The sequence below is a fragment of the Microbacterium sp. PAMC22086 genome (assembly GCF_019443525.1).
Taxonomy (GTDB): domain Bacteria; phylum Actinomycetota; class Actinomycetes; order Actinomycetales; family Microbacteriaceae; genus Microbacterium; species Microbacterium maritypicum.
In genome coordinates, this window is sequence record NZ_CP080380.1 from 1,810,708 (window position 1) to 1,868,378 (window position 57,671).

48 protein-coding genes and 1 tRNA gene (2 of these 49 only partly in view) are annotated in these 57,671 nt (G+C 69.3%); 28 read left to right on the forward strand and 21 right to left on the reverse strand.

Annotated features, from left to right (window positions below; genetic code table 11):
- Positions 1-937, forward strand: partial view of a succinyldiaminopimelate transaminase gene (gene dapC / locus KY497_RS09115; RefSeq protein WP_219868897.1) — the 3' portion only. 188 nt of this gene lie to the left of the window's left edge; 937 of the gene's 1,125 nt are visible here — the last part of the coding sequence; its start codon lies beyond the left edge, outside the window; it ends in the stop codon at positions 935-937.
- 191 nt (positions 938-1,128) lie between these two features.
- Positions 1,129-2,418, forward strand: coding sequence for a citrate synthase (locus tag KY497_RS09120; RefSeq protein ID WP_055866746.1), 1,290 nt, complete (start codon positions 1,129-1,131; stop codon positions 2,416-2,418).
- 168 nt (positions 2,419-2,586) lie between these two features.
- On the opposite strand, the gene KY497_RS09125 is transcribed toward KY497_RS09120, so the two are convergent.
- On the reverse strand, positions 2,587-3,966 hold the full coding sequence (locus KY497_RS09125) for a DEAD/DEAH box helicase (protein WP_127482621.1): 1,380 nt from the start codon (positions 3,964-3,966) through the stop codon (positions 2,587-2,589).
- 294 nt (positions 3,967-4,260) lie between these two features.
- A complete protein-coding gene (gene dapD / locus KY497_RS09130; protein ID WP_219868898.1) occupies positions 4,261-5,214 on the reverse strand; it encodes a 2,3,4,5-tetrahydropyridine-2,6-dicarboxylate N-succinyltransferase in 954 nt (317 codons plus the stop codon).
- 65 nt (positions 5,215-5,279) lie between these two features.
- Here dapD and dapE point away from each other — a divergent pair, with 65 nt between their 5' ends.
- The 3 genes from dapE to KY497_RS09145 all read left to right on the forward strand — a co-directional run bounded on the left by dapE (position 5,280) and on the right by KY497_RS09145 (position 7,820).
- Complete coding sequence (gene dapE, locus KY497_RS09135) at positions 5,280-6,353, forward strand: succinyl-diaminopimelate desuccinylase (RefSeq protein ID WP_055873311.1); 1,074 nt, start codon at positions 5,280-5,282, stop codon at positions 6,351-6,353.
- Positions 6,335-7,552 (forward strand): hypothetical protein, encoded by a 1,218-nt coding sequence (locus tag KY497_RS09140; RefSeq protein ID WP_219868899.1) that lies wholly within the window; start codon positions 6,335-6,337, stop codon positions 7,550-7,552. Before dapE ends, KY497_RS09140 begins: the two co-directional genes overlap by 19 nt.
- A 94-nt stretch (positions 7,553-7,646) precedes the next feature.
- Positions 7,647-7,820 carry a DUF3117 domain-containing protein gene (locus KY497_RS09145; RefSeq protein WP_017203323.1) on the forward strand — a complete coding sequence of 58 codons (174 nt, stop codon included), beginning with the start codon at positions 7,647-7,649 and terminating at the stop codon, positions 7,818-7,820.
- Positions 7,821-7,923: 103 nt separating this feature from the next.
- Here the strand turns inward: KY497_RS09145 and KY497_RS09150 are convergent, their stop codons facing one another.
- A complete protein-coding gene (locus KY497_RS09150) occupies positions 7,924-8,562 on the reverse strand; it encodes an O-methyltransferase (protein ID WP_055873296.1) in 639 nt (212 codons plus the stop codon).
- Positions 8,563-8,652: 90 nt separating this feature from the next.
- Here KY497_RS09150 and KY497_RS09155 point away from each other — a divergent pair, with 90 nt between their 5' ends.
- Both KY497_RS09155 and KY497_RS09160 read left to right on the forward strand, forming a co-directional pair.
- Positions 8,653-9,042: a twin-arginine translocase TatA/TatE family subunit gene (locus KY497_RS09155; RefSeq protein ID WP_219868900.1), complete on the forward strand. Its 390-nt coding sequence runs from the start codon at positions 8,653-8,655 to the stop codon at positions 9,040-9,042.
- On the forward strand, positions 9,039-9,686 hold the full coding sequence (locus tag KY497_RS09160; protein WP_219868901.1) for a hypothetical protein: 648 nt from the start codon (positions 9,039-9,041) through the stop codon (positions 9,684-9,686). Before KY497_RS09155 ends, KY497_RS09160 begins: the two co-directional genes overlap by 4 nt.
- Here the strand turns inward: KY497_RS09160 and KY497_RS09165 are convergent.
- Genes KY497_RS09165 through KY497_RS09180 form a run of 4 tightly spaced genes read right to left on the reverse strand, consistent with a single transcriptional unit; the run spans position 9,683 to position 13,093 of the window.
- Positions 9,683-10,177, reverse strand: coding sequence for a YcxB family protein (locus tag KY497_RS09165; protein ID WP_141386656.1), 495 nt, complete (start codon positions 10,175-10,177; stop codon positions 9,683-9,685). The two genes, KY497_RS09160 and KY497_RS09165, sit on opposite strands and share 4 nt — an antisense overlap.
- Before the next feature lie 20 nt (positions 10,178-10,197).
- On the reverse strand, positions 10,198-11,319 hold the full coding sequence (locus KY497_RS09170; RefSeq protein ID WP_141386655.1) for an Mrp/NBP35 family ATP-binding protein: 1,122 nt from the start codon (positions 11,317-11,319) through the stop codon (positions 10,198-10,200).
- Entirely contained in the window at positions 11,316-11,828 is a 513-nt protein-coding gene (locus KY497_RS09175) for a DUF1003 domain-containing protein (protein ID WP_141386654.1), read from the reverse strand. Before KY497_RS09175 ends, KY497_RS09170 begins: the two co-directional genes overlap by 4 nt.
- Entirely contained in the window at positions 11,828-13,093 is a 1,266-nt protein-coding gene (locus KY497_RS09180) for a magnesium transporter MgtE N-terminal domain-containing protein (RefSeq protein ID WP_219868902.1), read from the reverse strand. Before KY497_RS09180 ends, KY497_RS09175 begins: the two co-directional genes overlap by 1 nt.
- Positions 13,094-13,178: 85 nt before the next feature.
- Between KY497_RS09180 and KY497_RS09185 the strand changes: the two genes are divergently transcribed.
- Positions 13,179-13,904, forward strand: coding sequence for a general stress protein (locus tag KY497_RS09185; RefSeq protein WP_219868903.1), 726 nt, complete (start codon positions 13,179-13,181; stop codon positions 13,902-13,904).
- 25 nt (positions 13,905-13,929) lie between these two features.
- Positions 13,930-14,580, forward strand: a complete 651-nt coding sequence (locus KY497_RS09190) for an alpha/beta family hydrolase (protein WP_258185631.1) — start codon at positions 13,930-13,932, stop codon at positions 14,578-14,580.
- A 33-nt stretch (positions 14,581-14,613) separates the two neighbouring features.
- Here the strand turns inward: KY497_RS09190 and KY497_RS09195 are convergent, their stop codons facing one another.
- From KY497_RS09195 to KY497_RS09205, 3 genes are read right to left on the reverse strand one after another with little or no spacing between them, the layout of a single operon-like run.
- Entirely contained in the window at positions 14,614-15,528 is a 915-nt protein-coding gene (locus tag KY497_RS09195; protein ID WP_219868905.1) for a phosphotransferase, read from the reverse strand.
- 40 nt (positions 15,529-15,568) lie between these two features.
- On the reverse strand, positions 15,569-16,990 hold the full coding sequence (locus tag KY497_RS09200; RefSeq protein ID WP_219868906.1) for an aminopeptidase P family protein: 1,422 nt from the start codon (positions 16,988-16,990) through the stop codon (positions 15,569-15,571).
- A gap of 36 nt (positions 16,991-17,026) precedes the next feature.
- Positions 17,027-18,049 (reverse strand): endonuclease/exonuclease/phosphatase family protein, encoded by a 1,023-nt coding sequence (locus tag KY497_RS09205; RefSeq protein WP_055864385.1) that lies wholly within the window; start codon positions 18,047-18,049, stop codon positions 17,027-17,029.
- A 100-nt stretch (positions 18,050-18,149) separates the two neighbouring features.
- On the opposite strand from KY497_RS09205, the gene KY497_RS09210 reads away from it, so the two are divergent.
- Positions 18,150-19,022: a PHP domain-containing protein gene (locus KY497_RS09210; protein ID WP_219868907.1), complete on the forward strand. Its 873-nt coding sequence runs from the start codon at positions 18,150-18,152 to the stop codon at positions 19,020-19,022.
- A gap of 81 nt (positions 19,023-19,103) precedes the next feature.
- On the opposite strand, the gene KY497_RS09215 is transcribed toward KY497_RS09210, so the two are convergent.
- A complete protein-coding gene (locus KY497_RS09215; protein ID WP_141386649.1) occupies positions 19,104-20,624 on the reverse strand; it encodes a DEAD/DEAH box helicase in 1,521 nt (506 codons plus the stop codon).
- 196 nt (positions 20,625-20,820) lie between these two features.
- Between KY497_RS09215 and KY497_RS09220 the strand changes: the two genes are divergently transcribed.
- Complete coding sequence (locus KY497_RS09220) at positions 20,821-21,534, forward strand: ferritin-like fold-containing protein (RefSeq protein ID WP_055873269.1); 714 nt, start codon at positions 20,821-20,823, stop codon at positions 21,532-21,534.
- A gap of 51 nt (positions 21,535-21,585) precedes the next feature.
- Here KY497_RS09220 and KY497_RS09225 read toward each other — a convergent pair whose 3' ends face one another.
- A complete protein-coding gene (locus KY497_RS09225; RefSeq protein ID WP_017828624.1) occupies positions 21,586-21,873 on the reverse strand; it encodes a hypothetical protein in 288 nt (95 codons plus the stop codon).
- Positions 21,874-21,880: 7 nt separating this feature from the next.
- On the reverse strand, positions 21,881-22,105 hold the full coding sequence (locus KY497_RS09230; RefSeq protein ID WP_017828623.1) for a DUF3107 domain-containing protein: 225 nt from the start codon (positions 22,103-22,105) through the stop codon (positions 21,881-21,883).
- A 171-nt stretch (positions 22,106-22,276) separates the two neighbouring features.
- Here KY497_RS09230 and KY497_RS09235 point away from each other — a divergent pair, with 171 nt between their 5' ends.
- Both KY497_RS09235 and KY497_RS09240 read left to right on the forward strand, forming a co-directional pair.
- Positions 22,277-25,495: an ATP-dependent DNA helicase gene (locus KY497_RS09235; protein ID WP_219868908.1), complete on the forward strand. Its 3,219-nt coding sequence runs from the start codon at positions 22,277-22,279 to the stop codon at positions 25,493-25,495.
- Positions 25,492-29,013, forward strand: a complete 3,522-nt coding sequence (locus KY497_RS09240) for an ATP-dependent DNA helicase (protein WP_219870326.1) — start codon at positions 25,492-25,494, stop codon at positions 29,011-29,013. Before KY497_RS09235 ends, KY497_RS09240 begins: the two co-directional genes overlap by 4 nt.
- Here the strand turns inward: KY497_RS09240 and KY497_RS09245 are convergent.
- On the reverse strand, positions 28,959-30,320 hold the full coding sequence (locus KY497_RS09245) for a hypothetical protein (protein ID WP_229778918.1): 1,362 nt from the start codon (positions 30,318-30,320) through the stop codon (positions 28,959-28,961). The genes KY497_RS09240 and KY497_RS09245 overlap by 55 nt on opposite strands.
- A gap of 64 nt (positions 30,321-30,384) precedes the next feature.
- Between KY497_RS09245 and nudC the strand changes: the two genes are divergently transcribed.
- Complete coding sequence (gene nudC / locus KY497_RS09250) at positions 30,385-31,266, forward strand: NAD(+) diphosphatase (protein WP_219868909.1); 882 nt, start codon at positions 30,385-30,387, stop codon at positions 31,264-31,266.
- Positions 31,263-32,984 (forward strand): ATP-dependent helicase, encoded by a 1,722-nt coding sequence (locus KY497_RS09255; protein WP_141386645.1) that lies wholly within the window; start codon positions 31,263-31,265, stop codon positions 32,982-32,984. The genes nudC and KY497_RS09255 overlap by 4 nt, the downstream gene beginning before the upstream one ends.
- A gap of 839 nt (positions 32,985-33,823) precedes the next feature.
- On the opposite strand, the gene KY497_RS09260 is transcribed toward KY497_RS09255, so the two are convergent.
- Entirely contained in the window at positions 33,824-35,233 is a 1,410-nt protein-coding gene (locus KY497_RS09260) for a zinc-dependent metalloprotease (protein ID WP_219868910.1), read from the reverse strand.
- Positions 35,234-35,351: 118 nt separating this feature from the next.
- On the opposite strand from KY497_RS09260, the gene KY497_RS09265 reads away from it, so the two are divergent.
- Positions 35,352-36,443 (forward strand): PDZ domain-containing protein, encoded by a 1,092-nt coding sequence (locus KY497_RS09265; RefSeq protein WP_082531355.1) that lies wholly within the window; start codon positions 35,352-35,354, stop codon positions 36,441-36,443.
- Positions 36,444-36,518: 75 nt separating this feature from the next.
- Positions 36,519-39,431, forward strand: coding sequence for a UPF0182 family protein (locus tag KY497_RS09270; protein ID WP_258185632.1), 2,913 nt, complete (start codon positions 36,519-36,521; stop codon positions 39,429-39,431).
- 820 nt (positions 39,432-40,251) lie between these two features.
- On the opposite strand, the gene KY497_RS09275 is transcribed toward KY497_RS09270, so the two are convergent.
- Together KY497_RS09275 and KY497_RS09280 are read right to left on the reverse strand one after the other, a co-directional pair.
- On the reverse strand, positions 40,252-40,572 hold the full coding sequence (locus tag KY497_RS09275; protein WP_141386641.1) for a hypothetical protein: 321 nt from the start codon (positions 40,570-40,572) through the stop codon (positions 40,252-40,254).
- A gap of 80 nt (positions 40,573-40,652) precedes the next feature.
- A tRNA-Met gene (locus KY497_RS09280) sits at positions 40,653-40,726 on the reverse strand.
- 95 nt (positions 40,727-40,821) lie between these two features.
- On the opposite strand from KY497_RS09280, the gene KY497_RS09285 reads away from it, so the two are divergent.
- Entirely contained in the window at positions 40,822-41,652 is an 831-nt protein-coding gene (locus KY497_RS09285) for a carbon-nitrogen hydrolase family protein (protein ID WP_218683228.1), read from the forward strand.
- A gap of 37 nt (positions 41,653-41,689) precedes the next feature.
- Here KY497_RS09285 and KY497_RS09290 read toward each other — a convergent pair whose 3' ends face one another.
- The gene (locus KY497_RS09290) at positions 41,690-42,892 is read right to left on the reverse strand and encodes an aminotransferase class I/II-fold pyridoxal phosphate-dependent enzyme (protein WP_141386639.1); all 1,203 of its coding nucleotides are present in this window, start codon (positions 42,890-42,892) and stop codon (positions 41,690-41,692) included.
- A 98-nt stretch (positions 42,893-42,990) separates the two neighbouring features.
- Between KY497_RS09290 and KY497_RS09295 the strand changes: the two genes are divergently transcribed.
- The 3 genes from KY497_RS09295 to KY497_RS09305 are packed head-to-tail and all read left to right on the forward strand — an operon-like array spanning position 42,991 to position 47,300.
- On the forward strand, positions 42,991-44,565 hold the full coding sequence (locus KY497_RS09295) for a S1C family serine protease (RefSeq protein ID WP_258185633.1): 1,575 nt from the start codon (positions 42,991-42,993) through the stop codon (positions 44,563-44,565).
- 48 nt (positions 44,566-44,613) lie between these two features.
- Positions 44,614-45,867, forward strand: coding sequence for a CDP-glycerol glycerophosphotransferase family protein (locus tag KY497_RS09300; RefSeq protein WP_219868912.1), 1,254 nt, complete (start codon positions 44,614-44,616; stop codon positions 45,865-45,867).
- A complete protein-coding gene (locus tag KY497_RS09305; RefSeq protein WP_219868913.1) occupies positions 45,864-47,300 on the forward strand; it encodes a CDP-glycerol glycerophosphotransferase family protein in 1,437 nt (478 codons plus the stop codon). The genes KY497_RS09300 and KY497_RS09305 overlap by 4 nt, the downstream gene beginning before the upstream one ends.
- Before the next feature lie 15 nt (positions 47,301-47,315).
- Here the strand turns inward: KY497_RS09305 and KY497_RS09310 are convergent, their stop codons facing one another.
- Positions 47,316-48,341, reverse strand: a complete 1,026-nt coding sequence (locus tag KY497_RS09310; RefSeq protein ID WP_258185968.1) for a glycosyltransferase family 2 protein — start codon at positions 48,339-48,341, stop codon at positions 47,316-47,318.
- A 167-nt stretch (positions 48,342-48,508) separates the two neighbouring features.
- On the opposite strand from KY497_RS09310, the gene KY497_RS09315 reads away from it, so the two are divergent.
- The 6 genes from KY497_RS09315 to KY497_RS09340 all read left to right on the forward strand — a co-directional run bounded on the left by KY497_RS09315 (position 48,509) and on the right by KY497_RS09340 (position 54,451).
- Positions 48,509-49,792: a CDP-glycerol glycerophosphotransferase family protein gene (locus KY497_RS09315; RefSeq protein WP_219868914.1), complete on the forward strand. Its 1,284-nt coding sequence runs from the start codon at positions 48,509-48,511 to the stop codon at positions 49,790-49,792.
- Between the two features lie 2 nt (positions 49,793-49,794).
- Complete coding sequence (locus KY497_RS09320; protein ID WP_219868915.1) at positions 49,795-50,565, forward strand: biotin--[acetyl-CoA-carboxylase] ligase; 771 nt, start codon at positions 49,795-49,797, stop codon at positions 50,563-50,565.
- Between the two features lie 86 nt (positions 50,566-50,651).
- A complete protein-coding gene (locus KY497_RS09325) occupies positions 50,652-51,155 on the forward strand; it encodes a PH domain-containing protein (protein WP_141386718.1) in 504 nt (167 codons plus the stop codon).
- Between the two features lie 112 nt (positions 51,156-51,267).
- Positions 51,268-52,392 carry a 5-(carboxyamino)imidazole ribonucleotide synthase gene (locus KY497_RS09330; RefSeq protein ID WP_055873227.1) on the forward strand — a complete coding sequence of 375 codons (1,125 nt, stop codon included), beginning with the start codon at positions 51,268-51,270 and terminating at the stop codon, positions 52,390-52,392.
- A gap of 140 nt (positions 52,393-52,532) precedes the next feature.
- Positions 52,533-53,000 carry a 5-(carboxyamino)imidazole ribonucleotide mutase gene (gene purE / locus KY497_RS09335; protein ID WP_219870329.1) on the forward strand — a complete coding sequence of 156 codons (468 nt, stop codon included), beginning with the start codon at positions 52,533-52,535 and terminating at the stop codon, positions 52,998-53,000.
- 80 nt (positions 53,001-53,080) lie between these two features.
- Positions 53,081-54,451 (forward strand): LCP family protein, encoded by a 1,371-nt coding sequence (locus KY497_RS09340; protein ID WP_229778921.1) that lies wholly within the window; start codon positions 53,081-53,083, stop codon positions 54,449-54,451.
- A 210-nt stretch (positions 54,452-54,661) separates the two neighbouring features.
- Here the strand turns inward: KY497_RS09340 and KY497_RS09345 are convergent, their stop codons facing one another.
- A complete protein-coding gene (locus KY497_RS09345) occupies positions 54,662-55,246 on the reverse strand; it encodes a hypothetical protein (RefSeq protein WP_055864321.1) in 585 nt (194 codons plus the stop codon).
- A 144-nt stretch (positions 55,247-55,390) separates the two neighbouring features.
- Positions 55,391-57,154: a DUF4012 domain-containing protein gene (locus KY497_RS09350; RefSeq protein WP_219868916.1), complete on the reverse strand. Its 1,764-nt coding sequence runs from the start codon at positions 57,152-57,154 to the stop codon at positions 55,391-55,393.
- 122 nt (positions 57,155-57,276) lie between these two features.
- Here KY497_RS09350 and KY497_RS09355 point away from each other — a divergent pair, with 122 nt between their 5' ends.
- Positions 57,277-57,671: the beginning of a glycosyltransferase gene (locus KY497_RS09355; protein ID WP_219868917.1), read on the forward strand. 679 nt of this gene lie beyond the right edge of the window; the window shows 395 of its 1,074 coding nt (coding positions 1-395); its start codon is at positions 57,277-57,279; its stop codon lies off the right edge, out of view.

Here is a 57,671-nt window from a genome sequence, read left to right on the forward strand (position 1 = left end):
GCCGACGCTGCGCGAGGCCATCGTGGACTGGTACGCCAGACGCAGGGGAGTGCCCGACCTCCGCGTCGACAACGTGCTCCCGACGATCGGCTCGAAAGAGCTCGTCGCGCTGCTGCCCACTCTGCTCGGTCTGGGGGCCGGCGACATCGTCGTGCACCCGCGCGTGGCGTATCCGACCTACGAGGTCGGCGCGCGCGTTGTGGGGGCCACGCCCCTGCCCGCCGATGACCCGCAGGACTGGCCCGAGGGCACCAAGCTCATCTGGATCAACACCCCGGGCAACCCGGACGGCCGCACCTGGACCGTGGACGAGCTCGCCGCAGCCGTGAGCCGCGCCCGCGAGCTCGGAGCCGTCCTGGCGAGCGATGAGTGCTATGCCGAGCTGGGGTGGGACGACGAGTGGGCGACCGAGCCGATCCCCTCGATCCTCGACCCGCGGGTGACCGGCGGAAGCCGTGCGAATCTGCTCAGCGTCTACTCCCTGAGCAAGCAGTCCAACCTCGCCGGATACCGTGCGGCGTTCGTGGCCGGCTGTGCGCGCATCGTGGGAGAGCTGCTCACGGCACGCAAGCACCTCGGGCTGATGCCGCCCGCACCGGTGCAGCACGCGATGGCGGTCGCTCTCGGAGACGATGAGCACGTCGCGGTGCAGAAGGAGCTCTACCGCACCCGTCGCGATGCCCTTCGTCCTGCGCTGGAGGCGGCGGGCTTCCGCATCGAGGGTTCCGAGGCGGGGCTGTACCTCTGGGCGACCGAGGGGCGCGACGCCTGGGAGTCGATGGCGCGACTCGCTAATCTCGGCATCCTCGCAGGCCCTGGGCCCTTCTACGGAGCCGACTCCGCACAGCATGTCAGGCTCGCACTCACCGCGCCGACCGCGCACGTCTGCGAGGCCGCGCGTCGACTCTCCACAACCGATATGGCAACCTATATGTAGGTTCCCTCCTCGGAGGGTCCTTCTGTTTGGCGGATGTCACAGTAGGCCTGTGTGACTACTAGGCTGTAGAGGCGATTCGGTCGTGACCCGACCTGGCGCTTGAGCGCCGTGAGATCGCCAGTTCAGGCTTGATCAAGATCTTGTTCGACATCACCGCGACGAGCGGGGGCGGACACAACGAGGAGGTCCGCGTGAGTGCAGCGGCAGACCAGACGGCGAAGCTGACGATCGGCGACACGACCGCCGAATTCCCGGTGCTGCGCGGCACGGCAGGGCACGACAGCATCGATTTCTCGACGCTGACCCGACAGACCGGATACACCGGCCTGGACTACGGTTTCGTGAACACGGCCTCCACGAAGTCCGAGATCACCTTCATCGACGGTGACAAGGGCATCCTGCGGTATCGCGGCTATCCGATTGAGCAGCTCGCGGGCTCCACCAGCTACCTCGAGGTCGCCTGGCTCCTGATCTACGGAGAGCTGCCGTCCGCCTCCGAGCTCGCGGAGTTCGACGAGAAGATCCGTCGTCACACGCTGCTGCACGAAGACCTCAAGCGCTTCTTCTCGGCTCTGCCGCACACGGCGCACCCCATGTCGGTGCTGTCTTCGGCCGTCGCCGCCCTCTCGACCTACTACGAGGGGCAGACAGACCCGCACAACCCGGAGCACGTCGAGCTGAACATGGTGCGCATGCTCGCCAAGCTCCCCGTGATCGCGGCCTACGCGCACAAGAAGAGCGTCGGCCAGGCGTTCCTCTACCCGGACAACTCGCTGAGCTTCGTCGACAATTTCCTGAAGCTGAACTTCGGTGTGCACAGCGAGGAGTACGAGGTCAACCCGGTGATGTCGAAGGCTCTCGAGCTGCTCCTCATTCTGCACGAGGACCACGAGCAGAACGCCTCCACGTCCACGGTCCGCCTGGTGGGCTCCACCGGCGCGAACCAGTTCGCGTCGGTCTCCGCCGGCATCCAGGCTCTCTCCGGCCCGCTCCACGGTGGTGCCAACGAGGCCGTGCTGACGATGCTCGGTCAGATCCGTGACTCCGGTCAGAGCGTCGCTCGCTTCGTCGAGCGCGTGAAGAACAAGGAAGAGGGCGTGAAGCTGATGGGCTTCGGCCACCGGGTCTACAAGAACTACGACCCTCGCGCCAAGCTCGTCAAGGAGGCCGCCGACGAGGTGCTCTCCTCCCTGGGCGTCACCGACCCTCTGCTCGACCTCGCGAAGGAGCTCGAGGAGCTCGCGCTGGCCGACGACTACTTCCGCGAGCGTCGCCTGTACCCGAACGTCGACTTCTACACCGGGGTCATCTACAAGGCCATGGGCTTCCCGACGCGCATGTTCACGGTGCTGTTCGCGATCGGCCGTCTGCCGGGCTGGCTCGCGCAGTGGCGTGAGCTGCAGCTCGACCCGCAGACCAAGATCGGTCGCCCGCAGCAGCTGTACACAGGAGCGCCCGAGCGTTCCTTCCCGACGCGCTGAGTTCAGACGAGAAAGCGCCCCTTCCGCACGACGGAGGGGGCGCTTTCGTCGTCTGGCAGCGACGCGGTGGATTCGGATTCCCGGCATTCGTCGCGGGGAAACGGCACGGCGCCCCCTCCGACGAGCGGAGAAGGCGCCGTGCTGAGCTGAAATCAGCGGCTCGAGTGTTCAGCGACCCTGCGAGCTGCGGCCGCCCTGACGGGAGCCGCTCTGCGTGGAGTAGCCACCACCTGCGCCCGTGCCGGAAGCACCGGCGCGGGGACGACGACGGCGACGCGACGGCGGGTTGGCCGCTCCGCTCTTCTCGCCGCCTGCCGGGCGCTGCTTGGAGGACTGGCGCTGCTGCTGCGGAGCCTGCACGGGGGCCGGGCGCACATGCGCTGCGCGCTCGGGCACCAGCGCGGTGACGGCCGCTGTGGTGACGTCTTCCAGGGGAGCCGAGATGGCGGCCTTGCGCAGGAGATCCTTGACGTCGCGGCGCTGCTCGGGGAGCACGACGGTCACGACGGTGCCCGCGGCACCCGCACGCGCGGTGCGGCCGGAACGGTGCAGGTACGCCTTGTGCTCGACGGGCGGGTCGACGTGGACGACGAGGTCGACGTTGTCGACGTGCACGCCGCGCGCCGCGACGTCGGTCGCCACGAGCACGCGCACTCCGCCGTCTTCGGGAGCGGCGGAGAAGGCGCCGAGGTTGCGCTCGCGCGCATTCTGCGACAGGTTGCCGTGCAGGTCGACGGCGGGGATCCCCGCGGCGGTGAGCTGCTTCGCGAGCTTCTTCGCCTGGTGCTTGGTGCGGGTGAAGAGGATGCGGCGACCGGTGCCCGAGGCGAGCTCGCGCACGAGGGCGGTTTTGTTGTCGGTGGAGTCGACGACCAGCACGCGGTGGGTCATCTCGCCGACGGGCACGCTCTCCTCGTCGACCTCGTGGCTGACCGCGTTCGAGAGGAAGCGGCGGGCGAGGGTGTCGATGCCGCGGTCCAGGGTCGCGCTGAACAGCAGACGCTGTCCACCGGCCGGGGTCGCGGTGAGGATGCGGGTGACGCCGGGCAGGAAGCCGAGGTCGGCCATGTGATCGGCCTCGTCGAGCACGGTGACCTCGATCGCGCTCAGGCGAACCACCTGCTGCTTCATGAGGTCTTCGAGTCGACCGGGGCAGGCCACGACGATGTCGACGCCGCCGCGCAGCGCCTGCTCCTGCGGACGCTGGCTGACGCCGCCGAAGACGGTCGTGACGCGCAGGCCCGCGGCCTCGGCGAGAGGTGCGATGGTCGCGGCGATCTGCGTCGCGAGCTCACGCGTGGGGGCGAGGACGAGTCCGCGCGGGAGGCCGGCACGGCGCTGTCCGCCGGAAGCGGCGAGGCGCGCGACGAGCGGCAGGGCGAAGGCGATGGTCTTGCCGCTGCCCGTGCGTCCGCGACCCAGGAGGTCGCGTCCGGCGAGGGAGTCGGGAAGGGTGTCGCGCTGGATGGCGAACGCCTCGGTCTTGCCGGAATCGGCGAGAACGGCGGCGAGCTCGGCAGGAACGCCGAGTTCAAGGAAAGTAGACATGCAGAAACTCCGTCAGCGCCCGAATGAACGGCGCGAGATAAAGGGGTGAGGTGGGCGACGGCGCAGGAATTGCGCATCGGTTCGCCGTTCGAAAGGCCAGCTGATGCTGGTGGTGGGAGCGGTTCCGCTCGCTTCGGTCCTCGGAGACCCCGTGACGACGACGATGTTACGAGACCGGCGGTACACGCAACTCCGTCAGTCTACCAGTGCGTGCATGCCGTCGGCCGCATGTCGACTTCCGCGCGGGTCGTCGGCCGCCTGCAGGAGCGGGGCAGGCGTCCCCTGGGGGCGTTCTCAGGCGTGCAGCGCCTCGTTCAGCGTCACTCCCACACCGGCGCGACGCACGGCCTCCACTGCACCGCTGAGCGAGTTCCGGCGGAAGAGCACCCCATCGTGACCGGAGAGCTCGGCCCCCTTCACGCTCTTGCGTGCGCCATCGGCGGTCACGGGCCCGTCGACGAGGACGATCTTGGTGCCGGCCGTGACATAGAGCCCGGCCTCGACGACGCAGTCGTCACCGAGCGAGATGCCGATGCCGGCGTTCGCGCCGAGCAGCGTGCGGGCTCCGATGGACACGCGATGCGTTCCGCCGCCGGAGAGGGTGCCCATGATCGACGAGCCTCCGCCGATGTCGCTGCCGTCGCCGACCACCACGCCCTGCGAGATGCGTCCTTCGACCATCGACGCGCCCAGCGTGCCGGCGTTGAAGTTGACGAATCCCTCGTGCATGACGGTCGTGCCGGGGGAGAGGTACGCGCCCAGACGCACACGGGAGGCGTCGGCGATGCGGACGCCGGAAGGCTGCACGTAGTCGGTCAGGCGGGGGAACTTGTCGAGCCCCTGCACCTGGATGCCGGCGCGCTGGAGGTGCGGGCGCAGGCGAGCGGCATCCGCGGGAAGGACGGGGCCGGCGTTGGTCCAGGCCACGTTCGGAAGGTGCCCGAAGATACCGTCCAGGTTCAGCTCGTTGGGACGCACCACCAGATGGGAGAGTGCGTGCAGACGCAGGTAGGCGTCCGCGGTCGACGCCGGGGCGGCGTCGAGGTCGATCTCCAGGTGCACGACCTCGAGCGTGACGTTCCGCCGTTCGTCGGGCCCGGCGAGGGGCTCGAGTGCGGCGATGGCGACGGTGACCTCATCGGAGGTGGAGGCGCCTGTCCGCACCTCGGGGTACCACGTATCGAGGACGGTGCCGTCCCCGGCGATCGTGGTGAGTCCGATACCCCATACAGTGCGTGCGTCGCTCATCCCTCCACGCTATCGCCCCCGAGGGATGGCGACGTCACTCGTGACGGGGTAAGTAGTCTTGACCCATGGTGCTCGATCTGACCGCGTCCTCCGTCGACCTCACCCGTGCGATCTGCGATATCCCGAGCGTCTCCGGTGAGGAGAAGAGCTTGGCCGATGCGATCGAGGCAGCGGTGACGCCGTTGGAGCACCTCGACGTCTTCCGTCACGGGAACACGATCGTCGCCCGCACCGACCGCGGCCGGGCACAGCGCGTCGCGATCGCCGGTCACATCGACACCGTGCCGATCAACGCGAACCTGCCGACCCGCGACATCGAGATCGACGGGGTGCCCTATCTCTGGGGGCGCGGCACCGTCGACATGAAGGCGGGCACCGCCGTGCAGCTGAAGCTCGCGGCCGAACTGACCGACCCCGCGATCGACATCACGTGGATGTGGTACGACAACGAGGAGATCGAGGCTTCGAAGAACGGCCTCGGACTGCTCGCCGCCGTGCGCCCCGATCTCTTCGAGGCCGACTTCGCGATCCTGGGGGAACCGTCCAACGGCGAGGTCGAGGGCGGGTGCAACGGCACTCTCCGCGCGCTCGTGCGCACGAGCGGCGTACGCGCCCACAGCGCACGCGCCTGGATCGGTGAGAACGCGATCCACCGCGCCGCGCCCATCCTCACCCGGCTGGCGGAGTACCGCGCCAAGGAGGTGCTGGTCGAGGGGCTGCTGTACCGCGAGAGCTTGAGCGCGGTGCGCATCGCGGGTGGAGTCGCGGGCAACGTGATCCCGGACGCGTGCGAGGTCGAGGTCAACTACCGGTTCGCGCCGAGCAAGTCGGCGGCCGACGCCGAGGCCCATCTGCGTGGAGTCCTCGCCGGCTTCGACATCGAGATCACGGATGCCGCCGAGGGCGCGCGTCCCGGCCTCGACGCCGAGATCGCGAAGCAGTTCGTCGCCGCCGTCGGCGCAGAGCCCCGGCCGAAGTACGGCTGGACCGACGTCGCACGCTTCTCCGCGCTCGGGATCCCCGCGGTGAACTACGGCCCCGGCGACCCGCATCTCGCCCACCACGATGAGGAGCGCGTTCCCCTCGCGCAGATCGACGCCGTGGAGCGGGGCCTTCGCGCATGGCTCACGTCGCGCTGAGCATCGCACGCCGCTGGGCGATGGCACCGGTCGCGCTGCGTGTGGCCGTCATCTACCTCGGCGCACGGGCCGTCACGACGGCGTTCCTGCTCATCGCCGCTTCGCTGTCGACCTCGTCCTCGCGTTTCGGCGCGGGGGCCGGGCTCATCGACTTCGTCCTCGGCTGGGATGCGCAGTGGTACTGGCTGGTCGCCGAGAACGGATATCCGAGCGAGCTGCCGCTCTCGGACACGGGCGTCGTGGTCGAGAACGCCTGGGCATTCATGCCGGTGTTCGCATATGCGGCCAAGGGCATCGGGTTCGTGCTCGGGTCCTGGGGCGCCGGGGCTCTCCTGCTGTCACTCGTGGCGGGGTACCTGGCCTGTCTCGCGCTTCATCGTCTGCTTCGCGAGCGTCTCGGGAACTCGGCGGCGATGTGGGCCGTGGTGTTCTTCGCCGCCGGGCCGATCGCGGCGATGTTCCAGGTCGGCTATGCCGAGACCCTGTTCCTTCTGCTGCTGTTCCTGGCCCTCGAGGCGACGATCCGGCGCAGGTACGCCTGGTTGTACGTCCTCATCCCGGTGATGGCCTTCACCCGCCCGGGGATCCTCGCCTTCGCCCTCTATCTGGGCCTGCACGGTGTCCTGCGCTGGATCCGGCGCGCACAGGATCCGCTCCCGGGACGCGAGATCGCGCACATCCTCGCTCTCGGCGCCCTCGCGACCGCGTCCGGCTTCGCCTGGCAGGCGATCGCGGGAATCGTCACGGGAGACCCCGGTGCGTATCTCGCGACCGAACTCGCGTGGCGTCAGCATTGGATCACCGGCGGTGTCGAGGGGTTCATCCCGTTCGAGGGGTGGGTCCAGGCGTCGCAGTTCTGGTTCGCGCTCTGGGGGATGCCGCAGTGGTGGGGACCCCTCGTACTCGCCGTGCTGGTCATCGGCGCGTCTGCAGCGCTCCTGTTCTCCCCGCAGGTTCGGGCTCTCGGCGCGGATCTTCGGCTGTGGAGTGCGAGTTACCTGCTGTATCTGCTCGCCGTCTTCTTCCCGCAGTCGAGCACTTTCCGTCTGCTCCTGCCCCTCAGCCCGCTCTGGGGTGCGGTCGCCGTGTCTCGATCACGCCTCTGGCGCATCGGGGTGCTGGCCGCATGTCTGGTCGGACAATGGTTCTGGATCTACCACGTATATGCGCTCGGGAGCACGTTCTGGCAGGTGCCGTGATCGTGAAGCTCGAGCCAATTGTTGCTCCGTGACCTCCAGGTCCCGGTGACACCCGATAAACTCATCCCATACCACCGGAGGAAAGGGAGCCACGATGGCAGCGATGAAGCCGAGGACCGGAGACGGGCCTATGGAAGCCGTGAAAGAAGGACGACTCATCATCGTGCGCGTTCCGCTCGAAGGCGGCGGCCGCCTGGTCGTCTCTGTGAACGACGCCGAGGCCAAGGAGCTTCACGACGTGCTTGCCGCCGTCGTGGCACCGGCCTGATCGACCTGGGTCCGCTCGAGCGGATCCGAAAAGGGCGGTGGATCCTCGGATCCACCGCCCTTTTCGTCTGCGAACGGTGCCTGTGCCCCGCGAGGTTCGTGCGTCAGTCGCGCTCTGCGAGGCTGATCAGCTGCAGCAGTCCTTCGCCGGCGGGGGAGAGCGTGGCCAGGACGGCCGAGGACTCCTGCGTCTCCTGCACGAGGGACCGGTAGGCCGAGGTGATCTCGTCGCGCTGCACGGGGTCGGCGACGCGGCCGCCTGCGAGCACACGGGGCACGAGGACGAGCCCCCCGGTGCGTGCGAGACGCAGACCGTGCTCGACGTATTCGATGACGTGCTCGGGGTCGGCGTCCACCAGCACGATGTCGTAGGAGTTCTCGTTCATGCGGGGGAGCACATCGATCGCTCGCCCCGTGATGAAGCGGGCTCGTGTGGACGGGATCTTCGCATCGGCGAAGGCCTGCCGTGCCGCGGCGAGATGCTCCGGCTCGTTGTCGATCGAGGTGAGCACGGCCTGCGGCGCCCCACGCAGCAGCCAGAGGCCGGAGACGCCGGCGCCGGTGCCGATCTCGACGATGGAACGAGCGCCGGTCGCCGCGGCGAGCACGGCGATCTGCGAGCCGACGGCCGCGCTGATCGGCATCGCTCCCAGCTCGACCGCATGTGCGCGGGCGCGGGTGATGGCGTCGGGTTCCACGATGGACTCGCGCAGAAAACGCGCGTTCGCGTCATACTCGCTCATGGCCTGTTTCTCCCTGCCTGCCCGGTGAACCTCTCCAGCGTATTCGGTCGGCGAGTGCGGGGACCGCAGGCGCGGCGGTAGCCTGTAGAGATGACGTTCGGGCTCACTTTCGAGAAGCTGCTGCTGATCGGCCTCATCGCGGTCCTGATCATCGGCCCCGAACGTCTGCCGCGGGCCGCGGAGAGCTTCTCCCGCATGGTCCGCAAGGCCGGCGAGTACCTGCGCGCGACCAAGACCAGGGTGCGTGAGGAGATGGGGCCCGAGATCGACGACGTCGATTGGCGCAAGCTCGACCCTCGTCAGTACGACCCCCGCCGGATCATCCGCGACGCGCTGATGGAGGAACCTCAGCCCGCGACTCCCATGCAGGCGCGCGAGACGATCGCGGAGCCGATCACCGGAACCGTCGCCCCCACGCGTGTGGCTCCGCAGGAGTTCAGCGCGACCAATCGCCCGCCTTTCGACCCTGAAGCCACGTGACCCGAGGGCGGCTCGCCGATCGCGACGCCGTGGCCTTCTGGCTCGCCGCGCTGTGCGCGTGCGTGGCGGTCCTGATCTGGACCCTCTGGGTGCTGCCGGTCGCGGCCTCCGTCGATGACGCGGCTCCGTCACCGCTCGGGCGCTCCGCGGAGGTGGGGCTCGATTCCGGTGAGCGGGGTGGCATCTGGGGCAACGGGATCTCGGCGGCGCTGGGCACGATGGAGTGCGCGGTGGTCGGCCCGGATGGCGTCGGACTGACGTTGTCGGGCGCGCCGTCGCTCACCTGGGACGACACGCTGTGGTGGATGACGCCCCGGCCGGGCTTCGCGCAGAGCGCGCAGTTCACCTCGCTCGAGGCCGGCATCCACACCGTGACCTGCGTCGACGCGCTGGACACCTACGACGGTGAATTCCTGGTCGCCGGTGACACCTTCGGACGCGGGTCTGTCGGTCTCGGTCGCAACGGAGGCAGCGACTTCGCCGTCGGTTCGCTCCTGGCCTTCGGCGCGGTGGCCTGCCCGCTGATCGTCGTGCTCGTCCCCGGCGTCATCCTGATCCGTCGTCTGGTCGCCCGTCGACGCCGGCGTCGTCGCGCTGGAGGCCCTGAGCCTCGGAGGTCGTCGCCTGAGGTCTGGGAGAGCTAGGAGATCTTGGAGCGGAGCGTCGCGATGTCGTCGTCCGTGAGCAGGGCGCGAGGGATCGCGGTGGCGACCGAGGCGTCACGCAGCTTCAGCAGCACGGCGTCCTTGCCCACGTGCATCTTCTGGAACGTGCGGTAGTCGATGTCGGATCGACGGCGACCGCTGCCCATCTGCAGCCTGTCGTCTTCGAGGGCCACCCACACCACCTGCTCCACCGGCATCGCGATCCGCACGGCCGTTCGGGCGCCCGAGATGGACATGAAGACGGCGAAGCCTGCGAGCCCGGCGATGATCACGGGCATCCAGCCCGCGGCGAACGGGGCTTCTTCCCCCGGTGCAACGGGGGCGCTGAGATTGAGGATGCTGAGCACCAGCGCACCGGCGAGGGCGAACCACATCACGAGGGCGGACGGGCGGGTCAGCGAATAGATTGCGGCGTCGCGCGCCATCCGTCGCAGCAGGCTCTCGTCGACGGTCAGGGAGCGTGGGGACACTCGTTCATCCTCCCACGCGCTCAGCCGATCGACATCGGCAGCGATCGACCGGAGAGGCCCCTGCCCTGCCGGGCGAGGGTGGCCGCGAGGTCGCGGATCGTCGCGGCCGCGGCATCGGTCGTCCCGCCGCCGACGATCGGCTCTCCCGCGTCTCCGCCCTGACGCAGAGCGGGGCTGAGGGGGATCGAGGCGAGCAGCGGGACCGTCGCTCCCGGCTCGGAGAGCGCCTCGGCGACGGCCGCGCCCCCGCCGGAGCCGAACAGGTCGATCAGGGTGCCGTCGGGGAGCGTGTACGCCGCCATGTTCTCGATCACTCCGATCACGCGCTGACCGGTCTGACGCGCGACGAGACCGCTGCGGATGGCGACCTCGGCCGCGGCGGTCTGCGGGGTGGTCACGACGAGCACCTCTGCATGGGGGAGGAGCTGGCCGATCGAGATCGCGATGTCGCCCGTTCCCGGCGGCATGTCGATCAGGAGCACATCGAGATCCCCGAAGAAGACGTCGGTGAGAAATTGCGACACCGTGCGGTGCAGCATCGGTCCGCGCCACGCCACCACGGACTCGCCGTCGCGGAGGAACATCCCGATCGAGATCGTCTTCACGCCATGCGCGACCGGGGGGAGCATCAGGTCGTCGATGCGGGTCGGCTGGGTACCCGCCGGGATGCCGAGGAGCCCGGGGATCGAGAACCCGTGCACGTCCGCATCGACGAGGCCGACGGACAGCCTCTGATCGGCGAGGGCGACGGCGAGGTTGGCCGTGACCGTCGACTTGCCGACGCCGCCCTTGCCGCTGGAGACGAGGATCACACGGGTGAGCGAGTCGGGGCCGAACGGCATGTGTCGTGCGGGTCTGCCCGCGCGGAGCTTCTCGGTGAGCGCCTTGCGCTCGGCCGGCGTCATCACGCCGACCTCGACCTCGACCTCGGCGATGCCGGGAACGGATGCGGCCGCACCGCGCACGTCGGCTTCGATCCTGGCCGCCGCGGGGCACCCGACGATCGTCAGCACGATGCCGACGCGGGCGCGGTCGCCGTCGACGGAGATCTCGCGGACCATGTCGAGTTCGCCGATGGGGCGGCGCAGCTCCGGATCCGTCACGGCGGCGACGGCCGATCGGACGCGCTCGGCCGCCGTCATGAGGCGGTGCCGGGTCGGGTCTTGTCCGGCGCGTCTTCGAGCTCGGCGAGAAGTGCCTTGAGCTCCTGCCTGAGCACGTCGCGGGTGACGGCCTGCGAGTTGCGCTCTTCGAGCGACATCCGCAGCGCGACGATCTCTCGGGCGAGGTACTCGGTGTCGGCGAGGTTGCGCTCGGCACGCTGCCGGTCGTGCTCGATCTGCACCCGGTCGCGGTCGTCCTGGCGGTTCTGCGCGAGCAGGATGAGCGGTGCGGCGTACGAGGCCTGCAGGGAGAGCATGAGAGTCAACGCCGTGAATCCGAGGGCGGCGTCGTCGAAGCGCAGCTCGTCGGGCATCAACGTGTTCCAGAGGATCCAGACCACGCAGAAGAGGCTGAGGATCAGCAGGAAGGCCGGCGTGCCCATCGCACGAGCGACCCACTCGGTGAAGCGCCCGAAGCGGTCGCGAGAGGTCGCCCTGGGGCGGGTGGTGGTGCGGCCCGGTGCGTCGAGGCGCGGGGACCGGGCCATCAGCGTATCTCCTTCGCGGGGGAGCTGTCGTCGCTGTCGTGCGAGCGCCAGTCGTCCGGGAGCAGGTAGTCCAGCACGTCGTCGATGCTGATCGCTCCGACGAGGCGGTGCGCCGCATCGATCACCGGGAGCGAGACGAGGTCGTAGCTCGCCAGCAGTCGCGCCACCTCGGCGGCGGATGCGGTGACGGGTACGGGCTCGAGGCTGTCGTCGAGGATGGCGCCGAGCCGCTCGTGCGGCGGGTAGCGCAGCATCCGCTGGAAGTGCACGAGCCCGAGCAGGCGCCCGGTGGGGGTCTCGAACGGCGGGAGGGTCACGAACACCGCGGCGGCCAGCGCGGGGTGCAGCTCATGGCGGCGGATCAGGGCCAGCGCCTCGGCGACGGTGGCATCGGCCGACAGGATGATCGGCTCGGGGGTCATCAGACCGCCGGCGGTGTCGGGTCCGTACCGCAGCAGCATCCTGACGTCCTCGGCCTCCTCCGGCTCCATGAGTTCGAGGAGCTGCTCGAGACGGTCCGGGGCCAGCTGGGCCAGAAGGTCGGCCGCATCGTCCGGTTCCATCTGGTCGAGGATGTCGGCCGCGCGCTCGTCGCCCAGCCGGTCGAGGATGTGCACCTGCTCGTCTTCCGGCATCTCCTCGAGGGCGTCGGCGAGGCGGTCGTCCGACAGCTCCTCGGCGACCTCGATCATGCGCTGCTGCGGAAGGTCGAGGAGCGTGTTGGCGAGGTCGGCGGCGTGCAGCTCGGAGTACGAGGCGACGAGCTGCTCGGCCGACTGCGACTCGCCGGGCGCGCGCTGCTCGGTGACCTCGCTCCACCCCGCGAAAGTCGTCGGTCCCTTCGCGAACGGGGAGGCGCTGGTCTTCGGGCGGCGGAGGAACAGCTGGCTGATCGCCCATTCGCCGAGGCGGTTCGGCTCGATCGCGATGTCTTCGATCACCGCGGTGCCGCTGCCGTCGACGAAGCTCACGCGTCGCCCGAGCATCTCGGCGAGCACCCGCACCTCGCCGGCGCGGGGAGAGAACCGTCGCACGTTGATCAGACCCGTGCTGATGACCTGGCCGGCGCGGATCGAGGTGACGCGTCCGATGGAGAGGAACACCTGTCGGCGTCCCGGGATCTCCACGACCAGACCGATGACGCGGGGCGCTGCGGTACTTCGGTACACGACGACGACATCCCGGACCTTGCCGAGCCGGTCGCCGACGGGATCGAAGACGGCGCACCCGGCGAGGCGCGCGGCGAAAACCCGTTGTGTGCTCACTTCTCCAGAGTAGTCGGCGGCTCAGGTCTGCGGCGGGATGGTCGCGCCTCGGGCCGTCCGACGGTGCGCGTGGAAGAATAGCCGGATGAGCATGCTGAACCGGCCCGCGAGCGGCACAGACACCGGCGAGATCGTCGCGTCGATGCGCGACTACGAGAGCGCGCAGAAGACGGTCTCGAAGCTGATCGCCGGGGAGGTGCCCGCGCGCGACATCGCCATCGTCGGACAGAGCGTGCGCACCGTGGAGCGTGTGACCGGCAAGCTCGGCTATGCGGCCGCGGCGCGCTCCGGAGCGATCAACGGCGTGTTGATCGGTCTGTTCCTCGCCGCCATCCTCGTGCTGGGCAACCCCGAGGTTCCGATCCAGCTCTTCCTGGGCTTCGTCCTCATCGGCGTCGCGGTCGGCATGCTCCTGAGCCTCGTCACGTACGCGATCGTCCGTCGTCGTCGTGACTTCGCGAGCGTCACGCAGTTCGGGGCCGACCACTACGAGGTCACGGTCCTGTCCACATCGCTGGGCAAGGCCCGCCAGGTGCTCGGCGCCAACAAGGTCGCCCCGGTGCGCCCCCCGGTCAACCTCGATGAGCCGCCGCGTTACGGTGAGCGGATCACGCCCGGTGCGACCGCTCCCTCTCCCTCTCCCGAAGCGCCCGTCATTCCGCCGCGTCCCGCCGACCCGGTGGCCGAGCCCGTCGCCGAACCGGAATCCGGTGCGACGCCGGAAGCCGGGACTGCCGCTGCGTCGACGGTGACGCCGGTCGAGCCCGATGCCGCCCCCGATGCGGACGGCATCCAGGGCGAGCGGGCATGACGGCGATCTGCGCATTCTCCGTCTGATGGTCCAGATCCCGGTCGAACTCTCGAACGGTCCCACTGTCGTCTCCGCAGACTGGACCCCCGGTGACAACGGGGCGACGGTAATCGTCGCGCACGGCGCGGGTACCGGCAAGGACCACCCGTTCCTCACAGGCTACGTCGACGCGCTCGGTGCGAGCGGCTTCTCGACCCTGCGTTTCAACTTCCCGTACGTGGAGCAGGGACGACGGATGCCGGGACCTGCCGCGCACGCGATCGCCACCTGGAACGCCGTCGCAGCCTTCGCACGAGAGTCCGCCCCCTCAGCGAGCCTGTGGGCGACCGGGAAGTCGTATGGGGGACGCATGGCGTCGATGGCGGTCGCCGAGGGCATGCTCGTCGACGGGCTCGCCTACCTCGGCTATCCGCTGCATCCGCCGGGGCGGCCGGAGAAGCCGCGCATCGAGCATCTGCCGGGCATCACGGTGCCGCAGCTGTTCGTCGAGGGGACGAACGATCCGTTCATCCAGCCGATCGCCCAGTTCGAGGAGGCCGTCGCGAGCTGCCAGGATGCGCGCGTGGTCTGGGTCGAGGGTGCCGGCCACGCCTTCGAGGTCAAGGGGCACAAGTGCCCCGCGGCAGAGATCGGGGCGTCGCTCGCGCCGATCGTCGCCGAGTTCATCGATCGCTGAGCACGTCACCGCGCCGACGTCACCGCGCCGACGTCACCGGTCCAGCGTCGCCAGCTCCTGGTCGTCGAGCAGGCGCCGCAGCGTCGTGAGCCCCAGCGTGCTCATCGGGGGATTCGACTGCTCGTAGTACCAGCCGAGCCCGATCGCCTGCTGGAAGGCCCACGCCGCGCCTCGCAGCCACTCGGTGTCGCTCACCCCCACTCCGTCGCGCAGCACCGCGCGGGCGGGAGCGTCGAACAGATGCCAGGCGCTGACCAGGTCGAGCGCCCGATCGGCGGGCCCGAAGCCGCCGCCGTCGAGAACCCCCACCAGTCGGGTGACGCCGTCGGCTTCACGGACCAGAAGATTGAACGGCGTGAGGTCACGATGACTCATCACGTCCGGGCCGTCCGATGGCAGGGAACGCAGCGCCTTCCAGAGTCGGGTGGCGCGGTCGGTGTCGAGAAGATGCCCGCTCCTGTGCAGACACTCGGCCACCCATTCGTCATGGTCGGTGAGAGTACCTCCGCGGCCACGGCCGTCGAAGACCCGATCCTCGACCTCGGTCGCCCGCAGCCCCCGGATCAGCGTCACCAGGTCCTCGGCCAGCGACGCGGATGCCGCTTGCGCGGTGGAGCCGGCGGTCTCGCCGGTGAGCCAGGTCTGCAGCGACCAGGCCGAGGGGAAGGCTGCGCTGCCGTCGCCCACGCCGCGAGGCAGCGGTGCCGGGAAGGGGCTGCTCACCGCGAGCGCGGTCATCGACGCGGCCTCCGCCTCCGCCTCCGCCTCCGCCCGTGCGACGGGGAGGAGAGGGAAGCGGGCGACCAGATCCTTCCCGACACGGACGATCGTGTTCACCGTCCCGATGGTGGCGACAGGGCGGAGCACCGCATCGCCGTGTTCGGGGAACGACGCGGCGATCAACTCGCGCGCGAGCGCGAGGTCGACCGTGTGCGCAGCCTCGTGCATCGTCAGAACGGCCGAGCCCGCCCCTGTTTGCGCATCGGCGTCAGCTCTGCAGTCGCGCGATCCAGGCCTCGACCTCGTCGGCGGTGCGGGGGATGCCGGCCGAGAGGTTCACGGGGCCGTCTTCGGTCATCACGATGTCGTCCTCGATGCGCACGCCGATGCCGCGGAGTTCGGCCGGCACCGTGAGGTCGTCGATCTGGAAGTACAGTCCGGGCTCGATCGTGAAGACCATGCCCGGTGCGAGGATGCCGTCGTAGTACATCTCGCGACGGGCCTGCGCGCAGTCGTGCACGTCGATGCCGAGGTGGTGCGAGGTGCCGTGCACCATGTACCGACGGTGCTGGCCGCCCTTGTCGGCGTCCAGGGCCTCTTCGGCGCTGACGGGCAGCAGACCCCACTCGGCCGTGCGCTCGGCGATGACCTTCATGGCTGCGCCGTGCACGTCGCGGAAGCGCACTCCGACCCGGGCGGCGGCGAACGCGGCGTCTGCGGCCTCGCGCACGGTCTCGTAGACCCGTCGCTGCACCTCGGTGAACGTTCCGGAGACGGGCAGCGTGCGGGTGATGTCGGCGGTGTACAGGCTGTCGGCCTCGACGCCCGCATCCACCAGGATCAGATCGCCGGGGACCACGGTGCCGTCGTTGCGCGTCCAGTGCAGGTAGCAGGCGTGCGGGCCGGAGGCGGCGATCGTGTCGTACCCCTCGCCGTTGCCATCTTCACGCGCACGGCGGTGGAAGACGCTCTCGACGACACGCTCGCCCCGTGCATGCGCCGTAGCCGCGGGAAGCTCGCGGATGATGTCGTCGAAGCCCTTCGCGGTGATCTCGACGGCACGGCGCATCTCGGCGATCTCGAACTCGTCCTTGACGAGGCGCAGTTCCGATACGAATCGTGTGAGGGTCTCGTCTTCGTCGAGCACGAGCTCGCCCTCGACGGCTTCGAACTGGTCCAGGTGCGCGGTCGCGATCTCGAGGTCGGCGGCGACACCGGCGAGGGACGGGCGCGGACCGATCCAGAACTCTCCGACCGTGGCGTCGGCGTAGAACTCCGTCGTCGTGCGGTCGGCGCGCTCACGGAAGAAGAGCGTGATGTCGTGACCACCCTCGGTGGGGGCGAAGACGAGCACCGAATCGGGCTCGGCATCCGATGCCCAACCGGTGAGGTGCGCGAAGGCCGAGTGCGCGCGGAAGACGTAGTCGGTGTCGTTGCTGCGCTGCTTGAGCGAGCCGGCGGGGATCACGAGACGCTTGCCGGGGAAGGCCGCGGAGACGGCTGCGCGCCGCACCGCCGCGTACGGCGCCTGTGCGCGCGGCGAGGGGAGCGTCTCGGGACGCTCGGCCCAACCGGTCGAGATGGTGTCGAGGAAGCCCTGGGGGAAGGGCTGCTTGCGGTTGGTGGTGCCGTTCTCGACAGACGCTTCGACGGTGGGCTCTGCGATCGTGTCGCGCTCTCCAGTGCTCATCCCTCCAGTCTGTCACTTGGCGGGCTGGCGCGGGAATCAGCCGGCGGGCTCCAGCTGCACGACCAGGGCGCGGTGGTCGCTCCCCCCGGCGTCATCGAGCACGACGGATCCCGTCGGAGACCAGTTCTGCGATGCCATCACATGATCGATCGGCGCGCCCGCCAGCGCGGGCAGAGAGCTCGGCCAGGTGCCGGTGAGCCCGTTGCCGGTGCGGGAAGCGACATCGCGGCAGTAGCCGATGTCGCCGCCTTCCACGCCGAGCGGGGCCATGTGGTCGATCGTCGCGTTGAAGTCGCCGGCCAGGATGAAGTCGCCCTGGGGGCACTGGTCGGCGATCCACTGGAGGTCGCTGCGCCACTGCTGCATCTCCTCCATGCGCGGGGCCACCGCGTGCACGGCGACGATGGTGGGGCCGGAGCCGTCGATCGGCATCAGCACGACGCTGGGCACCGAGCCGGTGTTGCTCGTGCCGTCCTTCGCCGACTCGATCACGGAGTACTCACCGAGGTCGGGGGCGACCAACACGGTGGTCTGCCATGACTGCGGACCGTCCTGCACATCGGGGCGGAACTGCACGTGGTGCACCCACATCGGATGCCCCTGCTCCCGCAGCATGATCGCGATGCGCTCGCCGACGGCCTCGGTGGTCTCCGGGAGGGCGACGATGTCGGCACCCTGATCGAGGATCCGCTGCGCGATCACCTCGGCGGGTACGGCTTCACCCGCTGTGTTCCAGGTGAGCACCCTGATGCTGCCCTCGGTCTTCTCCGGGAGGTCGGAGCCGCCGAAGCCGCGGGTGGCGCCGATGGCCGCCGTCGCGCCGGCACCGAGCAGGGCGACGATCAGCACGGAGGCGGCGAATCCACGCAGCGGGCGGGCGAACAGCAGCAGGAGCGCGAGGACCGCGACCACGAGGAATCCGCCGAGCACGAGGCCGCGCGCCGACACGAGCTGTGCGAACGGGTAGGTCTGCTCGAGACGGAAGAACTGCGGCCACACGACGATCGCCGTCGCGATCGCGAGCAGCACGGTGAACAGGATCCCCAGGAGACGAAACATCCCCTCCAGCCTAGGAGCGCCGCCTGTGAAGTCCCTGCCTCGACATCCGCCTCCGTGCGCCTCGGCGCCTGCACCGGGCGACGCTCGGTACGCTCATTGGATGGCCACTTCGTCCCACGGGTTCGCCGGTCCCGCCGACCTGCACCTGCACTCCAACCATTCCGATGGCACGGAGTCGCCCGCCGAGGTGGTCGCGCAAGCGCACGCGCACGGGGTGCGCACGCTCGCGCTCACCGATCATGACCGTTCCACCGGATGGGCCGAGGCGGGAGAGGCCGCCGTCGCCCTCGGGATGACGTTCATCCCGGGGATGGAGCTCTCCGCGAAGCACGAATGGCGCAGCGTGCACGTGCTCGGCTATCTCTTCGATCCGCAGGACGAGGCGCTGCGCGCCGAGACGGATCGCATCAGGGGGGACCGGATCGGTCGTGCCGAGCGCATCGTGCGCAACATCGGGCGCGACTACGACCTGCACTGGGACGATGTGGTCGCGCAGACGACGCTCGACGCGACGGTCGGGCGCCCTCACATCGCCGACGCTCTCGTCGCGCGGGGGATCGTGCGGGATCGGACGGAGGCGTTCGACGGCATCCTGCATCCGCGGGAGGGGTACTACGAGCCGCACTATGCGCCCGATCCGATCACCGCGGTGCGCTTGATCACCGAGGCCGGGGGAGTGGCGATCATCGCCCACCCCGTGACGGCGGGCCGCGACCGCATGATGCCGGTGCCGTTCATCGAGCGGCTCATCGACGCCGGCCTCGGCGGGTTCGAGATCGAGCATCGCGAGAACACGGAGTCGGGCAAGAGGATGCTGCGCGAGATCGCCGCGAAGCACGACCTCATCGTCACCGGCTCCAGCGATTATCACGGCACCGGCAAGCCGAACCGCCCCGGCGAGAACACCACAGCCGATGAGATGGTCGCCAGGCTCCTGGCGCGCGGCACCGGCATCGCCCCGCGCGTTCCCTGACCATCGCGCCGCGCCGCGCGCGCACGGGAAAGGGCGCATACGCCGGTGTGAACCGGACGCATGCGCCCTTTCGGTCGAAGCTCAGGCTCCGGTGACGGGAGCCGCGCCTGCGCCGGAACCGCCGCGGCGACGGCGGCGACGACGTGCCGGTGCCGGCTTGCCGTCGTGGTGCTCCTTGCCGGCGCCGTCATGCGTTCCTGCGCCCTCGGCACCGCGGTCGGCTGACGGCGCGGAATGTCCCTCGCCCGATGCGGGCTCCGCTGCACCCTCGGTGAAGGTCGATCCGACCGGGGTCGTGCTGTTGCGACGGCGGCGGCGACGGCGCGTGCCGCTCTCGTCGGTGCCCTCGGCAGCAGCATCGGCCGCGCGCTCCGGGCGACGGGTGCGCTCGGTCTTGACGGACTCGGTCTTGGGTGCCGACACCAGTCGGCCCTTGGTGCCCTGGGGGATGTTGAGGTCCTCGTACAGGTGCGGGCTCGACGAGTAGGTCTCGATGGGCTCCGGCTGGCCGAACTCGAGCGCCCGGTTGATCAGGGCCCACTTGTGCAGGTCCTCCCAGTCGACGAAGGTGACGGCGATGCCGGTCTTGCCCGCGCGGCCCGTGCGGCCGGCGCGGTGCAGGTAGGTCTTGTCCTCGTCGGGGATCGTGTGGTTGATGACGTGCGTCACATCGTCGACGTCGATGCCTCGGGCGGCCACATCGGTGGCCACGAGGACATCGCGCTTGCCCGCCTTGAAAGCGGCCATCGAACGCTCACGCTGGTCCTGGCCCATGTCGCCGTGCACACCGCCGACGTTGAAGCCGCGGTCGCCCAGCTCGTCGACGAGGCGCTGCGCCGCGCGCTTGGTGCGCGTGAAGATGACGGTCTTGCCGCGACCCTCGGCCTGCAGGATGCGGGCGATGACCTCGTCCTTGTCCATCGAGTGCGCGCGGTACACGAGGTGCTTGATGTTGGCCTGCGTGAGACCCTCGTCGGGGTCGCTCGCGCGGATGTGGATCGGGTTCGTCATGAAGCGACGTGCGAGGGCCACGATCGGGCCGGGCATGGTCGCAGAGAACAGCTGCGTGTGGCGGACGGACGGAACCTTCTGGAAGATCTTCTCGATGTCGGCGAGGAAGCCGAGGTCGAGCATCTTGTCGGCCTCGTCCAGCACGACCTCGGTCGCGTTCGAGAGGTCGAGCAGGCGCTGGCCCGCGAGGTCGATCAGTCGCCCCGGCGTGCCGACGACGATCTGCGCGCCCGCCTTGAGCTGGTCGATCTGCCCCTCGTAGGCCTTGCCGCCGTAGATCGCCACGACGCTGGTCGAGCGGTTGCTGGTGAGCAGGTCGATGTCTTCGTACACCTGCACTGCGAGCTCGCGCGTGGGGACGACGATGAGCGCCTTGACCCCGTGCTCCGGGTCCTTGCCGAGGCGCTGGACGACGGGGATGCCGAAGCCGAAGGTCTTGCCGGTTCCCGTCTTGGCCTGACCGATGATGTCCTGGCCAGGAAGGCCGAGGGGGATGGTCTGTTCCTGGATGGGGAACGCGTCGACGATGCCCTTGGCGGCGAGTGCGTCGACGATGTCCTGGTCGATGCCGAGATCGGCGAAAGTTGTCACTTTATTCAGATTGCCTGTCCGGCGACCCTGTGGGATCGCCACGTTAACGGATCCACGCCGTCTCTTGTGCCACAGGCGCGGGGCCCCGCTCCGACGGCGGGGACACGCCCAGCCTACCCGAGGGGTGGTATCGGCCAGGAAGGTGGGTCCGGCACGAGTATTGTGAACGACGTGGTGGACTCGGGAGGACGACCTCGTGGTTAAGTGGTTCTGGCAGCGCGACGACGCGCCGCGACGCACCCTGGCCCTGCGCAGCAGAGGCGATCAGGGGGATACGACGCGCATCGACTTCGCCGAACTCGCCCCCGAGCTCAACCGCTTCCTCGGTCAGGCCGCCTATCTGCAGCTGGGCTACTTCGAGACGCTGACGCGCCTCATCCGGGCCACGCCCGAGCTCTCCGAGAAGGAGTCGCTCTCGCGCGCCGCCGGAGCCGCTCTGACCAAGCACCGAGGAATCGTCGACCTCATCGCCGAGCGCGGGGACGACCCGACGCAGCTGATGCTCCCGTTCCGGGAGAACCTCGACGCCTTCCGCCGCAAGACCATCGGCGCGCGCCCCAGGGAGACGCTGCTGGCGGTGTACATCACCGCCGGGATGCTCGACGACTTCTACCTCGCGCTGGCCTCCAGCTACGGGGACACCGGGCGCCGCGTGGCGGAGATCCTCCGTGAGGACGACGCTCGGCACGAGATCGTCGCCATCGTTCAGGAGACCATCGAGAGCGACGAGGAGTGGCGATCGCTCCTGTCGATGTGGGCCCGCCGTCTGGTCGGCGACACGATCCTCGTGTGCCGCTCCGCGCTGCGACCGGAGCGCCTCGACGTCGACGAGGAGCGCATCGAGCCCGTGTACACCGAGCTCATGGGCGCGCACGCCCGGCGCATGGACGCGATGGGACTCGCGTCCTAGCCGACGATTCGCTCGGACCGTCCCGTCCGTTCGCAGGCGGAGCCCGGCGGGTCAGATGCCGAGCGCTGCCCGGTTCTGAGCGTCGGAGCGCTTGCGGAGCCTGGTGAGCGCCACGGTCGCCAGCGCCGCGACGATGGGCGCTCCCAGCACGCTCGCGAGCCACAGCCAGATGCTGTCCTCGCCGACGCCCGCCCACTGCAGGGCCGTGTACGTGATCGCCGAGACGGCGGTCGCGATCGACGGAGTCAGTGCGACTCCGCGCAGCTCACGGTCACCGATCAGGAAGTGCGCGGCGATTCCCAGAGCGCACGCGCCGATGAGTGCGAGGAGGATGTACATCGTCGGGTCAGGCGACGAAGCCGACGCGGCGCGATTCCTCGGTGCCCAGTTCGATGTAGGCGAGGTTCGCGGTCGGGACGATGTAGGAGTTGCCCTTCACATCGGCGAAGCTCACGTGCGATGCGCTCTGCTCGAGCGCCGCGGCGACCTGGGTGCGGACTTCTTCCGCGCTTGCGCCGGTGTCGAAGCTCAGTTCACGGCCGGTGTTGATGATGCCGATGCGGATTTCCACGCGTGCTCCTTGAAGTTCGGGGACTGCGCCAACTCTACCCCGCGAGCACGGGGCGGGATCGGCGGTGGCGCCCGGTTTCGCCGTGAGCGCACAGGCGGACGCGCCGCGGTCACGCGAGTGAGCGTGGCGGGTGCGGACGGCGATGTCCGCGCGTCCGGATAGCGTGGAGGCATGACACCGGATACTGCTCAGCGCGCTGTGATCGCCGCGGAGCCGACGGCATCCGGAGTCATCATCGGCGCCCCGGGAACCGGTAAGACGCGCACCCTGATCGACCGGATCGTGCACCTGCTCGACGCCGAGGCGCTCCGCCCGGAGCAGGTGCTCGCGCTCACGCCGAACCGTCAGGCGGCGACCGCTCTGCGCGACCGGATCGGCGTGCGCATCGGCCAGGCGACGCCCGGGCCACTGGCTCGGTCGCTCGGCTCCTTCGCCTTCCAGCTGGTGCGTGGAGCGATGGTGAGAGAGGGAGCGGAGCCGCCGGCGCTGCTGACGGGTGCCGACCAGGACCGGATCATCGCCGAGCTGCTCAGCGGCGATGCGGAAGACGGACGCATCCCGTGGCCGGATGCGCTGAGCCCTTCGGTGCGGGCGTCGAAGGGGTTCCGCTCGGAGCTGCGCGCATTCCTCGCCGAGTGCACGGAGATCGGTGTCGACGCCGCGGAGCTGCGAGCATCGGGCAACGAGGTGTGGGCGGCGACGGCGGAGTTCCTCGTGGAGTACCGCGCGGTGCTCGACGCGCTCCGGTCGGCCCACCGTGACGCCGCCGACCTGCTGAGCGAGGCGAGCACCATCCTGCACACGGCCGAGACGGCCGCCCTCGGCCCGCTCGCGCCTCTGCGCGTGGTGCTCATCGACGACGCGCAGGAGCTCACGCGTGGGGGGATCGCCGTCGTGAAGGCCCTGCGCAGCCGGGGGATCGCCGTGCTGGCCTTCGGTGATCCCGACATCTCCTCCGGCTCGTTCCGCGGAGCAAGCCCCGAGCTGTTCGCACAGCTCGCCGGGGTTCTGGGAGAGGTGCACGTGCTCGACGGGCCGCGCCGCCAGCGTCCGGCGCTCACCGCTCTCACCCGCACGGTGACCCAGGCGATCGGTGTGTCGGGCCGGGTCGAGCATCGGCGCGCCCCCGTGCCCGTGACGGCCGAAGAGGTCGAGGCCGGGGTGTCGACGTTCGTGGCCCCGTCTCCCTACGAAGAACTCGATCGCATAGCCGGAGTGATGCGCGAGTGGCACCTCTCCGACGGCATCCGGTGGGATCGCATGGCGGTCATCGCCCACGACACGCGGCAGGTGACGACGCTGGAGACCGAACTCGCCGCCAGGGAGATCCCGACTCGTGCGGCCGGTGTGCAACGCCCGCTCGGCAGCGAGGGCATCGTGCGCGACATCGTGGGTATCGTGCGCCTGGCGCTCACCCCGGTCCAAGAGCGCACGTCGGAAGCCCTCGAGGAGGCGCTGCGCACCCCGTTCGGAGGGATGGACGCGATCGGCCTGCGCCGGCTGCGTGCCCGACTCCGCCACGTCGAACTCGAACAGGGGGGATCGACGCCGGCGCGCGAGCTGCTGCGGCGGGCCATGGCGAACCCGGCGGACCTCACGCTCATCGACGCCCCGGAGTCGCGCACGGCCGAGCGTTTCGCGCTGGTGATCGAAGCGCTGGCCCGTGGCGCGGCGGCGGGAGAGACGATCCATGACCTGCTCTGGCGGGTGTGGGATCAGGCCAGGGCCGTCGACGGCAGGCGTCTGCAGATCGCCTGGCGTGAGATCTCGTTGCTGCCGACGGGGGCGGAGACAGCCCGTTCCCTCGATGCGCTGGTCTCCCTGTTCGATGCGGCGAAGCGCTTCGTCGAGCGCACACCGAACGAGAAGCCCGAGGTCTTCGTGCGGGACATCCTCGACAGCGAGGTCCCCGAGGATTCGCTGTCGACACCCGACCGGCCGGGGAAGGTCACGCTGCTGACCCCCGCCACCGCTCTGGGTACGGAGTTCGACGCCGTCGTGGTCGCCGGTGTGCAGGACGGCATCTGGCCGAACGTGCGTCTGCGCGGCGGTCTGCTGCAGACCTGGCGCCTGCCCGACGCGATCCAGGCTGCGCGCACGGGGACCCTCATCGAGCCTCCGGGAGCCCTGGATCGTCGACGTGCGGCGCTGCACGACGAGCTCCGGCTGTTCGTGCGCGCCGTGTCGCGTGCGCGCGACCGTCTCCTGATCACGGCGGTGGACGACGACGACCTGACACCCAGCCCGTTCTTCGGCTTCCTGCCCGCCCCTGAACCTCCGGAGCGGCACGCGTCGGCGGAGCACCCGCTCACATTGCGCGGACTGGTCGCCCGCCACCGGCGCACCCTCACCACGGTGTCAGCCGAGCCGGTGCGGCGGGCCGCCGCGGCGCAGCTCACCGTCCTCGCGCGTGAGGGCGTGCCGGGGGCTGATCCGGCGGACTGGTACGGGATGACCCCTCCCTCGACCGCGGCGCCGCTGCGCGATCTCGCCGTCACGGGGGCGCGGGTCTCACCCTCGAAGATGGAGTCGTATGAGGAATGCGGTCTCAACTGGGTGGTCTCGGCTCTCGGCGGGGACACGGTGATGCCGCCCACGGCCGGCATCGGGACGATCGTGCACGAGGCGATGGAGCGGGTTCCCGAGGGAGATCTCGAGAAGATGCGCGCGATCGTGGCCGAGCACTGGCCGGAGCTCGATTTCGAGACCGAGTGGATCGGGCGCAAGGAGCGCCGTCGCGCCGACCTGCTCGTGGATCGGCTGCACACCTACCTGGGTGATGTGCGCCGCGAGGGTGGGCGGGTCATCGGCAGCGAGGTCGAGTTCCGCTTCGCGGTCGACGTGGCGGAGTCGGCCGACGACGCCGTTCCCACCGTCCACGAGGTGGGGGAGGACCGGGCGAATCAGGCGATCATCCACGGCTACATCGACCGGGTGGAGGCCTACCCGCCCGGAGCGGGCGAGCACCCCGCGGCGCGAGGTCGCGGCTGGGAGCGGATGTCGGGAGGTCCGGACGGGCCCACGGTCGTGGTGGATCTGAAGACGGGCAAGAACGATCCCGAATCCGACTCGGGCGTGCTCGCGCATGCGCAGTTGGCCGCCTATCAGGTCGCCGTGCAGCAGGGGCTGGTCGAGGGGGCGCCGCCGTCGTCGCTGGCGGGAGCACGGCTCGTGATCGTCTCCAAGACCCTTGCCAAGAGCGACTACCGCATCGCCCATCAGCACACGTTGGACGACGAGTCGCGCTCGGCCTTCCTGCTGCGCGTCGCGGATGCGGCCCGCGGCATGTCGGCGTCGAGCTTCACCGCTCAGGTCGAGTCGCACTGCGCCGACACACAGCGTCGGGTGCATCCGTGCCGTATCCACACGGTGCCGGCGGTGAGCTCGTGACGGGGTGGAACCGGGCGGAGCAGGGTGGCGAGGGGATCTCGGCCACCGACATCGCCGCCGCACTGGGGCAGCCATCGCCGACGCCGGCCCAGCAACGCGTGATCGAGGCGCCGCCTGAGCCTGCTCTCGTGGTCGCGGGTGCGGGCAGCGGCAAGACCGAGACGATGTCAGGACGGGTGGTGTGGCTCGTCGCCAACGGGCACGTGCGCCGCGACGAGATCCTCGGTCTCACTTTCACGCGCAAGGCCGCAGGCGAGCTCGCGGAGCGGATCGGTCATCGTCTCGCGGTCATCGACGAGTACGGTCGCCGCGGCCTGCTCCCGCATCTGGCGGAGATCGTCGCCGACGGATCACTGCGCAGGGTCGAGGAGGCTGCACCCGGCCGTCAGCGCGAGCTGGTGCGCGCACACGTGCTCGATGAGATCGCCGCGCACCGGGGAACCGGGTGGGATCCGGCGACCCCGCGTGCCGCGGAAGAGCTGATGATCCGGCCCCGTGTCTCGACGTACAACGCCTTCGCCGACGGGATCGTGCGCGAACACGCAGCGCGCATTGGACGGGATCCCGACGTGGCGATGCTCAGTCAGGCCGCCTCCTGGATGCTGGCACGGGAAGTCGTGCTGCGCAGCGACCTCCCCGAGCTGGAGAACATCGAGTTCGCGCTCGGCACGGTCATCGATGCCGTGCAGAGGCTCGCCGGTGACGCCCTCGACCACCGTGTCGACCTCGATCTCGCTGAGCGCATCGCGCGGGATCAGGCCCTCGCCTTCGAGCCGTATCGCGGCAACGGCGATGTCGAGAAGGCGGCGGTGAACCTCCTCAGTCTGCCGACGCTGTCGCGCCTCGTGCGCGACTACATCGCCGAGAAGCAGCGCCGCGGCGTGCTCGACTTCGCCGACCAGGTGGGAGGTGCCTACGACATCGTCGAGTCCGCTCCCGACGTCCGCGACGAGCTCCGCGAGCAGCACCGGGTGGTGCTGCTCGACGAGTATCAGGACACATCGGTCATCCAGACCCGGTTCCTCGCGGAACTCTTCCGCGACACCGCGGTGATGGCCGTCGGCGACCCGCACCAGTCGATCTACGGGTGGCGGGGAGCCAGCGCCGACAACCTCTACGCCTTCTCCGGCACGTTCTCCCGCACCGGTACGGCGCAGACCTACAGCCTCATGACGAGCTGGCGCAACGACCGCGGCATCCTCGGGATCGCCAACCGCGTGCTCGAACCGCTCCAGCGCCCGGGGCTCGACGTGCCGCCACTCGAACCGCGTCCGGGCGCGGGAGAGGGCACCGTGACGGTGGAGTTCCCGTTCACGGTCGATGAGGAGGCGTCGGTCGTCGCGGAGTGGTTCGCCGAGCGCCGGGCCGCACACGAAGCCCGCAACGCCGGCGAGGCACAGGGCGGTAAAGCGCACACCGGAGCGATCCTGTTCCGGTCGAAGCGGCACATGCAGACCTTCGCCGCGGCGCTCGCCGCGCGGGGTATCCCGCACCGCATCCTCGGTCTCGGCGGACTGTTGGCGACGCCGGAGGTGGTCGATGTCGTCTCCACACTCCGTGTCGTGCACGACCCCACCGCGGGGTCGGCGCTCATCCGCCTTCTCACCGGACCGCGTTTCGGAGTCGGAGTGGCCGACATGGCCGCGCTCTACGACCTCGGCCGCACGCTGTCGGAGCGCGATCCCGCGATGGCGCCGCTGCCCGAGGAGGTGCGCGTGCGGCTGCGCTCCTCGCGCGGTGCCGATGAGGCGGTGTCGATCATCGACGCGGTCGACGTGGTGCGGGCGGTGCGCGACGACTACCGGCTCCTCGAGGCGATCACCCCCGACGGCAGGGCTCGGGTGCGCGCGGCGGGAGAGATGCTGGAGCGCCTCCGCCGCGCATCCTCGCAGCCGATCCCCGAGCTGATCCGCCTGATCGAACTCGAGCTGCGCCTCGACATCGAGCTGGCCGCCAACGAGACCAGAGGGCCCGCCCGCATCGCCGCGACGCAACTGCGTGCCTTCGCAGACGAGGTCCGCGCCTTCTTGGCCGCGGACGATCGGGGAAGCATCGGCAGCCTGCTGGCCTGGCTCGACAAGGCCGAGAGCACCGACGAGCTGATGCCGCGGCCGGAGCCGCCCGAGGCCGGTGTCGTGCAGCTGCTGACGATTCACGGGTCGAAGGGGCTGGAGTGGGATGCCGTCGCCGTGGTGCGGCTGGTGGTCGACGAACTCCCCAGTCGGGTCTCCGACACTTCCGGCTGGTTCGGATTCGGGGTCGTCCCGTTCGCTCTCCGCGGCGACAGAGACGCGCTTCCCCGATTCGAGTGGGATCCGGTCGAGGCGATGGGCGACGAGAAAGACCCCGTCAAGAGGCAGAGACTCGCGCAGGCATCGCTGTCCGGCGGTGCGACGAAGGCGAACCCGCAGGGCGGCGCGATCAAACGCTTCAAGGATGCCTACAGGGCATATCAGCAGCAGGAGGAGCGGCGTCTCGCGTACGTCGCGGTCACGCGTGCGCGCACCGATCTGCTCCTCAGCGGTGCGCACTGGGCAGGGCAGAAGTCACCGCGCACGCCGAGTCCCTATCTCGTCGAGGCCATCGATGTGCAGGGTCTCGATCCCATCGAAGCGGTCGACCCCGACGACAACCCCTATGACGGCCCCGGTGCCACCCTGCGCTGGCCGCTCGACCCGCTGGGGGCTCGACGAGGAGTCGTCTCCGCCGCAGCCGCGGCCGTCGAGGATGCTGCCCGAGCCGGAACGGCGGAACCGTCCGTGGAGCTGGCCCGCCTGTTGGCCGAGCGTGCGGCCCGGCAGCGCGGCACCGATGCCGAAGCGCCCACGCGCGTGCCGGCATCGCGGTTCAAGGACTACGTCACCGACTTCTCCGGCACGCTGTCCTCCATCGTCAGGCCCATGCCGGAGCGGCCGTACCGGCAGACCCGTCTCGGCACGCTCTTCCACGCCTGGGTGGAGCAGCGGTCCGAGCTCGTGGGCGTCGGCAGCCGTGTGGACGAGGCGCTCTGGGAGCTCGACGAGGACGAGGCCCCGCCACAGCCCGCGTACGGTGACCCCGGGGCGGCCGAAGGGCCGGGTGCACCTGCCGACGCCGCCGATCTCGCGGTTCTGCAGGCGACGTTCGAGCGCAGCGAGTGGGGCGGGCTGCAGCCGATCGCCGTCGAGATCGAGATCGACTTCGCCCTCGGCGCCGGTCTCTCCGGGCCGGATGCGGGGGAGTCTCACATCGTTATCTGCAAGCTCGACGCCGTCTACCGGCGAGCAGACCGCGGCGATCGCATCGAGATCGTGGACTGGAAGACCGGCAAGGCTCCGCGGACGGCGGCCGAGCGCGAGGAGCGGATGCTGCAGCTCGCGCTCTACCGTCTCGCATACCACCGACGCTTCGACGTGCCCCTGGACGAGATCGATGTCGCGCTGTACTACGTCGCGGACGACCTGATCATCCGCGGCGACCGGGTCTACTCGGAGGAGGAGCTCTTCCAGCGCTGGAGCGCCGCACGCGCCGCGCGCTGAGCCTCGTCCGAGTCGTCTTCGTCGTACGCGGCCGCCGCGTTCGGCGCGGCGGGACGTGTCGCCTCGCCGACATCGGCGCTGTGGGTTCCTGCGAAGATGCTCCGCGCCTCGGAGAGGTCTTCCGTCTCGACGTTCAGCATCTCGGTGCGGTGGGCGCTGTCATCGTGATCCCGATCCGTGCCGACCGTGCGCAGCGGCTCCACCGATTCCGTGTCGGTCTGCGACGAGTCGGACTCCTCCGGAACCTCGATCCACAGCTCTTCGGGATTGTAGGCATCCGTGTGCATGGAGGTGTCCACCTCTGTGACAGCGCCCCTCGGCACACGGTCGAGCGCATCCAGCGCGGAGTCGACGCCGGCGGTGCGGGCGTCGATGATGCTGAGATCGTCTGTGCGCAGGCCTTCGGCGAGAGCGTCGAGCAGCGCGGCGGCGTCGTCGACGATGTCCGGTCGGTGCATGGAGTCGCCGTGCACCAGCCAGCGGGCGAACTCGAGCTCGGCGAGCAGGCGAGCGCGCACCTCGAGGCCGGCGTCGGGCGCACGGTCGATCGCACCGGCATAGGCGGCGTGCACGTCGGCGGCGGCGTCGGGTGCTGCTGAGAGCCAGGAGAGGTCGAGCGCGGGGTCTCCGACCGAGAGCCCGTGCCAGCCGAGGAGGCCGACGACCTCGGGGCCGAGCTCCGGGTCGTCCTCGAACAGGAACGAGGTCGACTGCACACCCCCGAGAACCACGGTGGATTCGAAGCGCCACAGGGAGTCGTCGGCGACGGCGTCGCGCCAGCGCACGGTGAGACGTGCAGGAACCCGGCCGGTGGCGGCGGCGGTGTCGACCAGACGCTCCAGCTCGGCGCGGCTCTCCTCCGCGGTGCGCGTGGCGAGTCCCGCCCCGCGCACGACCGAGGTGGGCAGGCCGTGCACGGCGGCGATCGATGCGCCCATCGACTGCGCGGCTCCGCGTCCCGGCGGTACCAGGGGGGCCTCGATCTGAAAGCCGGGCAGAAGCTCGGTGACGAGTGCGCGTCCGTCGCCGATGCGCGTCTCGCCGATGTAGGCGGGCACGCGGAACGGCAGCATGGCACGGGCCCCGTCGGTGAGCGCACGGAGCGCGATCGCCTCGGCGGCGAGTTCACGCGCCGTCTCGTCGTCGTCCGCGACGCGTATCGCGAGCTCGCGACCGTCGGCCAGCGAGGCGACGGCGGAGTCGAATCGCCCCTCGCCATCCGCGCTCAGACTGCGCGCACCCGTGACCTCCGCCCCGGGCAGTGCGGCGGTCACTGCCGCGGCTAGAGTGAAAGGAGAGCGTCCCATGCCCCCAGGGTAGGTCGGCTCAGGGGCGGTCCCGCCTCCGCCACGCCCGTGAGAGAGGGAGTCGATGACCATTCCGCGCCCATCCCTCGATCGTGCAGCCGAACTCCGCGAGGAGCCGGACGTGCTCGATCGTCTGCGAAACGACCCGGCGACCCGTGTGATCGTCGTGCGCGAGGGCCGGGTCAGGGTCGTGGATTCCGCGCTGCTGCGCGTGACCCCTGACGAGGTCGTCGAGGCGAGCTGGGCTCTTCTCGGACGCGATGCCGACGGCACCGTGCTGCTCCTCGCCGCTGCACCGCCGGAGAGCGACGCGCTCGACACCGCCCCGGACGAGATCTGGCTCGGCCTGCGTGATCTCGGCGGTCGCATCGACGGGCAGGAGTCCGAGCTCCTGATCGGCGCCATCGCCCTCGCCGGATGGCTTCGGGACGCGCCGTTCTGTCCGACCTGCGGTGGGGCGACCCTGCTGCAGCAGGGCGGATGGTCGCGACGCTGCCTCGTGTGCGCACGCCAGCACTTCCCGCGCACGGATCCAGCCGTGATCGTCGCCGTCGAGAGCAGAGACGGCGAGCGGCTCCTGCTCGGCGCCAATGCCAACTGGGGCGGGCGCATGTTCTCCTGCTTCGCGGGTTTCACCGAGGCGGGGGAATCGCTCGAGTCGACCGCGTATCGCGAGATCGAGGAGGAATCGGGGGTGCGTCTTTCCGCCCTGCGGTACGTCTCCTCGCAGGCCTGGCCGTTCCCGCGATCGCTCATGGTCGGCTTCCGTGCCGTTGTCGACGACGAGTCCGCGGCGCGCGCCGACGGCGAGGAGATCATCGAGGTGCGCTGGTTCACGCGTGCCGAGATCGGTACCGCGCTCGCCGGACACGGCCCGGTGGGGCTTCCGGGGCCGGCGTCGATCGCCCGTGCGCTGATCGTCGACTGGTACGAGGATCGCGCGTGAGCGCACTCGATGCCCTCGATGAGCGGCAGCGGGCAGCGGCATCCGTGTTGCGTGGTCCCGTCGTCGTGCTCGCCGGAGCGGGGACCGGAAAGACCCGGGTGATCACGCATCGCATCGCACACGGCGTCGACACCGGCGCATACTCTCCCTCGCGCGTCATGGCGGTCACCTTCACCGCGAAAGCGGCGGGAGAGCTCCGCGGCCGCCTGCGGGCGCTCGGTGTCGAAGGCGTCGCCGCCCGCACGTTCCATGCGACCGCACTCGCGCAGCTGAACTTCTTCTGGCCCACGCTGGCCGGATCGCCCGCGCCATCCATCATCGACAACAAGGTGCGGATGCTGGGGCAGGCGGCCGACGCGATCCGGCTCCGTCCCAGCACCGCGACGCTTCGCGACATCGCCTCCGAGATCGAGTGGCGCAAGGTGTCGATGCTGTCGATCGACCAGTACGCAGCGCTCGGCCGTCCGATCAGCGGGGTCGACGCGGGGCAGCTGATCGAGCTGATGCGCGGGTACGAGGCGTTGAAGGACGATCGTCGCCAGCTCGACTTCGAAGACGTGCTCCTCGCCTGTGCGGGCATGCTGGAGGCGGAGCCGCGCGTCGCCGCATCCGTCCACGAGCAGTACCGACACTTCACGGTCGACGAGTTCCAAGACGTCTCCCCGTTGCAGAACCGCCTGCTGGAGCTGTGGCTCGGAGACCGGCACGACATCTGCGTGGTCGGCGACGCCAGCCAGACCATCTACTCCTTCGCCGGCGCGGAGCAGCGTTTCCTGCTCGAGTTCGAGCGCCGTCACCCGGACGCCACCGTCGTGCGTCTGGAGACGAACTACCGCTCGCAGCCGCCGATCCTCACCGCAGCCAACGCTCTGATGCACGGCCGGCCCGGAGCGCTGGAGCTCGTACCGGCACGGGAGCAGTTCACCGCGGATGCGCCGACCGTCACCGCATACGAGACGGAGGGGGAGGAAGCCGCCGGGATCGCCGCGTCGATCTCCGCGCGCATCGAGGCTGGGGCCTCGCCGTCGGAGATCGCCGTGCTCTATCGCGCTCACGCGCAGTCCGCTGTGCTGCAGCAGGCGCTCGCCGCCGAGGGCATCGCGACATCCGTTCTGGGCGGGACACGATTCTTCGCCATGCCGGAGGTCCGTCAGGCGATCCTCGCCCTGCGGGCCGCCGCTGTCGCCCCCAGCGAGCAGGGATTCCTGCCCGGGGTGCAGCGCGTGCTGCGCGAGCTCGGACTCACCGACGAGCCGCCGGCCGCAGGGGGAGCGCAGCGCAGCGGATGGGAGGCGCGTCGCGCCATCCTGAGGCTCGCTGAGGAGGCAGGAGCGAATGCGAACCTGCGCGGCTTCAGCGACGCGCTGATGGCGCGGGCCAAGGACCAGCACGAACCGACGATGCGCACCGTCACGCTCTCTACCCTGCACGCGGCCAAGGGCCTGGAATGGCCGCACGTGTATCTGGCCGGATGGGCGGAGGGATCGCTGCCCATCTCATATGCGACGACGTTCGAGGCGGTCGACGAAGAGCGACGGCTGGCCTACGTGGGGGTCACGCGCGCCGCGCGGACGCTGGCGCTGTCGTGGTCGAGATCAGCGGGGCGGGGTGAGCGCTCCCCGTCTCGGTTCCTCGCTGAGATGGGGACCACGGGGCGCGGCACCGGCATTCTTCGTGAAACGACACCGAACGCCACTCGAGCGAGCCGTCCGCGCTGACGCGCACCAGGCGCCCGTCGGCGGTCTCGTCGTCTGCGAGGAGCAGGGCCGCCAACCGCCCGGCCTCGGCGACCTGCGCCGCGCGGATCGGGCCGGGGTCGCGGCCGATCATCTGCGCGTGCAGCAGGGGCCAGGCCGGGTCGAGGTCTCGCGCGTGGGCGTCGCGACAGGCGAGGCAGGCCGACGCGCCGGGTACCACCAGCGGCCCGACGGTCACGCGGCCGGGTTCGAAAGATACCGGCAGGTGCGGGATGTCCTCGCGCAGGAACCGGGCGAACTGCAGCGCGGCGGCAGCGCCGTTGACGAGCACGACGCCCACGCCGGGCCGACGGCCGACCTCGACGAGGGCGATGCCTTCGTCGGCGAGCGCCTCGCGCATGCGGTACTCGCTGCGCCCGTCGGCGATCCCGATGCTCTCGACCCAGGCGGGTCGTGGCGGGGCGGCGTCGTCGAGCAACAGCGGATCGAGGCGGGCGAGGAGCGTGCGCGCCGCCTCCCGCGGCGCGCCAGCCGCGTGTGCGATCACGTCGAACGCCCCGCGCCGGAAACCGGAGCGCAGTCTGCTGAGCAGTGGCTCTACCCACGCATCGTCAGCAGCGATGCGCAGTCCGCCTTCGTCGCCGAGCTGGAGCGTGTGCGCGTCGCGCCAGAGCAGAGGCGAGCTCGGGTGCAGACGCATGAGGAGCGGAGGAGTCAGCGGCATCTCTCCGATTGTGGTGAGGAAGCGGTCGGTGCGGGGCCGGAACCAGGCATCGGTGGACAACTTCTCCGTGCTCGTCGAACGGGGCAGGAGCGGTGCGGGCGTCCGCGGAATCCGCGGCCCGCCCGCACCTTCGCGCTCAGACCGGCCTGTCGCCCTCCGGGGCGGCGTCGCCGTCTTCGTCCGCATCGTTCGTCGAGTCCTCGGCGGGTGCGTCCTCCGAGAAGTCGTCACCGTCGAGCAGGCGGGCGAGGGCCTCGTCGAACTCGTCGGCGGCCGGCTGCTCGCCGCGCTCGGCAGCCTGCAGGCGAGCGACGAGCGCACTCGGGTCGTCGATGTCCTCGGCGGTCGGCATGAGGTCCGGGTAGTCCCACAGGGAGTCTCGCCCGCTGATGCCGGCGGCATCCGTCACCGTCTGCCACATGGCCGAGGCCTCGCGCATGCGCCGTGGACGGAGCTTGAGGCCCACGAGGGCACCGAGAGCGTCCTCGGCGGGTCCGCCGACCGCGCGCCGGCGCCGGGCGGCTTCCGCGATGCGCGCGCCGTCGGGAAGACGAGTGGTCGCCTGGGCGGTCACGACGTCGACCCAGCCGTCGATCGTGGCGATGAGGTTCTCGAGGCGGGTGAGCGCCTCGCGCTGGGCGTCGCTCTGCACGGGCAGGAGCGCACCACCCTCGATCGCCGCGCGCAGTTCTTCGGGGTTCGAGGGATCGAGGCGGCTGGCGACGTCTTCGAGCGCGTCCACGTCGACCGTGACTCCGCGAGCGAAGTCGGTGATCTGCGCCATGACGTGCAGGTGCAGCCACTTCGCGTGCCGGTACAGACGCGCGTAGGCGAGCTCGCGGGTGGCGAGGTAGAGCGCGATCTGGTCTTCGGGGATCTCGAGGCCTTCGCCGAAGGCCGTGAGGTTCTGCGGGATGATCGCCGCGGTGCCTGCGGGCAGCACCGGGATGCCGACGTCACCGCCGGAGACGACTTCGAGAGAGAGGTTGCCGAGCACCTGTCCGAACTGCGCGGCGAACACCGAGCCGCCCAGGCCCCGCATCAGCCGGCCTGCGCCCTGGACCACGCCGCGCATCTCTTCGGGCACCTGCGTGTCCAACGCCGAGGTCAGCGCGTCAGCGATGCTCGTCGACACGGGATCGGCGATCTCCTTCCACACCGGAAGGGTCTTCTCCACCCACTCGCCCCTGGTCATCGCGGTCGGGGTCTCGGAGAGCTCCGAGATGGTCGTCGCCTCGCCGAGCCACAGGTTCGCGAGCGCGAAGGAATCGGCGAGCGAGGTGCGCGATCCGTCGGTCACGCCCTGTCCGTCGCGGTTGGCGATGAAAAGAGCCTGACGCAGCGCGTTCTCCCAGGGGTCGCCGCCGAAGGCGCCCTGCAGCTGCGACATGATCGTCTGCATCATCGCGGGGTCGAGTGTGAAGCCGTCCATCCCTTCGAAGGCGCCCCGCAGCGCCTCGGGATCGATGTCGCCGCCGCTCTGGTTCGAGAGCATCTTCCGCAGGAACTCCTGGAAGTCCTCGGGTGTCGGGTCGTTGTCTGCCATGTCGCTCGCCCTCTCAGCACTTCTGTTGCCGTGGCATCTACGCTAGTCACAGGTTTCTGCGCGCGAACCCGATGCGGGCAGATCGGTGTACGCCGCTCGCGAACGACGGAGGAATGCAGTGGATCGAACGCGGTCTGGGAAGCTCGGACTCGGAGTCTGGGCGCTGATCGTCGCGCTCCTCGCGCTGGTCGTGCTGACGTTCCTTCCGTCGCCCTACGTGATCCAGCGACCGGGGCCGGTGTACGACACCCTCGGCACCGCGAAGGGTGCTGACGGCGAGCAGGTGCCGCTGATCAGCGTCGAGGGCGCCGAGACGTTCGAGACCGCGGGGACTCTGGACCTCACGACGGTGCAGGTCGTGGGCAACCGCGAGCGCACACCCAGCTGGTTCGAGCTCGCCCTGGCGTGGATGGATTCGTCCAAGGCGGTCGTCCCCCTCGACTCGGTGTTCCCCCAGGGGGTGACGAGCGAGCAGCGCGACGAGCGCAACGCCACGTTGATGGTCGACTCCCAGCACGAGGCGACAGCGGCCGCGTTGAACGAGCTCGGATACGACACCGGCGCCGAGGTCGTCGTGGTCGAGGCCGTGGCGGACTCCCCGGCCGACGGCATCCTCGAAGCCGATGACGTCATCACCGCGATCGACGGCACTCCGGTCTCCTCGGCCACGCAGCTGCGGGAGGCGATCCAGGCCGCGGCGGGAGCGCCGGTGCAGCTCACCGTGTTGCGCGGCGGCGCCGAGCAGACCGTGGAGGTCACCCCGGAGAAGCACACCGAGGGCGACGCGACCGCATGGCTCATCGGCATCACGCTGCGCACCGACTATGACTTCGAGATCGACGTCACGATCCAGCTCGACAACGTCGGCGGACCCAGCGCCGGGATGATGTTCGCGCTCGGGATCATCGACACGCTGACCGAAGGGGAGCTCAACGGCGGGAAGGACATCGCCGGCACCGGAACCATCGACGCGGCGGGCACGGTCGGTCCGATCGGCGGCATCCGTCAGAAGCTCTACGGCGCGCGAGACGCAGGAGCCGACTACTTCCTGGCTCCCGCGGCGAACTGCGACGAGGTCGTCGGACACGTGCCGGACGGACTGCAGGTCATCCGCACGGCGACGCTCGAGGAGTCGCTCGCCGCCCTCGAGGTCATCGCGGACGACGGCGACGTCTCAGCGCTCCCGACCTGCGACCTCGCAGGCAGCTGAGCGCAGACGTCACCGTGACCGCGCTGTGATCGGGATGACAGCCTGCGCACAGTGAGCGATGCCTAGGATGGTGGGGTGACCTCCTCGCCTTCAGCTCCGAATCCGGCCACGCCTCGAACCTCACGACGCATTCTCGGCATCTCCCTGGTGATCATCGCCGCCTTGATCGCGGTGTTCTTCGTGTTCGCCTCCCTCTACACCGAATTCCTCTGGTTCGACCAGGTGGGCTTCACCGGCGTCCTCACGACGCAGTGGATCGCCACGGCGGTGATGTTCGTGGTGGGCTTCCTCGGGATGGCCGTTCCGCTGTTCGTCGTCATCCAGCTCGCCTACCGGCTGCGTCCGGTCTACGTGCGGCTCAGCTCGCAGCTGGACCGGTACCAGGAGGTCATCGAGCCGCTGCGTCGCCTGGCGATGTGGGGCATGCCCATCTTCTTCGGACTGTTCGCCGGCTTCGCGGCCGCGGGGCAGTGGAAGACGGTCTGGCTCTGGATCAACGGTGTGGCCACCTCGGACGTCGACCCGCAGTTCGGCATCGACACCGGCTTCTACATGTTCGCGATGCCGTTCTACACGATCCTGCTCGCGTTCGTCTCCGCCGTGCTCCTGCTCTCGCTCCTGGTCACCGCCCTCGTGTCGTACCTGTACGGCTCGGTGCGCATCGGTCAGGGTGAGCTGCGCATCTCGAAGCCCGCGCGCATCCAGCTCGCGGTCATCGCCGGTCTCTACCTGCTCGTGCAGGCGGCGAGCCTCTGGCTCGACCAGTACAAGACGCTCGTCGAGCCCGACGATCGCATCACGGGTGCGGCGTACACGGGCGTGAACGCGACGATCCCCGGTCTCGCCATCCTCGCGATCATCGCCGCTGTCGTGGCGATCCTCTTCTTCGTCACGGCCGTCATCGGCCGCTGGCGCTTCCCGCTTGCCGCGACCGCGCTGCTCATCGTGGCCTCGCTCGTCGTCGGCGTCGGATACCCGTGGGTGGTCACCACCTTCCAGGTGAAGCCGAACCAGAACGCCTACCAGGCCGAGTACTACCAGCGGAACATCGACGGCACGAAGGAGGCGTACGGGGTCGCAGACCTCGAGACCACGCCCTTCGCCGCCAAGACCGACGCCGAGGCGGGTCAGCTGCGCGCGGATGCGGAGACCACCGCCTCCATCCGCATCATGGACCCGAAGGTCATCCCGCCGACGGTGCGTCAGCTCGAGCAGTACCGCGGGTACTACCAGTTCCAGAAGACGATGGACGTCGACCGGTACGAGATCGACGGGAAGATGCAGGACACCGTGGTGTCGGTGCGCGACCTCGACATGTCGGGCCTGGGCGACGGTGACAACTGGAACAACCGCGTCGCGGTCTACACCCACGGCTACGGCCTCGTCGCCGCCGCGGGCAACCAGCGCACTACCGACGGCGAGCCGGTGTTCCTCGAGCGCGGTATCCCCACTTCGGGATTCCTGTCCGATCGGGAGAACTTCGAGCCGCGCGTGTACTTCGGTGAGAACTCGCCCGAGTACTCGATCGTCGGCGCTCCCGAGGGCTCGGAGCCCGCAGAGATCGACTACCCGCGCGGCAAGGACGGCTCGAGCGAGACGAAGACCACGTTCGACGGCGACGGCGGCCCGAAGGTCGGCGACACGTTCACCAAGCTCCTCTACGCGCTGAAGTTCCAGTCGGAGCAGATCCTGTTCTCGAACCTCGTGAACGAGGACTCGCAGATCCTGTACGACCGCGACCCCAAGACGCGCGTGCAGAAGGTGGCACCGTACCTCGAGCTCGACAGCGACCCCTACCCGAGTGTGGTGGACGGCCGCATCGTCTGGATCGTCGACGGCTACACGACGAGCCAGACCTACCCGTACTCGACGAGCGTGAGCCTGTCCGACGCCATCGCCGACTCCAACATCCCCTCGCCGACCCTCGCGATCGACGACATCAACTACATCCGCAACTCCGTCAAGGCGACGGTCGATGCCTATGACGGTTCGGTGAAGCTGTACGCGTGGGACGACGAGGACCCGGTGCTCAAGAGCTGGCAGAAGGTCTACCCGTCGACGGTGAAGCCGATCAGCGAGATGTCGGGGGAGCTCATGAGCCATGTGCGCTACCCGACCGACCTGTTCAAGGTGCAGCGCGACATCCTCGGCGTGTATCACGTCGACAAGGCCGGATCGTTCGCGCAGCAGGACAACCGCTGGCAGACGCCCAACGACCCCCGCAGCGAATCGATGCTGCAGCCGCCGTACTACCTGACCATGCAGATGCCGGGTCAGGACTCTCCCCGGTTCTCGATGTTCTCGACGTTCATCCCGAACTCGCAGGGAGCGGGCGGCAGCCGCGATGTGCTGATGGGCTACCTCGCGGTGGATTCGGATGCCGGCTCGGAGAAGGGCGTGAAGGCGGAGGGCTACGGCCAGCTGCGCATGCTCGAGATCGACACCGACACCACGGTCCCCGGTCCCGGTCAGGTGCAGAACACCTACAACTCGGACACTTCGGTCGTGCCTCAGCTCAACCTGCTCCAGCAGGGGGAGTCCGAGGTCATCTACGGCAACCTGCTGACGCTGCCCGTCGGTGGTGGTCTGCTCTACGTGCAGCCCGTCTACGTGCAGTCGTCTGAGGGAACGCAGCTGCCGCGTCTGCAGAAGGTGCTGGTCGCCTTCGGTGATCGCGTCGCCTTCGAGAACACCCTGACCGAGGCGCTCGACACCCTCTTCGGCGGTGACTCCGGTGCCACCGGCGGTGACGACACGGTCGAACCGGATCCAAACGCCGAGGTGCCCGACACCGGCGAGGTGCCGACGACCGAGCCCACGCAGCCGACGGGAGCCGAGGCTGAGGCCCTGGCTGCCGCTCAGACCGCGCTGCTCGACCGTGAGGCCGCGCTGAAGGCCGGAGACCTCGCGAAGTTCGCCGAGGCCGACGAGCGCCTCACCGCGGCGGTCCAGAAGCTGATCGAGCTGGACTCCGCAGCGGGCAACTGATCCGCAGCACCGAACAGAATGGGCGCCCCCGAGGGGGCGCCCATTCTCGTATCGTGGTGACGCCGGGCATCGTCCGGGCAAAGCGAAAGGCCCTCTGGCTTGGACTTCTCCGAGTCAGATAGTTCGATATGCGATTACGTTCGGCTCGCGATTCCAAGTAAGAACTCGTTTCCGCTCGACCGGTGGTGATCAGCTGTCGGCCGCTCGTGCCGGTACGATCACGAAGGTGCCCGTAGGTTGCGCACGCCCCGCGGTGGGCCCATCTGGGGCCTGAAGGCCGAAGGAAGGACCTGAGCTTGTCTGAGAAGTCCACCTCGCTCCTCATGGATGCTGTCGCGACTTTGACTGACTGGCGTCTGGTTCGGACCTTCTCTTGTGAAGTCATCGTGCAAGATCCGGGCGAAGAGCCCCAGAGCCTCGAGCTTCACGCCGAACCGATGCACTCGTCGTATGTCCTCGTCGACCCTCGGACCGGTAGGCGGCAGTCTTATGACGACACGACGCGCTCGTTTGGCACTGACGGGCAGATAGTGCAGCGCCAGGCCAGTGCTTTGCTCACAGAGCCCCTTCCAGTGCGCCTAGCCTTCCCGATGTCCCTACCGATCTGGGGGCGGCGTCACGACCTCTACCGCATGGTTGACGCCGATCGCGTGGGCAGCCTACTCACGGTCAGTTTGACGGGCCGTGCAGACGCGAGCCTATCGGGCACGCTCACCATTGATCTCAATCGAGGCCTCGCTGTGCGCATCTATGCCCCGACACTTCAGGTGGAGTATCGGGGCATAGGGCCGGCGCGTAGCCGGTTCGGCGTCTCTTCTCTTTAGAGGCCCGCTTCTTCCCCGTTCGGGTAGAAGCAACGATTGGCATTCGTGTCGCAGTGGAATCGCGGGGTGAAGAGAGTCGGATCTGCCACCTCAGCACTGAACTGATAGTTGAAGTCTGTTATCGACAGGTCATCGAGGCGAACCGCGTGAGAGCCCCAGGTTGTCGTTCCGGTGAGATATGCCGCGTCAACCGGCCGGCTCCCTGAGCGGATGTCGAAGACAGAGCTGCTCAGGTCGCTGGGGATACCGATTCCGTTTTGGAGGAGCCTGCTGATCTCGCCGAGGAGCACTTCGCGGCCGTTCGCCCAATCGGCCAACTGTTGACTGAACCTGTCGAATAGGACTCGGCTCAAAAGGACAAGGCCCCGAGATCGTGATGATCTCGGGGCCTTTCTTGTTGCGGGGACAGGATTTGAACCTGCGACCTCCGGGTTATGAGCCCGGCGAGCTACCGAACTGCTCCACCCCGCGGCACAAGAAGTAACTTATCACGGATTCCGAAGGCGGGCGAATCCTGGGGGCCTCCGGGCGACGTCCCGGGCGTGTCGATGCGAGAGGATGGAGACATGTCCGAGACCGCAGCCGTCCCCGTCGCCGTGTGCCAGTTCGCGCCGACCGCCTCCCGAGCCGAGAACCGGGAGCGGATCGCCGCGCTGACGGCCGACGCCGCCGGGCGGGGGGCGAAGCTGATCGTGTTCCCTGAGTACTCGAGTTACTTCGTCGACCCCATGGACGAGAGCCTGGCTGCCAATGCGGAGGACCTCGACGGGGAGTTCGTCGAGACCCTGAGGGCACTGGCCTCCGAGTACGCCGTCGTGATCGTCGCGGGTCTGGCCGAACGGGCGACCGACGGGCATCGAGTGCGCAACACCGTGGTGGCCGTGCGGGGTGACCGCGTCCTCGCCGTGTACCGCAAGCAGCACCTGTACGACGCGTTCGGCCAGACCGAGTCCGACTGGGTGGAGCCGGGTGAGGTGGGGGAGGCCGCGACTTTCGAGCTGGGGGGCCTGCGTTTCGGGCTCATGACCTGTTATGACCTCCGCTTCCCTGAAGTGGCCCGTTCCCTGGTCGATGCGCAGGCCGATGCCCTGGTCGTGCCGGCCGAGTGGGTCAGGGGGCCGCTCAAGGAACACCACTGGACGACGCTGCTCGCCGCTCGTGCGATCGAGAACACCGTCTACGTGGTCGCGGCAGACCATCCGACCCCGATCGGGGTGGGACACTCGCAGATCGTCGATCCCCAGGGCGTCGTACTCGCCGGAGTGGGAACCGCTCCCGGGATCGCCGTCGCGGTGGTCGAGAGGGAGACGATCGAGCGCGTGCGGATCACGAACCCGTCGCTGCGCGTGCGGCGGTACTCCGTCACTCCTCGTGAGGTCGTGGCCCCCGAAGCCTAGGCGCGAACCGGGCCCGGGGCAGGCACAGCAGGTGCGGTCACGCGGAGAAGCGGGCGAGGCGCGTCGCCGCCTCTTCGAGGACCTCGACGCGCTTGCAGGCGGCGAAGCGCACCAGGCCCGCGTAATCGCTCCTGTGCTCCTCGGAGACGAAGGCTGTGAGCGGGATCGCCACGACGCCCACGCGCTCCGGCAGGGCCCGGCAGAACGCCGCGGCGTCCTGTCCGCCCAGCGCCGTCGCATCCGCGACGGTGAAGTAGCCGCCCTGAGGCGCGTGCACGGTGAATCCGGCCGCCCTCAGCCCGTCGCCGAGGATCCCGTGCTTGTGGGCGAGCACGGCGGCCGCGTCCGTGAAGTACGCGGCGTCCATCCGCAGCCCCACGGCGACAGCCGGCTGAAATGGCGAGCCGTTGACGTAGGTGAGGTACTGCTTCACGGTGAGCACGGCCGTGATGAGCGCGGCCGGTCCATGCACCCACCCGATCTTCCACCCCGTCGTGGAGAAGGTCTTCCCGGCGGACGAGATCGTCAGCGTGCGCGCGGATGCTCCGGGGAGCGTGGCGATCGGGGTGTGCGCGGCATGGAACGCCAGATGCTCGTACACCTCGTCGGTGACGATGATCGCATCGTGCTTCTCCGCCAGGCGCACCACCTCTTCGAGCACCTCACGCCCGAAGATCGCTCCCGTGGGATTGTGCGGGTCGTTGACCAGGATGATCCTGGTGCGATCGCTCACCGTCGCGGCGAGCCGCTCGAGGTCGGGTTGGAAGTCCGGCGCGCGCAGCGGAACCGTGCGCAGCCGTGCCCCCGCGAGGGCCACGGCGGCGGCATAGGAGTCGTAGTAGGGCTCGAACACGACGACCTCGTCTTCGGGGCCGTCGATCAGCGCCAGCAGGGTCGCGGTCAGGGCCTCCGTCGCTCCGGCCGTCACGATCACCTCGCTGGAAGGATCGACACGGAGCCCGTAGAAGCGCCGCTGATGCTCGCTGATGGCATCGAGGAGATCCGGTGTGCCGCGACCGGGCGGGTACTGATTGGCTCCGCTCGCGATGGCGGCTCGCGCCGCCTCCAGCACCTCTGCGGGACCGTCCTCGTCGGGGAAGCCCTGGCCGAGATTGATCGCCCCGGTTCGAGCCGCCGCTGCCGACATCTCTGCGAAGATGGTGGGCGCGACGGTTCCGTCGGCAGCGAGCAGACCTGCCCCCGCTGCGGTACGACGCCATGCGCCGGGAATGACACTCATGAAGAACAGGCTAAGGCCATAGCTGAAACTCATCTTCGGCATAAGGAACGCACAGATACAGGCGTCATTCTGAAATGGTCGTCGAAGGAGCACACACCATGAACGAAGACAACCCCCAGGACCAGTCGGCATCCGCGTCGAACGACGCCACGCCGTCCACCGAGGCCGCACAGATCGCCGCTCAGCCGGTGACGGATGCCGCCGCTGACACGACCGCGCCGGCCGCTGCCGCCCCCATGCAGGGGCATCAGATGCCGTCGACGTTCACCTCGCAGGCCCCGGCCGCGCCCGTGATCGCTCCAGTCCCTCACGGCTACGCAGCACCTGCCGCCGGCGCGCCGGGCGCAGCCACCGCGCAGGGAGCCGCCTTCGGCATCCCCACCGCGGCGTCCTACACCCAGCCCACGCAGCCGCTCGACGGCGGCGCCGCGTACGGCACGCAGGGCGATGGCGCGAAGACCAAGGAGCAGAAGCCTCGTGGGGGCGCGAAGTTCGCCGCCTTCATCGTCGCGGCCGCTCTGGTCGGCGGCGTCGCCGGGTTCGGCGGCGGTGCGCTGCTGGACGGCCTCCAGGACCGCCCGTCCTCCGGCACGGCCTCCGGTCCGCAGACGGTGACGGTGAACAACCCCGGATCGGTCAACGAGACCACAGCGGTCGCGACGGCCGCACTCCCGTCCGTCGTCACCATCGAGGTGGCGGGCGCCGATCAGGGAGGCAGCGGATCCGGTGTCATCATCAGCGATGACGGTTACGTGCTCACCAACACGCACGTCGTGACCCTCGGCGGCGCGGTCGCCGATCCGACGATCCGCGTGACCACATCGGACGGGCGCATCTTCGAGGCGACCGTGGTCGGGACAGACCCGATCTACGACCTCGCCGTGATCAAGCTGAAGGACGCCAAGGGGCTGACCCCGATGGACTTCGCCGATTCCTCGAAGCTCAACGTCGGCGACACCGCTGTGGCGCTCGGCGCTCCTCTCGGGCTCGCGAACTCCGTCACCACCGGCATCGTGAGTGCGTTGAACCGCAGCATCCAGATCGCCTCGTCCGCCCTGCCCGACTCCTCCTCCGAGGACGCCCCGGACCAGCAGCAGACGCCGGATCAGGGTCAGGGCCAGGGGCCGTTCCAGTTCGACATCCCCGGAAGCGGCACGCCGCAGACCTCGGACTCCATCTCGATCGCCGTGATCCAGACGGACGCCGCGATCAACCACGGGAACTCCGGCGGCGCGCTCGTGAACAGCAAGGGCGAGCTGATCGGCATCAACGTGGCCATCGCGAGTTCGGGAAGCTCCGAAGAGTCGGGGTCGATCGGTATCGGGTTCGCCATCCCGTCGAACATCGCCAAGCGGGTGTCGGACGAGATCATCGCCGACGGTGCGGCGACGCACGGCCTGCTCGGCGCGTCCGTCCAGGATGCCTCGAGCGTGCAGGGCGCTACCGTCTCCGGGGCGTACATCGCCAAGGTGACCGACGGCGGCGCCGCCGCAGCTGCGGGTATCCAGGAGGGCGACATCGTCACCAGGTTCAACGGCGTCCCGATCACCAGCGCGAGCGATCTCACCGCGCAGGTGCGCGCGGCGGCGGCCGGCAGCGATGCCAAGGTCACCTACGTGCGCGGCGGCAAGGAGTACGACATCGAGGTGACGCTCGGCGAACTCGCCGGCTGACCCCACCACGCACAGGGAAGGACGCCACCGCCGCGATAGGCTCGCGGAGTGGCGTCCTTCTCTTTCGGCACCGGCAATGCGGCCAAGCTCCTCCGGATCCCGTTGTATGCCGTCGGACGCATCGGCACCCTCCTCCTTCCGCGCGGCCGGCGCTGGGTCTTCGGCTGCGGTGCCGGAGTGGGCGACGGCGCTCTCGCACTCCAGCGCTACGCGTCCGAGGCGGGCCACGACACCGTCTGGCTCACGGCGTCGGAGCGTGAGGATCGGGACGCGGCCGCCCTCGGTATCCGCACCGTGCGCAAGAGCGGACTGCGCGGATGGTGGACGACCGCTCGGGCGGGGGTGCTCGTGGTCACCCACGGACTCGGCGACGTGAACCGCTACGCGAACGGCGGCGCTTTCGTGGTCCAGCTCTGGCACGGGATCCCGCTGAAGCGGATCGGGCTGGATTCTCCGGCGACGACCCAGGTTCCGAATGTTCCCGCGGCGGCGCTGTTGCGTCGCGCGGTCGGTATCCTCTACCGCGCCGCAGCCCAGCGCATCCGCGTGCTCCCGGCCGCTTCGCACCGCGCACGGGGGCGCTTGGAGTCCGCGTTCGGCCTGGGTGATGACCGTGTGGTGGTCACAGGGGAACCTCGTGTCGACGTGCTCTCGGCAGGACCGGCGGAACACGTGAGGTCCGCGGCATCCGCTCTGCTTCGTAGCGTCGTGGGGGAGATTCCCGATACCGCGCGCACCATCCTCTACGCACCGACCTGGCGTGATGGGGCTCCCGACCCCGCCGTTCCCACCGCTGAGGAGTGGATCCGCATCGTCCGGGTCCTCGAAGAGCACGACGCCGTCCTGTTCGTGCGCTCTCATCCCCTGGGAGAGGGCGGATATGCGCCCCCGCTTCCGAGCCGCAGGGTGCACGCACTCGGCGCCGCGTCGCTTCCCGACGTGACGCCGGCGCTCGCCGCGTTCGACGTGCTCGTCACCGACTACTCCTCGCTCGCATACGACGTCGGTCTGCTGCGCATGCCCGTGCTGTTCCTGGCTCCGGATGCCGAGGAGTACGCGCGCATTCGCGGCTTCTACGGCCGGTACGACGACGTCGCAGGTCCCGACGCGGCCACCGACTGGGCGGAGCTCCTGGCACAGCTTGAAGCGCTCCTCGAAGACACAGCCGCCCACGACGCGGCGTCCGAGCGTTCCGCTACGCTCAGCGCGGAGATGCACGCATATCGGGACGGGCGCAACACCGAGCGCGTGTACCAGGTCATCCGCGCGCGGGGGATTCCCGCGCCGAAGGGAGCAGCATGACAACGGCCCGCATCGATGACGCGGCGGAGGCCCTGATCATCGAAGGGACCGGTCAGCGACCGGAAACGGCCGACCTTGTCGGACCACGAGCGCACGTCGAGGCTCGTGTCACCGGGGGCGGCAAGACCTGGAAGGCGACGTTCCCGTTGCAGGCCTCCCGTTGGGGCGGCCCTTCGCTTCCCCTGCCGACGGGGACGTACGAGCTGCGGATCGCCGACGTCGATCTCGATGATGTGCGACTCGCTCCTGCCGTGCTCACCGGGGTTCGGATTGCGTTGAATGCCGGTACCGTCCGCATCGCCGCGCCGGTGGATCCGGTGTACGAGACCGCTGAGGGGCGCTCGACCCTCGAGGAACGGTACGTCGCGCAGGCGGGCGGCACAGAGAACGCCGTGTTCTTCGAGAGCTTCTACGGACGAAGCGTCGGATGCAACCCGCGGGCCATCGATCGCGAGCTCGCGGCGCGCGCACCCGAGGTGCGACGCTACTGGAGCGTCGTCGACCTCTCGGTCGAGGTGCCGGAGGGGGCGATCGCCGTCGTCGAGGGCAGCCCCCAGTGGTGGCACGCCCGCGGAGCCGCACGGCTGCTGGTGGTCAACGACTGGCTGCGTCGACGGTTCGCCCGCAAGCCGGGGCAGAAGGTGCTCCAGACCTGGCACGGCACACCGCTCAAGCGGCTCGCCCTGCACCGTCCCGGCTTCGATCCGCGACGGATGGCCGCGGTCGTGAAGGAATCCCGGCGCTGGGACGTTCTGTTGGCCCAGAACACCTATTCCGAGCGCATCCTGCGCAAGGCGTACGCCTTCTTCGGGCGGCCGATCTGGGTGGAGGGATACCCCCGCAACGATGCGCTCACCAACGGCGACCCTGCCGAGGTCCGCGCGGCGTTGGGCATCGGGCCCGAGGAGCGCGTGCTCCTGTACGCACCGACCTGGCGCGATGACCGTGCCGAGATGGTCGACTTCGTCGATGCGGAGCTTCTGGCGCACCAGGCGAACGCCGTGGTCCTCGTGCGCGGTCACTCCCGCACTCTGGAACAGGGACGCGATCGCGCGGGTGCACGGGTCATCGATGTGACCGGGTACCCCGAGACGGCACGGCTGCTTCTGGCGGCAGACGCCCTGATCACCGACTACTCCTCGGTGATGTTCGACTTCAGCGTCACCGGAAAGCCGATGTACTTCCTGGTGCCCGACATCGATCACTATCGCGGACAGCTGCGCGGGTTCTACTTCGACCTCGCGGAGCGCGCACCCGGTCCGCTCGTGCGCACTCAGGAGGAGCTCGCGGCCGCTCTGGACGACGCGGGCCACGTGGACGCGTACGCGGATCGCTATGCGGCCTGGCGGAAGCAGTTCAACTCCCGCGACGATGGTCATGCCGCGCAGCGTGTGGTCGACCGTATCCTCGATCTGGGGTTCGTCACGCCCTGAGTCCGCGCGGCCGCGTCAGGGGAGAGGTGTGTTCCGGGTGCCGAGGCGCGAGGCGTCGACGGTGTCGCGGGCACCGCGCAGCACACCACCCAGGAAGCCCAGGCCCCAGGAGATGTGCATCGTCGGCAGCACCAGGAGCGTCCACGCCCGCTGGCGCACGCCCCCTCCGCCGGGCGCGAGCGCCACGCCGATCACGAGCAGCAGATACAGCGCGAGCGGCACGTAGACGAGGATCGATGCGATCAGAGACGCCACTCCGCTGAGCACGCCCGTCAGCTGCAGGACGCCGATGACGACGGCGAGGGCCACGACCACCACGAGCGCGGGCGGGGCGAAATAGCGGATCCCGTTGCGGCGACCGAACCGACGCACGAGCTCGCCGCGCCAGGCGCCCGTCGCGCGGAACTGCCGAGCCAGTCGCAGCCAGCTCTCCCGCGGCCAGTAGGTGACCGACAGATCGGGGTCGAACCACACCCTATGGCCGGCCTGTCGGATCCGTAGGTTGAGCTCCCAGTCCTCGCCACGTCGGATCGACTCGTCGAACAGCCCGACCTCATCGAGGACGTCGCGCCGCATCACGCCGAGGTACGCCGACTCCGCCTCGCCCTCCTGCGAACTCCCGTGATAGGCGCCTCCGCCGAGCCCGACAGGGGAGTTGTACAGACGAGCGACCGCCTTCTGGAAGGGCGTGCGCCCCTCGGCGTGCATCACGCCGCCGACGTTCGCCGATCCGGTGCGCTCCAGAGTCTGCAACGCCAGGGCGGCGTAACCGGGGGAGAGTTCGGAGTGCGCGTCGACGCGCACGATCGTGCTGTAGCGGCTTGCCCGGATCGCGGCGTTTAGTCCCACCGGGATGTGCGCCGCAGGGTTGTCCACCAGCCGGATGCGGTCGTCCGTCGCCGCGAGTCGTCGGGCGAGCTCGGTCGTGCCATCCGTCGACGGGCCCAGCGCGAGCACGAGCTCGGTGGGGGCATCGACATCCTGAGCGAGCACCGAGGCGATCGCGTGCTCGAGGTACGCGCGTTCGTTGAGCACCGGCATCACGAAGGACACCCCGGGCAGGGGAGCGGAGAATTCGTCGGCGCGCACATGATGATCATGGCACGGTGTCCACGCACGTTCCCTGATCGAGGGCGCGGCAGGGCGTCCGCAGTCCGCGGGACGGGCTGCGGCGGGAGGATCGGACGCGGACGAACTATTCTGGAGGGATGGTTGCACTGTCTGACGCGAAGAAGGCATACCGTCTGCTGAAGCGGGCGCTCGCGTCTCGCACCGCGGTGCAGCGCGTGCGACGCCGGCTCGCCGAGCGCGAGCCGTTTCCGACCGACCACTTCAAGGTCGCGGTCTACTTCGCCGACGGTGCCGTGAACATGTACCAGATGCGTCAGTGGTACCGCCCGCTCGCCGAGCTCGCGAAGCGCTGGCCCGTCGTCGTGCTCTCCCGGCAGGCCACCGGGACCGAGAAGCTCCTCGAAGAAGACGCCACTCCGGTGGTGTTCGTCCCGAAGGTGCGCGATCTGGAGCGGTTCATCGCCACCCAGGACATCCGCATCGTGCTGTACGTCAACCAGAACACCAGGAACTTCCAGATGTTCCGGTACGGGCGGCGCTGGCATGTGTTCATCAATCACGGCGAGTCCGACAAGATGTACATGACGACGAACCAGTACAAGGCCTACGACTACGCCTTCGTCGCCGGACAGGCCGCTCGCGATCGTCTCTCGCGCACGCTGTGGGATTACGACGTGAACCACCGCACGATCGAGATCGGGCGCCCGCAGGCCGATCACTACTCCGGAACGCTTCCGTACACGCCCGATGAGCGGACCGTCGTGCTCTATGCGCCGACCTGGGAAGGCGACCGTCCCAGCGCCCACTACGGTTCGATCGCTTCGCACGGCGAGGAGCTCGTGAGCCGGCTGCTGGCGACCGGTGCCCACCGTGTGATCTACCGCCCCCATCCCCGCAGTGGCGTGGTCGATGAGGCGTACGGCGCCGCGCATCGACGGATCGTGGCCGCGATCGAAGCGGCGAATGCCGCGGACGCGACCGCTCACCATGTCTACGACGCGGCTCCGGAGTTGGGCTGGCAGCTCACCGCGGCCGACGTCGCCATCGTCGACATCTCCGCCATGGTCTACGACCGGCTCGCCGCCGGAAAGCCGCTGATGATCACGCGTCCGACGGACGAGCAGGCATCGATCGACACGCAGGGCTACCTGTCGGATTGCGAATGGCTGACCGCGGAGGCTGCGGTCGACATCGTCGCCGAGGTCGATCGGGTCCGAGCCGATGAGGCTGCGATCGCCCGGCTGCGGATGTGGGTCCAGCACTACTTCGGCGACACCACGCAGGGGGTGGCGACCGCGAAGTTCCATGCCGCGGTCGAGCGCCTCATGCAGGAGTGGGAGCGTTGGCAGGCGCATGAGGTCGGAACCGTCCGCGAAGACGAGGACGACGACGACGAAGAAATAGACGACGAGGACGCCTGAGGATGGACTTCCCGCTCGCGAGGGCGATCGTGCCTCGCCTCGAGCTGGTGGCGGACACCGGTTCGACGAATGCCGACCTGCGGGCGAAAGCGGCTGACGCCGAGGGCTGGCCGCACCTGGCGACCCTGGTCACGCGCAACCAGACGGCCGGACGTGGTCGCCTCGATCGCACGTGGGTCGCGCCGGCGGATTCCGCTCTCGCGATCTCGGTGCTGCTGCGCACGATTCCGGCCGATCCGGCCGCGCGGGGATGGATCCCGCTCGCCGCTGGTGCGGCGATGACGGAGGCGATCGCTGAGCAGCTCGTCGGACATGACGTCGCCGTGAAGTGGCCGAATGATGTTCTCGTCGACGGGCGGAAGATCTGCGGCATCCTCGCGGAGGCGACGACGGCGGCGGTGATCGTCGGGGCGGGCGTCAACACGGCCATGACGATCGAGCAGCTCCCTGTGCCGACGGCGACGTCGTTCGCATCCCTCGGCGTCGTCGTGGACGAGGACCGGTTGCTGTCCGCCTACCTCGAGAAGCTCGACGGGCACCTGTCGGCGCTGACCGCCTCTGGAGACGCCGTCGTGAGCGGCCTGCACGGTGTCGTGTCCGCCCGCTGCGCGACGCTCGGGCTGAGGGTAAGCGTGTCTCTGCCGGCCGGCCGCTCCCTCGACGGGGTGGCCACGGCGATCGATGCGGAGGGCCGTCTTCTGGTCGAATCGGATGGTCGCGAGAACCCGATCTCCGCCGGCGACGTCGTGCACGTGCGACCGGCCGGAACCTGACACGCCGCCGCACAGACGGCTTTGTCGCAGATCACGGGCACAATGGTGGGGTGACCCAGCCTGTGACGCTCGGCGGGAGGCCCCTGATGCCGCCGCCCGGTACGCCTTCGGAGGAGCTGCTGATCGCGCGCTTCCGGAGCCACGCACGTCGCCTGTTCTGGTCGGCACTCGTGCTCATCGCGACTTTCGGGGCGACGGGGTACTTCTTCGGCAATCTGCCGGAGGGTATCGAGGACTGGATGCTCCTCACCGCCGCCGGGGGTCTGGTGCTGCTGGCCGTCGTGCTGCCGTTCGTCATCTGGTACTCGCGGAGCACCACCGTCACGACCAGGAGGGTCATCGCCCGCCAGGGGATCGGTTCCCGTCGGCGTCACGAGATGTCCCATGCCCGGGGCTACACCATCGCCGTCCGCCGCGGTCCGCTGCAGCGGATGTGGGGCTCGGGCACGATCACGCTGTCGAACGGCGTCGACACGCCGCTGCGGTTGGCGAACGTCCCGAACGTGACCCTCGTGCATGAGACCCTCGCCGACCAGATCGAGGTCGGGCAGATTCTCGCGCACCGCGACGCGCAGGCCGTCGGCGACTGAATCCGGCGGCGTTCAGGCGGCCGAGCGCGGTCATCCGTGCCGTCGATCCGCAATCTGTCGTGCATGCCCGCATCGGTGCGGGAGAATGGGGGCAGACGAATGGAGGCGGCACATGGCGCTGCGTGTTGGCGTGATCGGCGGAGGACAGCTGGCCCGGATGATGATCGCTCCGGCGGTCGAACTCGGGCTCGAACTGCGAGTGCTCGCCGAGGGTGAAGGGATGTCCGCCGGACTCGCGGCCACCGCGGTCGGCGACTACCGGGATCTGGAGACCGTGCGCGCCTTCGCGGCCGACGTCGATGTCGTGACCTTCGACCACGAGCACGTGCCGCAGGACGTTCTCCGTCAGCTCGTCGCAGACGGCGTCGTCGTGCACCCGGGGCCGGACGCCCTCCAGTACGCGCAGGACAAGCTCGTGATGCGCGCGCGTCTCGCGGAACTCGGAGTGCCCCAGCCCGACTGGGCGGCTGTGCGCACCACGACCGAGCTGCAGGCGTTCCTCGACGAGCACGCAGGAGCAGGAGTGGTGAAGACTCCGCGCGGAGGCTACGACGGCAAGGGCGTGCGCGTGGTCCGTGCAGCACGGGATGCGCAGGACTGGCTGGAAGCGCTCGCCGAGGGGGAGGCGCTTCTCGTCGAGGAGCTCGTCCCGTTCGTGCGCGAGCTCGCGCAGCAGGTCGCCCGTCGAGCGGGCGGTGAGATTGTCGCCTATCCCGTGGTGGAGACCGTTCAGCGTGACGGCGTGTGCGCCGAGGTCATCGCTCCGGCCCCCGCCGCCGCCGAGCGCCTGACCGAGGTCGCGGAGGCGATCGGCCGCACCATCGCCGAAGGGCTCGGCGTGACCGGGATGCTCGCGGTCGAGCTGTTCGAGACCGACGATGAGCGCATCCTCGTGAACGAGCTCGCCATGCGGCCGCACAACAGCGGGCACTGGAGCCAGGACGGCGCCGTCACCGGCCAGTTCGAACAGCACCTGCGTGCCGTCGCCGATCTTCCTCTCGGGAGCACCGCGCCGCGAGCCGCGTGGTCCGTGATGGTCAACATCCTCGGCGGACCCGTCGAGGGGACGCTCGACGAGCGTTTCGGCGCGGCGATGGCCGAGCACCCGCAGGCGAAGATCCACACCTACGGGAAGGCGCCGAGGCCGGGCCGCAAGGTCGGACACGTGAATGTCGCCGACGACGACCTCGACGACGCGGTCTACGTCGCCAGGGCCGTCGCCGCACACTTCGACTGATCCGCAGCCCGCATCGCCTCTTCGCCGACACATGCGGGGCAAGAGGCGTGCCGTTCGGGGAATCTCACAGCGGCAGACCGTACCCTGATCTGGTGACCGAGCCACTGCACTCTTCCGCCGAGCCTCTGGTCGGCGTCGTGATGGGATCCGACTCCGACTGGCGTGTGATGAGCGACGCGTCCCAGGCGCTCACGGACTTCGGCATCCCGCACGAGGTCGAGGTGGTATCCGCACACCGCACCCCGGACAAGCTCATGTCGTATGCGCGAGAAGCGCGCTCGCGCGGCATCCGCGTCATCATCGCCGGCGCCGGGGGAGCAGCCCACCTTCCGGGAATGCTCGCCTCGATGACTCCGCTCCCCGTGGTGGGTGTCCCTGTGCCTCTCGCGTATCTCGAGGGCATGGACTCCCTGCTGTCCATCGTGCAGATGCCCGCCGGCATCCCGGTCGCGACGGTCTCCATCGGCGGCGCTCGCAATGCGGGTCTGCTCGCCGCACGGATCCTCGGAACGGCCGACGCCGCTCTCGCTGACCGCGTCGAGGAGTACGCGCGCGATCTCGAGGCGCAGGTCGAGGAGAAGAACGAACGGCTGAAGGCCTCCCTGTGACTCTTGCGCCTCCGCGCGCAACACGGCGCCCGCTGATCGAGACCCGGCCGCTGCGGCACCCGGACTCCGCCGATTCGGGGATGATGACCAAACGCGGGTGGTGGCTGGTCGCCGTGAACCTTCTGGTGCCGGGTTCCGCCCAGGTCCTCGCCGGCAACCGCCGCCTCGGCCGTTTCGGGCTCGGCGCCACACTGGTCTCCTGGGTGCTCGCGATCGTCGCTCTCGGACTCGCGCTCTTCGCACGCCCTGTCCTGCTGTGGCTCACGATCGGCGGCGGTTTCTTCTCGGCCGCCGTGCTGACGATCGTTCAGGTGCTGCTGGTGGGATACGTCGTGCTCTGGGTGGTGCTCACGTTCGACACTCTGCGCCTGGTGCGCCTTGTGAAGGTGCCAGGAGTCTCCCGACTCGCCATCCCCGTCGTGGCGCTGGTGCTGCTGGGACTTGTCGGCGGCGGGGCGGGATACGCAGCCACCGCCGTCGGATCGGTGCGCAACACCATCGGCTCGATCTTCGGACAGAGCGGTCCCAGTGTGCAGCCCAGCGACGGCTACTACAACATCCTCCTCCTCGGAGCCGACAGCGGCGACGGCCGCGACTCCATGAGGTTCGACAGCATCTCGGTGGTCTCGGTGAACGCCGACACCGGTGCCGTGACGATCACCGGCATCCCCCGAGAGCTCCCCAACGCGCCGTTCAGCGACGGCAGCCCGATGCAGGAGCTGTATCCGGAGGGGTTCGAGGGCCACGGCTCCTCTACCTGCGGCTGGAACGGATGGATGAACCACGTGCGCAACGCCGCCGAGGTCTGCCGGGAAGACGCCGGCGCCGGTCTCTACCCCGACGCCGTGGCCAACGGGTCGGAACCGGGTATCGAGGCGACGAAGGATGCGGCCGAAGGCGTACTCGGGATCGAGATCCCGTACTACGTGTTCGTCGACATGCACGGCTTCGCTGAGCTCGTCGATGCACTGGGTGGTGTCGAGATCGACGTCACGGAGCGGCTGCCCAAGGGCGGTCCGCCCGAGGGGTGGACGGGCACCGACGTGAACGAGTGGGCTATCGGCTGGATCGAACCGGGAACGCAGCGCATGGACGGCGACACGGCGCAGTGGTACGCCCGTTCGCGCTACACGACCAGTGACTGGGACCGGATGAAGCGTCAGCGGGAGCTGCAGGCTGCCATCCTCGCCCAGTTCACGCCGCAGACCGTCCTCACCCGTTTCAACGAGGTGGCAGCGGCCGGGACGGCCCTGATCAGCACGGATCTCCCGTCGGAAAAACTGCCGGAGTTCTTCGACCTGATGCTCAAGGCGAAGGAGCAGCCGGTCACGTCGATCGAGCTCACCCCCGACGCCGGCGTGGACGAGCACCAGCCCGACTACGCCTTCATCCACGACTTGATCCAGCAGAAGCTGCATCCGCCGACGGAGACGCCGACGCCCGAGCCGTGATCACGGCCGCCTGAGGGTCGAGCTACCCGCTCGGCACCCCATGCGCGCCCCTCTGTGCCGACGCCATGAACGACAAAGCCCACGGCCGTCTCCCGAAGGAGAACGACCGTGGGCTTCCGGTGGATTCCACCGGATGCACCAGACGACGGTGATCGGAGGGGGAGGGATCACCGTCGTCCAGTCGACCACTGCACGAAGCGGCAGCCGGACCTAGGCGCGCTTGCGGCGCGATGCTCCCACCGCGACGAGGGCTCCACCGGCGACCAGAGCTGCTGCTCCGCCGCCGAGGACCCAGGGCGACACGCTTCCGCCGGTGAGGGCCAGCTCGATGCCGCCACCGGTGAGCGGCAGCTCCGAACCCGCGGTCGCAACCCCGGGATCGTGGTCGCAGCTGGTGGCCGCATCGTGGCCGTGCGAAACCGTGATCGTGGCGGTGTACGAACGCGAGCCGTTGAAGGCGACGGCGTAGGAGCCCTCACCGTCGGACGGCGGACGGAACGTGAGGGTCAGGCTTCCGTCGGCGCCGGCGATGTTGCCGGAGACGGCGGCCTTGCCGGCGTTGTAGCCGGACACCGACACGTTGACGTTCTCGGATGCCAGGAAATACCCCGGACCGAACACGATCGTCGAGACTTCGCAGATGTCGATGATCGGGTCGCCGACCTTGGCGCCGGGAGGCGTCGGATACGAGTCGGACGACGCGGCCGGTACAGTCGGCGCAGCGGTGGCCACAGTGGGCGCGACGAGTACGAGCGCGCCAGCGGCAAGGCTGATGACAGCCAGTTTCTTCAGCATGATTTCTCCCCAGAAATTTCACGCGGAATCGCTTTTGGACACACCCCTGCATCCAACTGCGTGGCGTCTTCCCGCCCCCACGGCAGGATGGCAGACGCCAGATATTCCCCAGTGAGTCGACAGTACCCTATCGAGCCGGGAATGTCACGAGGCGCATCGGAGCGGCTCCCGTGTCGTGTCGGGGGTGTGGATCAGCGGGGTGTGCCGCACCTCCGTGAGTCGCTCTCCCGCACCGGTGCCCTGGAACTCGACCGTGATCGTCGTCGATTCGCCCGGCGCGAGGGAGACCTCGTGCTGCACAGTCGAGCGGTCGCCGATCATCGCCGTCTGCACGCCCTCTTCTGCGCCGTCCCGGTCGATGTGCGACGGCGTCGCCCCCTCGGGGCCGTACACGGCGATCAGCGTGCGCACTGTGCCTGCAGGCACGCCGTAGAAGCCGCCCGCCGTGACGTAGGGCGGCAACGAGGTGGCGGCGTCGGCGGGGGCCGTGTTGGTCCATGTCACCCGCACCTGCGTGGTCGGGGTCCCCTGGCAGCTCCCGACCGATGTCGAGATGGATGCGCGGGTGTAGAAGTCCATCTTGCCGCCGGTGGTGTCGTTCATCAGCACCCCTACGTAGGTCGCGTCGACGCTGTCGTTGGGAATCGTGCCCCCCAGTGCAGAGCCGGCGAGCACGGCCTCTTCGTCGTCATGGGCGCTCCAGATCCGGATGCGGCCCTCCTCCGCCGACGTCGCCAGTGCTCCGATCAGTGCGCGCGGGTCTCCTCCGGACAGCGCGGCGCCGAAGAGCGCTCCTGCGGCCTGCGCGAAGATCTCGTCCTGCACGGCGGGATCGGGAACCGCGGCGTAGATCTCTGAGAGCAGGATGTCGGTGACGTTCTCGGGCGTCGCCGTGAACGGGCCGAACGTGAGGTCTCCGGTCGCCGCTATCAGATGCTTCGCGACGACGGCGTCCACGGCGATGACGCCGTCGACGGTCCCACCGAATCGACCCTCCCAGCGGGCGGCGATGGCAGCACCTGCCTCGCTGAAGTCGGGGATGCTCGTGATGTTCTGCAGATAGCGGCCGGGACGGTCCTCGAAGAGCGCGATCGTCGAGTCGCTGAGGGGCAGCGCGGTGTCGAGCGGGGGGAAGTCCCGCGTCGACGCCTGGCTCTGGAGGGTGATCCTGCCACCCTCGGCGTGCAACAGGGCGATGGATCCGATGATGCCGCCCGACGAGCGCAGCTCGGCGTTGTTCTGCATCGCGAGTACGTAGTTGCGCGGTCCCTCGCCGCCGAGCATGGTGGGCAGCAGAACGGCCGCGCCATGGAGCGAACCCACGACCGTCGCGGCCTCGGTGACGGATGAGCGCATGGTGCGGATGGCGTCGGCGAGCGGTGGGAGCGTGGCGTCGGCGTCGATGCGTCGTGCGTGCAGCTGCGCGGCGCTGAGCGCGGTGTCGGCCGTGCCGAGCGGGCCGGCGATCTCTGCGAACGGCGCCAGATCGATCGCCCCGCCGGCGAAGCCCAGGCTCGCCAGATCGAAGTCCGCCGCCACGTCGAGGAGGGGCGTGAGCGCGTCGGCCGACACGTCGTCGGCGATCTCGGCGATCTCGCTCACCGCGCTGAAGTTCGGTCCGATCCATGGCAGGGCACCGAACGCGTGCCACACGGGGTCGGACGTCAGGCTGCGAGCGGACTCCGCGTTGTGCGCGATGCTCTTCGCGAGCGGCTTGGCGCCCTCGAGGTCTCCCGCAGCGATCGAAGACTTCAGCTGAGAGGCGCCTTTCGCCACCTGCTGGAGGTCGTTCACCGCGCCGATCCCACGGATGCAGACCCAGCCGATGGCGATCAGGAGAAGGGAGAGCAGAACGCCGACGGTCCACCCGATCCATCGGCGCCGGACGGGAAGTCGACCATCGCTCACCCGAGCATTCAAGCACGAACCGCTGCAGTGGTGGTGGGGGAAAACTGTGCGAACGCTGACATTCGGGCGGCACGGTCGGCGCGTTCCGTGGGGGAGCGGCACGGCGAAGATAGCCTGTGGGCATGGGTGCTCGGCTGCGTGTTGTTCTGGATCAGCTCGTGAGCGTCGTGGATGCCGATCATGCGGACGCCGCGGTGGGACTCGCGGCAGGACTGGTCGCGACGGCGCCCTCCGGGTGCGCAGTGGATGCCATCGTTCCGGCGGGCGCGACCGTGCCTGTGGCGGGGATCGGAGACGTCCGCACCCTCGGCATGGGGCGCCGAGAAATCGCTGCCGCCTGGCAGCTCGGGATCGTCCCCGGTGTCGGCGGGGGACTGATCCATTCGCCGACGCTCATGGCCCCGCTCGTGCGCCACGATCGCGTGCACGACAACGACCAGACCACGGTCACGGTGTGGGATCTGCGCGCATGGGAAGCGCCGGAGACGCTCTCCAAAGGCAGCGTCGCCTGGCAGCG

Bases quoted from the DNA above. Each gene is read 5' to 3' on its own strand.
- KY497_RS09125 (WP_127482621.1), bottom strand. From the start codon at position 3,966: ATGTCTACTTTCCTTGAACTCGGCGTTCCTGCCGAGCTCGCCGCCGTT.
- dapD (WP_219868898.1), bottom strand. From the start codon at position 5,214: ATGAGCGACGCACGCACTGTATGGGGTATCGGACTCACCACGATCGCC.
- dapE (WP_055873311.1), top strand. From the start codon at position 5,280: ATGGTGCTCGATCTGACCGCGTCCTCCGTCGACCTCACCCGTGCGATC.
- KY497_RS09140 (WP_219868899.1), top strand. From the start codon at position 6,335: ATGGCTCACGTCGCGCTGAGCATCGCACGCCGCTGGGCGATGGCACCG.
- KY497_RS09145 (WP_017203323.1), top strand. From the start codon at position 7,647: ATGGCAGCGATGAAGCCGAGGACCGGAGACGGGCCTATGGAAGCCGTG.
- KY497_RS09150 (WP_055873296.1), bottom strand. From the start codon at position 8,562: ATGAGCGAGTATGACGCGAACGCGCGTTTTCTGCGCGAGTCCATCGTG.
- KY497_RS09155 (WP_219868900.1), top strand. From the start codon at position 8,653: ATGACGTTCGGGCTCACTTTCGAGAAGCTGCTGCTGATCGGCCTCATC.
- KY497_RS09170 (WP_141386655.1), bottom strand. From the start codon at position 11,319: ATGACGGCGGCCGAGCGCGTCCGATCGGCCGTCGCCGCCGTGACGGAT.
- KY497_RS09175 (WP_141386654.1), bottom strand. From the start codon at position 11,828: ATGGCCCGGTCCCCGCGCCTCGACGCACCGGGCCGCACCACCACCCGC.
- KY497_RS09185 (WP_219868903.1), top strand. From the start codon at position 13,179: ATGAGCATGCTGAACCGGCCCGCGAGCGGCACAGACACCGGCGAGATC.
- KY497_RS09190 (WP_258185631.1), top strand. From the start codon at position 13,930: ATGGTCCAGATCCCGGTCGAACTCTCGAACGGTCCCACTGTCGTCTCC.
- KY497_RS09195 (WP_219868905.1), bottom strand. From the start codon at position 15,528: ATGCACGAGGCTGCGCACACGGTCGACCTCGCGCTCGCGCGCGAGTTG.
- KY497_RS09200 (WP_219868906.1), bottom strand. From the start codon at position 16,990: ATGAGCACTGGAGAGCGCGACACGATCGCAGAGCCCACCGTCGAAGCG.
- KY497_RS09205 (WP_055864385.1), bottom strand. From the start codon at position 18,049: ATGTTTCGTCTCCTGGGGATCCTGTTCACCGTGCTGCTCGCGATCGCG.
- KY497_RS09210 (WP_219868907.1), top strand. From the start codon at position 18,150: ATGGCCACTTCGTCCCACGGGTTCGCCGGTCCCGCCGACCTGCACCTG.
- KY497_RS09225 (WP_017828624.1), bottom strand. From the start codon at position 21,873: ATGTACATCCTCCTCGCACTCATCGGCGCGTGCGCTCTGGGAATCGCC.
- KY497_RS09235 (WP_219868908.1), top strand. From the start codon at position 22,277: ATGACACCGGATACTGCTCAGCGCGCTGTGATCGCCGCGGAGCCGACG.
- KY497_RS09245 (WP_229778918.1), bottom strand. From the start codon at position 30,320: ATGGGACGCTCTCCTTTCACTCTAGCCGCGGCAGTGACCGCCGCACTG.
- nudC (WP_219868909.1), top strand. From the start codon at position 30,385: ATGACCATTCCGCGCCCATCCCTCGATCGTGCAGCCGAACTCCGCGAG.
- KY497_RS09260 (WP_219868910.1), bottom strand. From the start codon at position 35,233: ATGGCAGACAACGACCCGACACCCGAGGACTTCCAGGAGTTCCTGCGG.
- KY497_RS09285 (WP_218683228.1), top strand. From the start codon at position 40,822: ATGTCCGAGACCGCAGCCGTCCCCGTCGCCGTGTGCCAGTTCGCGCCG.
- KY497_RS09290 (WP_141386639.1), bottom strand. From the start codon at position 42,892: ATGAGTGTCATTCCCGGCGCATGGCGTCGTACCGCAGCGGGGGCAGGT.
- KY497_RS09295 (WP_258185633.1), top strand. From the start codon at position 42,991: ATGAACGAAGACAACCCCCAGGACCAGTCGGCATCCGCGTCGAACGAC.
- KY497_RS09305 (WP_219868913.1), top strand. From the start codon at position 45,864: ATGACAACGGCCCGCATCGATGACGCGGCGGAGGCCCTGATCATCGAA.
- KY497_RS09310 (WP_258185968.1), bottom strand. From the start codon at position 48,341: ATGCCGGTGCTCAACGAACGCGCGTACCTCGAGCACGCGATCGCCTCG.
- KY497_RS09315 (WP_219868914.1), top strand. From the start codon at position 48,509: ATGGTTGCACTGTCTGACGCGAAGAAGGCATACCGTCTGCTGAAGCGG.
- KY497_RS09320 (WP_219868915.1), top strand. From the start codon at position 49,795: ATGGACTTCCCGCTCGCGAGGGCGATCGTGCCTCGCCTCGAGCTGGTG.
- KY497_RS09325 (WP_141386718.1), top strand. From the start codon at position 50,652: ATGCCGCCGCCCGGTACGCCTTCGGAGGAGCTGCTGATCGCGCGCTTC.
- KY497_RS09330 (WP_055873227.1), top strand. From the start codon at position 51,268: ATGGCGCTGCGTGTTGGCGTGATCGGCGGAGGACAGCTGGCCCGGATG.
- purE (WP_219870329.1), top strand. From the start codon at position 52,533: ATGGGATCCGACTCCGACTGGCGTGTGATGAGCGACGCGTCCCAGGCG.
- KY497_RS09340 (WP_229778921.1), top strand. From the start codon at position 53,081: ATGATGACCAAACGCGGGTGGTGGCTGGTCGCCGTGAACCTTCTGGTG.
- KY497_RS09345 (WP_055864321.1), bottom strand. From the start codon at position 55,246: ATGCTGAAGAAACTGGCTGTCATCAGCCTTGCCGCTGGCGCGCTCGTA.